The sequence below is a fragment of the Halorientalis regularis genome, assembly GCF_023698535.1.
In the GTDB taxonomy this organism is placed as follows: domain Archaea; phylum Halobacteriota; class Halobacteria; order Halobacteriales; family Haloarculaceae; genus Halorientalis; species Halorientalis regularis.
This window is the reverse complement of the sequence record NZ_JALJCL010000011.1, coordinates 1-54825: the sequence shown is the minus strand read 5'-3', so window position 1 is coordinate 54825 and position 54825 is coordinate 1. Positions and strand designations below refer to the sequence as shown.

At 66.8% G+C, this 54825-nt stretch carries 57 protein-coding genes (1 of these 57 only partly in view); 30 read left to right on the top strand and 27 right to left on the bottom strand.

Annotated elements, in window-relative coordinates; genetic code table 11:
* The 3 genes from MU521_RS14680 to MU521_RS14670 all read right to left on the bottom strand — a co-directional run.
* Positions 1 to 132, bottom strand: the start of a protein-coding gene (locus tag MU521_RS14680) for a DUF5658 family protein (RefSeq protein WP_092693623.1). Its footprint begins 237 nt before the window's first position; 132 of the gene's 369 nt are visible here — the first part of the coding sequence; its start codon is at positions 130 to 132; its stop codon lies off the left edge, out of view.
* Positions 133 to 250: 118 nt separating this feature from the next.
* On the bottom strand, positions 251 to 1087 hold the full coding sequence (gene ubaA / locus MU521_RS14675) for an SAMP-activating enzyme E1 (protein WP_092693624.1): 837 nt from the start codon (positions 1085 to 1087) through the stop codon (positions 251 to 253).
* Between the two features lie 56 nt (positions 1088 to 1143).
* Positions 1144 to 2646 carry a carboxypeptidase M32 gene (locus tag MU521_RS14670; protein ID WP_092693626.1) on the bottom strand — a complete coding sequence of 501 codons (1503 nt, stop codon included), beginning with the start codon at positions 2644 to 2646 and terminating at the stop codon, positions 1144 to 1146.
* Between the two features lie 168 nt (positions 2647 to 2814).
* Here MU521_RS14670 and MU521_RS14665 point away from each other — a divergent pair, with 168 nt between their 5' ends.
* Positions 2815 to 4329, top strand: a complete 1515-nt coding sequence (locus MU521_RS14665; protein ID WP_092693627.1) for a chemotaxis protein CheC — start codon at positions 2815 to 2817, stop codon at positions 4327 to 4329.
* On the opposite strand, the gene MU521_RS14660 is transcribed toward MU521_RS14665, so the two are convergent.
* A complete protein-coding gene (locus tag MU521_RS14660) occupies positions 4326 to 5417 on the bottom strand; it encodes a M20 family metallopeptidase (protein WP_092693629.1) in 1092 nt (363 codons plus the stop codon). The two genes, MU521_RS14665 and MU521_RS14660, sit on opposite strands and share 4 nt — an antisense overlap.
* Positions 5418 to 5514: 97 nt before the next feature.
* Between MU521_RS14660 and MU521_RS14655 the strand changes: the two genes are divergently transcribed.
* Together MU521_RS14655 and MU521_RS14650 are read left to right on the top strand one after the other, a co-directional pair.
* Positions 5515 to 6522, top strand: a complete 1008-nt coding sequence (locus MU521_RS14655) for a DUF368 domain-containing protein (protein ID WP_092693630.1) — start codon at positions 5515 to 5517, stop codon at positions 6520 to 6522.
* Between the two features lie 61 nt (positions 6523 to 6583).
* Positions 6584 to 8458 (top strand): PINc/VapC family ATPase, encoded by a 1875-nt coding sequence (locus MU521_RS14650; protein WP_092693632.1) that lies wholly within the window; start codon positions 6584 to 6586, stop codon positions 8456 to 8458.
* A gap of 381 nt (positions 8459 to 8839) precedes the next feature.
* On the opposite strand, the gene MU521_RS14645 is transcribed toward MU521_RS14650, so the two are convergent.
* Positions 8840 to 9118, bottom strand: a complete 279-nt coding sequence (locus MU521_RS14645) for a MarR family transcriptional regulator (RefSeq protein ID WP_092693634.1) — start codon at positions 9116 to 9118, stop codon at positions 8840 to 8842.
* A 188-nt stretch (positions 9119 to 9306) separates the two neighbouring features.
* On the opposite strand from MU521_RS14645, the gene MU521_RS14640 reads away from it, so the two are divergent.
* Both MU521_RS14640 and MU521_RS14635 read left to right on the top strand, forming a co-directional pair.
* Entirely contained in the window at positions 9307 to 9633 is a 327-nt protein-coding gene (locus MU521_RS14640; RefSeq protein WP_092693635.1) for an EMC6-like membrane protein, read from the top strand.
* A 1-nt stretch (position 9634) separates the two neighbouring features.
* A complete protein-coding gene (locus MU521_RS14635) occupies positions 9635 to 11464 on the top strand; it encodes a ribosome biogenesis/translation initiation ATPase RLI (protein ID WP_092693637.1) in 1830 nt (609 codons plus the stop codon).
* Here MU521_RS14635 and MU521_RS14630 read toward each other — a convergent pair.
* Positions 11452 to 11859 (bottom strand): DUF7522 family protein, encoded by a 408-nt coding sequence (locus MU521_RS14630; protein WP_092693638.1) that lies wholly within the window; start codon positions 11857 to 11859, stop codon positions 11452 to 11454. The genes MU521_RS14635 and MU521_RS14630 overlap by 13 nt on opposite strands.
* A gap of 129 nt (positions 11860 to 11988) precedes the next feature.
* Between MU521_RS14630 and MU521_RS14625 the strand changes: the two genes are divergently transcribed.
* Positions 11989 to 12234, top strand: coding sequence for a hypothetical protein (locus MU521_RS14625; protein ID WP_092693640.1), 246 nt, complete (start codon positions 11989 to 11991; stop codon positions 12232 to 12234).
* Here MU521_RS14625 and MU521_RS14620 read toward each other — a convergent pair.
* Positions 12231 to 13313 (bottom strand): hemolysin family protein, encoded by a 1083-nt coding sequence (locus tag MU521_RS14620; protein WP_092693642.1) that lies wholly within the window; start codon positions 13311 to 13313, stop codon positions 12231 to 12233. The genes MU521_RS14625 and MU521_RS14620 overlap by 4 nt on opposite strands.
* Before the next feature lie 144 nt (positions 13314 to 13457).
* Here MU521_RS14620 and MU521_RS14615 point away from each other — a divergent pair, with 144 nt between their 5' ends.
* On the top strand, positions 13458 to 14231 hold the full coding sequence (locus MU521_RS14615; RefSeq protein ID WP_092693644.1) for a histidinol-phosphatase HisJ family protein: 774 nt from the start codon (positions 13458 to 13460) through the stop codon (positions 14229 to 14231).
* A 17-nt stretch (positions 14232 to 14248) separates the two neighbouring features.
* Here the strand turns inward: MU521_RS14615 and npdG are convergent, their stop codons facing one another.
* From npdG to MU521_RS14600, 3 genes are all read right to left on the bottom strand, one after another.
* A complete protein-coding gene (npdG, locus tag MU521_RS14610; protein WP_092693646.1) occupies positions 14249 to 14917 on the bottom strand; it encodes an NADPH-dependent F420 reductase in 669 nt (222 codons plus the stop codon).
* A 58-nt stretch (positions 14918 to 14975) separates the two neighbouring features.
* Positions 14976 to 15842 carry a TIGR01548 family HAD-type hydrolase gene (locus MU521_RS14605; protein ID WP_092693648.1) on the bottom strand — a complete coding sequence of 289 codons (867 nt, stop codon included), beginning with the start codon at positions 15840 to 15842 and terminating at the stop codon, positions 14976 to 14978.
* Positions 15843 to 15925: 83 nt separating this feature from the next.
* Entirely contained in the window at positions 15926 to 16333 is a 408-nt protein-coding gene (locus tag MU521_RS14600) for a UPF0146 family protein (RefSeq protein ID WP_092693649.1), read from the bottom strand.
* Positions 16334 to 16372: 39 nt separating this feature from the next.
* On the opposite strand from MU521_RS14600, the gene MU521_RS14595 reads away from it, so the two are divergent.
* On the top strand, positions 16373 to 16894 hold the full coding sequence (locus MU521_RS14595) for an archaemetzincin family Zn-dependent metalloprotease (RefSeq protein WP_092693651.1): 522 nt from the start codon (positions 16373 to 16375) through the stop codon (positions 16892 to 16894).
* Positions 16895 to 16926: 32 nt separating this feature from the next.
* On the opposite strand, the gene MU521_RS14590 is transcribed toward MU521_RS14595, so the two are convergent.
* Positions 16927 to 17193 (bottom strand): thioredoxin family protein, encoded by a 267-nt coding sequence (locus MU521_RS14590; RefSeq protein ID WP_092659517.1) that lies wholly within the window; start codon positions 17191 to 17193, stop codon positions 16927 to 16929.
* 146 nt (positions 17194 to 17339) lie between these two features.
* Here MU521_RS14590 and MU521_RS14585 point away from each other — a divergent pair, with 146 nt between their 5' ends.
* Both MU521_RS14585 and MU521_RS14580 read left to right on the top strand, forming a co-directional pair.
* Positions 17340 to 18032, top strand: a complete 693-nt coding sequence (locus tag MU521_RS14585; RefSeq protein WP_092693654.1) for a helix-turn-helix domain-containing protein — start codon at positions 17340 to 17342, stop codon at positions 18030 to 18032.
* Positions 18033 to 18405: 373 nt separating this feature from the next.
* Positions 18406 to 19107 carry a helix-turn-helix domain-containing protein gene (locus MU521_RS14580; protein WP_092693655.1) on the top strand — a complete coding sequence of 234 codons (702 nt, stop codon included), beginning with the start codon at positions 18406 to 18408 and terminating at the stop codon, positions 19105 to 19107.
* A gap of 28 nt (positions 19108 to 19135) precedes the next feature.
* On the opposite strand, the gene MU521_RS14575 is transcribed toward MU521_RS14580, so the two are convergent.
* Positions 19136 to 20080, bottom strand: a complete 945-nt coding sequence (locus MU521_RS14575) for a lipase family protein (protein WP_092693657.1) — start codon at positions 20078 to 20080, stop codon at positions 19136 to 19138.
* Between the two features lie 150 nt (positions 20081 to 20230).
* Here MU521_RS14575 and MU521_RS14570 point away from each other — a divergent pair, with 150 nt between their 5' ends.
* The 3 genes from MU521_RS14570 to MU521_RS14560 are packed head-to-tail and all read left to right on the top strand — an operon-like array spanning position 20231 to position 22192.
* Complete coding sequence (locus MU521_RS14570) at positions 20231 to 20389, top strand: preprotein translocase subunit Sec61beta (protein WP_092693659.1); 159 nt, start codon at positions 20231 to 20233, stop codon at positions 20387 to 20389.
* Positions 20390 to 20414: 25 nt separating this feature from the next.
* The gene (locus tag MU521_RS14565) at positions 20415 to 20789 is read left to right on the top strand and encodes a DUF7532 family protein (protein ID WP_092693660.1); all 375 of its coding nucleotides are present in this window, start codon (positions 20415 to 20417) and stop codon (positions 20787 to 20789) included.
* Positions 20786 to 22192: a ribonuclease FAU-1 family protein gene (locus MU521_RS14560; RefSeq protein ID WP_092693662.1), complete on the top strand. Its 1407-nt coding sequence runs from the start codon at positions 20786 to 20788 to the stop codon at positions 22190 to 22192. The genes MU521_RS14565 and MU521_RS14560 overlap by 4 nt, the downstream gene beginning before the upstream one ends.
* 72 nt (positions 22193 to 22264) lie before the next feature.
* Here the strand turns inward: MU521_RS14560 and MU521_RS14555 are convergent, their stop codons facing one another.
* Complete coding sequence (locus MU521_RS14555; protein ID WP_092693664.1) at positions 22265 to 23650, bottom strand: LVIVD repeat-containing protein; 1386 nt, start codon at positions 23648 to 23650, stop codon at positions 22265 to 22267.
* Between the two features lie 87 nt (positions 23651 to 23737).
* Here MU521_RS14555 and MU521_RS14550 point away from each other — a divergent pair, with 87 nt between their 5' ends.
* Positions 23738 to 24154 carry a hypothetical protein gene (locus tag MU521_RS14550; RefSeq protein WP_092693666.1) on the top strand — a complete coding sequence of 139 codons (417 nt, stop codon included), beginning with the start codon at positions 23738 to 23740 and terminating at the stop codon, positions 24152 to 24154.
* A 27-nt stretch (positions 24155 to 24181) separates the two neighbouring features.
* Here the strand turns inward: MU521_RS14550 and MU521_RS14545 are convergent, their stop codons facing one another.
* Entirely contained in the window at positions 24182 to 24793 is a 612-nt protein-coding gene (locus MU521_RS14545) for a TetR/AcrR family transcriptional regulator (protein ID WP_092693668.1), read from the bottom strand.
* Positions 24794 to 24933: 140 nt separating this feature from the next.
* On the opposite strand from MU521_RS14545, the gene MU521_RS14540 reads away from it, so the two are divergent.
* The 4 genes from MU521_RS14540 to MU521_RS14525 are packed head-to-tail and all read left to right on the top strand — an operon-like array spanning position 24934 to position 30750.
* Positions 24934 to 26526 (top strand): COG1361 S-layer family protein, encoded by a 1593-nt coding sequence (locus tag MU521_RS14540; protein ID WP_139171139.1) that lies wholly within the window; start codon positions 24934 to 24936, stop codon positions 26524 to 26526.
* Between the two features lies 1 nt (position 26527).
* Entirely contained in the window at positions 26528 to 29269 is a 2742-nt protein-coding gene (locus MU521_RS14535) for an efflux RND transporter permease subunit (protein ID WP_092693672.1), read from the top strand.
* Between the two features lie 51 nt (positions 29270 to 29320).
* On the top strand, positions 29321 to 30058 hold the full coding sequence (locus MU521_RS14530) for an SDR family NAD(P)-dependent oxidoreductase (protein ID WP_092693674.1): 738 nt from the start codon (positions 29321 to 29323) through the stop codon (positions 30056 to 30058).
* A gap of 41 nt (positions 30059 to 30099) precedes the next feature.
* The gene (locus tag MU521_RS14525; protein WP_092693676.1) at positions 30100 to 30750 is read left to right on the top strand and encodes a DUF7978 family protein; all 651 of its coding nucleotides are present in this window, start codon (positions 30100 to 30102) and stop codon (positions 30748 to 30750) included.
* A gap of 6 nt (positions 30751 to 30756) precedes the next feature.
* On the opposite strand, the gene MU521_RS14520 is transcribed toward MU521_RS14525, so the two are convergent.
* Positions 30757 to 31704: a MinD/ParA family ATP-binding protein gene (locus MU521_RS14520; protein ID WP_092693678.1), complete on the bottom strand. Its 948-nt coding sequence runs from the start codon at positions 31702 to 31704 to the stop codon at positions 30757 to 30759.
* Positions 31705 to 31865: 161 nt separating this feature from the next.
* Positions 31866 to 32447 (bottom strand): LURP-one-related/scramblase family protein, encoded by a 582-nt coding sequence (locus tag MU521_RS14515; protein WP_092693680.1) that lies wholly within the window; start codon positions 32445 to 32447, stop codon positions 31866 to 31868.
* A 104-nt stretch (positions 32448 to 32551) separates the two neighbouring features.
* Between MU521_RS14515 and uvrA the strand changes: the two genes are divergently transcribed.
* From uvrA to MU521_RS14490, 5 genes are all read left to right on the top strand, one after another.
* Positions 32552 to 35545, top strand: coding sequence for an excinuclease ABC subunit UvrA (uvrA, locus tag MU521_RS14510; RefSeq protein WP_092693682.1), 2994 nt, complete (start codon positions 32552 to 32554; stop codon positions 35543 to 35545).
* A 134-nt stretch (positions 35546 to 35679) separates the two neighbouring features.
* Positions 35680 to 37434, top strand: coding sequence for a sensor histidine kinase (locus MU521_RS14505; protein ID WP_092693684.1), 1755 nt, complete (start codon positions 35680 to 35682; stop codon positions 37432 to 37434).
* Positions 37435 to 37518: 84 nt separating this feature from the next.
* The gene (locus MU521_RS14500) at positions 37519 to 37671 is read left to right on the top strand and encodes a hypothetical protein (RefSeq protein WP_175452895.1); all 153 of its coding nucleotides are present in this window, start codon (positions 37519 to 37521) and stop codon (positions 37669 to 37671) included.
* On the top strand, positions 37672 to 39255 hold the full coding sequence (locus tag MU521_RS14495) for a sensor histidine kinase (RefSeq protein ID WP_092693686.1): 1584 nt from the start codon (positions 37672 to 37674) through the stop codon (positions 39253 to 39255).
* 160 nt (positions 39256 to 39415) lie between these two features.
* Positions 39416 to 40498 carry a geranylgeranyl reductase family protein gene (locus MU521_RS14490; protein ID WP_092693688.1) on the top strand — a complete coding sequence of 361 codons (1083 nt, stop codon included), beginning with the start codon at positions 39416 to 39418 and terminating at the stop codon, positions 40496 to 40498.
* Here MU521_RS14490 and MU521_RS14485 read toward each other — a convergent pair.
* The 3 genes from MU521_RS14485 to MU521_RS14475 all read right to left on the bottom strand — a co-directional run bounded on the left by MU521_RS14485 (position 40495) and on the right by MU521_RS14475 (position 42367).
* Positions 40495 to 40851 carry a PAS domain S-box protein gene (locus MU521_RS14485; RefSeq protein WP_281187057.1) on the bottom strand — a complete coding sequence of 119 codons (357 nt, stop codon included), beginning with the start codon at positions 40849 to 40851 and terminating at the stop codon, positions 40495 to 40497. The genes MU521_RS14490 and MU521_RS14485 overlap by 4 nt on opposite strands.
* Before the next feature lie 90 nt (positions 40852 to 40941).
* Positions 40942 to 42030, bottom strand: a complete 1089-nt coding sequence (ygfZ, locus tag MU521_RS14480; RefSeq protein ID WP_092693692.1) for a CAF17-like 4Fe-4S cluster assembly/insertion protein YgfZ — start codon at positions 42028 to 42030, stop codon at positions 40942 to 40944.
* Positions 42031 to 42073: 43 nt separating this feature from the next.
* Positions 42074 to 42367, bottom strand: a complete 294-nt coding sequence (locus tag MU521_RS14475; RefSeq protein ID WP_092693694.1) for a DUF6432 family protein — start codon at positions 42365 to 42367, stop codon at positions 42074 to 42076.
* A gap of 176 nt (positions 42368 to 42543) precedes the next feature.
* On the opposite strand from MU521_RS14475, the gene MU521_RS14470 reads away from it, so the two are divergent.
* Both MU521_RS14470 and MU521_RS14465 read left to right on the top strand, forming a co-directional pair.
* Positions 42544 to 43497, top strand: coding sequence for a DUF7093 family protein (locus MU521_RS14470; protein ID WP_092693696.1), 954 nt, complete (start codon positions 42544 to 42546; stop codon positions 43495 to 43497).
* 26 nt (positions 43498 to 43523) lie between these two features.
* Complete coding sequence (locus MU521_RS14465; protein ID WP_092693698.1) at positions 43524 to 43916, top strand: DUF5611 family protein; 393 nt, start codon at positions 43524 to 43526, stop codon at positions 43914 to 43916.
* A 4-nt stretch (positions 43917 to 43920) separates the two neighbouring features.
* On the opposite strand, the gene MU521_RS14460 is transcribed toward MU521_RS14465, so the two are convergent.
* The 4 genes from MU521_RS14460 to MU521_RS14445 all read right to left on the bottom strand — a co-directional run bounded on the left by MU521_RS14460 (position 43921) and on the right by MU521_RS14445 (position 47034).
* Positions 43921 to 44775 (bottom strand): SAM-dependent methyltransferase, encoded by an 855-nt coding sequence (locus tag MU521_RS14460; protein WP_092693700.1) that lies wholly within the window; start codon positions 44773 to 44775, stop codon positions 43921 to 43923.
* Between the two features lie 340 nt (positions 44776 to 45115).
* Positions 45116 to 46420, bottom strand: coding sequence for an RNB domain-containing ribonuclease (locus MU521_RS14455; protein WP_092693702.1), 1305 nt, complete (start codon positions 46418 to 46420; stop codon positions 45116 to 45118).
* A gap of 47 nt (positions 46421 to 46467) precedes the next feature.
* Positions 46468 to 46770: a DUF7562 family protein gene (locus tag MU521_RS14450; protein ID WP_092693704.1), complete on the bottom strand. Its 303-nt coding sequence runs from the start codon at positions 46768 to 46770 to the stop codon at positions 46468 to 46470.
* A gap of 63 nt (positions 46771 to 46833) precedes the next feature.
* Positions 46834 to 47034: a DUF7511 domain-containing protein gene (locus tag MU521_RS14445; RefSeq protein ID WP_092693706.1), complete on the bottom strand. Its 201-nt coding sequence runs from the start codon at positions 47032 to 47034 to the stop codon at positions 46834 to 46836.
* A gap of 211 nt (positions 47035 to 47245) precedes the next feature.
* Here MU521_RS14445 and MU521_RS14440 point away from each other — a divergent pair, with 211 nt between their 5' ends.
* Entirely contained in the window at positions 47246 to 47740 is a 495-nt protein-coding gene (locus MU521_RS14440) for an RNA-binding protein (protein WP_092693708.1), read from the top strand.
* A 121-nt stretch (positions 47741 to 47861) separates the two neighbouring features.
* Positions 47862 to 48215, top strand: a complete 354-nt coding sequence (locus MU521_RS14435; protein ID WP_092693710.1) for a cell division protein SepF — start codon at positions 47862 to 47864, stop codon at positions 48213 to 48215.
* A 1-nt stretch (position 48216) separates the two neighbouring features.
* Here MU521_RS14435 and MU521_RS14430 read toward each other — a convergent pair whose 3' ends face one another.
* The 3 genes from MU521_RS14430 to MU521_RS14420 are packed head-to-tail and all read right to left on the bottom strand — an operon-like array spanning position 48217 to position 50577.
* Positions 48217 to 48681, bottom strand: coding sequence for a DUF6114 domain-containing protein (locus MU521_RS14430; protein WP_092693712.1), 465 nt, complete (start codon positions 48679 to 48681; stop codon positions 48217 to 48219).
* Positions 48678 to 49925, bottom strand: coding sequence for a Yip1 family protein (locus MU521_RS14425; protein WP_092693714.1), 1248 nt, complete (start codon positions 49923 to 49925; stop codon positions 48678 to 48680). Before MU521_RS14425 ends, MU521_RS14430 begins: the two co-directional genes overlap by 4 nt.
* The gene (locus tag MU521_RS14420; protein ID WP_139171140.1) at positions 49915 to 50577 is read right to left on the bottom strand and encodes a hypothetical protein; all 663 of its coding nucleotides are present in this window, start codon (positions 50575 to 50577) and stop codon (positions 49915 to 49917) included. The genes MU521_RS14425 and MU521_RS14420 overlap by 11 nt, the downstream gene beginning before the upstream one ends.
* Positions 50578 to 50903: 326 nt before the next feature.
* On the opposite strand from MU521_RS14420, the gene MU521_RS14415 reads away from it, so the two are divergent.
* The 3 genes from MU521_RS14415 to MU521_RS14405 are packed head-to-tail and all read left to right on the top strand — an operon-like array spanning position 50904 to position 53072.
* Positions 50904 to 51836, top strand: a complete 933-nt coding sequence (locus MU521_RS14415) for an ABC transporter ATP-binding protein (RefSeq protein WP_092693718.1) — start codon at positions 50904 to 50906, stop codon at positions 51834 to 51836.
* On the top strand, positions 51833 to 52705 hold the full coding sequence (locus tag MU521_RS14410; protein WP_092693720.1) for an ABC transporter permease: 873 nt from the start codon (positions 51833 to 51835) through the stop codon (positions 52703 to 52705). Before MU521_RS14415 ends, MU521_RS14410 begins: the two co-directional genes overlap by 4 nt.
* 55 nt (positions 52706 to 52760) lie before the next feature.
* Complete coding sequence (locus MU521_RS14405) at positions 52761 to 53072, top strand: ASCH domain-containing protein (protein WP_092693722.1); 312 nt, start codon at positions 52761 to 52763, stop codon at positions 53070 to 53072.
* Here the strand turns inward: MU521_RS14405 and MU521_RS14400 are convergent, their stop codons facing one another.
* On the bottom strand, positions 53073 to 54491 hold the full coding sequence (locus MU521_RS14400) for a cytochrome P450 (RefSeq protein WP_092693724.1): 1419 nt from the start codon (positions 54489 to 54491) through the stop codon (positions 53073 to 53075).
* Positions 54492 to 54825: the final 334 nt, after the last annotated feature.

Here is a 54825-nt window from a genome sequence, read left to right as displayed (position 1 = left end):
GGCCAGCGCGATCAGCGTCGAGACGGCGTCGCCGAAACCCCAGACGAACACCAGTGCGAACACCGACTCGACGTAGCCTGGCTTTTCGAGACCGAACGCCGGCAGTTCAGTTTCGGGTGATGAGATCGACATCGATGGAAGCCACCTGACTGCCTACAGGTTGGAGAAAATCCATCATAAATATACGCGCCCAATTATAGAAAATGAAAACCAGGCGGCGAGAGGGGGTCCAGCGACCCGGGTTGCTGGCTCAGTCCGCGCCGATGGCGCAGGTTTCGACGTACTCCACGTCCTGCACGGAGGAGATGGCGGGGTCGTCGCCACAGACCGGGCAGTCGGGGTTGTGCTGGACCGGAATCTCCTCGAAGGTCATGTCCATGGCGTCGTAGAATATCATCCGGCCGTCGAGGGTGTCGGCGTCGGGGGCGAGGCCGGCGTCCTGGAGAATCCACTTGACGGTCTCGGTGGCCTGGATACAGCCCACGGTTCCGGGGAGGACGCCCAGCACCCCGGCCTCCGAGCAGTCGGGAATCTCGCCGGCCGGCGGCGCTTCGGGGAACAGACATCGGTAGCAGGGCCGACCCTCGGTGAAGGAAGTGATCTGGCCCTCGAAGCGGTAGATCGCGCCGTGGGTGAAGGGGACACCCGCGAGCGTGCAGGCGTCGTTGACGAGGAAACGCGTCTCGAAGTTGTCGCTGCCGTCGACGACGAAGTCGTAGTCGGCGATCAACTCGTCGACGTTCTCGGCCGTCACGCGGGTTTCGTGGGCGTCGACGGTCACGTCGGGGTTGAGGTCGGCGACGAACTCGGCGGCGCTCTCGACTTTCGGCCGGCCCACGTCGGCGTCGGCGTGAATGATCTGGCGCTGGAGGTTGGAGCGTTCGACCACGTCGTCGTCGGCGATTCCCAGCCGGCCGACGCCCGCGGCCGCCAGATACTGGATGATCGGCGAGCCCAGGCCGCCGGCCCCGAGCACGAGTACGTCGGCGTCCAGCAGCGCCTTCTGGCCCTCGGGCCCAACGTCGTCCATGATGATGTGCCGGGAGTACCGGTCGAGTTGCGTGGGGTCGAGATTGAGGTCGCTCATATCCGGGTTTGGCGGGCGGGGCGGTTAAGCGTGCGGTCGAACCGGCGTTCGGCGAACTACAGGCCGTAGAGGTCGCCGAACTTTCCGCGAGCGTAGTCGACGAAGTAATCCGCCGTGAGGGCCTCGCCGGTGGCTTCCTCGATCAGGTCGTCGGTCGTGTACCGACAGCCGTGTCGGTGGACGTGCTCGGTGAGCCAGTCGTGGAGATCGTCGAACTCCCCGTTCCGGATGTCTTCGTCCAGATTTCCGAGGTCGTCCTCGGCCGCCGCGAACAGCTGGGCGGCCAGTACGCTCCCCAGCGAGTAGGTGGGGAAGTAGCCGAAGTTGCCGTGGGTCCAGTGGATGTCCTGCAGACAGCCCTCGGCGTCGGTGTCGGGCCGAACCCCGAGGTACTCGTCCATCTTGTCGTTCCAGACCTGCGGGATCTCGTCGACTTCGAGGTCCCCGCGGACGAGGTCGCGTTCGATCTCGAACCGGAGGATGATGTGGAGGTGGTAGGTGAGTTCGTCCGCCTCGACCCGGATGCGGTTGTCCGGGTAGATCTGGTTGGCCGCCTCGTACAGGTCGCGGGGCGACACGTCGGTCCCGAGGTGGTCGTTCACCGTCGGCCCGAACAGGTCCCAGAACGGCCGGGAGCGGCCCACGTGGTTCTCCCAGAGCCGGGACTGTGACTCGTGGACCGAGAGGTCACGGGACTGCCCCAGCGGCGTCCCGTACTCGTCCTGGGGGAGTCCGAGCGTGTAGGTGGCGTGGCCGAACTCGTGGATGGTCGAGCCCAGGGCGTCCAGCGGATCGTCGGGCTTGAACCGCGTCGTCACGCGGGCGTCGAACTGCGTCCCCATCGAGAACGGGTGGGCTGCGGTGTCGAGTCGGCCGCGGTCCCAGTCGTATCCGAGGGTGTCCAGTGCCGCCCGGACGAGTTCCTCCTGGTCCGCTTCGGGATAGGTGCCTTCGAAGGGATCGGCGAGGTCTGCGTCGCTGGCCTCGATGTCGTCGATCAGCGGCACCAGTTCCTCGCGAAGGCGTTCGAGGATGCGCTCGGCCGTGTCGATCCCGAGGTAGGGTTCGTACTCCTCGAAGAGGACCTCGTAGGGGTCGCGGTCGGGGTCGATCTGGGTGGCGTACTCGCGTTTCAACTCGACGATCCGTTCGAGGGTGGGGGCGAACTCGTCCCAGTCGTCTTCGGCCTTCGCCTGCTCCCACGTCGGGAGGGCGTTGGACGTGGTCTCGGAGATCTCCTCGACCAGATCGCCGTCGACGCGAGTCGCGCGCTCGTGTTCGCGGCGGACCTCGCGGACGACGGCGGCCCGGTCGCCGTCCAGGTCCTTGCCGTCCAGCGTCTCCAGATAGTCGGCCAGCTCGTCGTCGGTGAGCAGTTCGTGGTGGAGCGCCGACAGCGCGGCTGTCTGCTGTGAGCGGGCGGGCGTGCCGCCCTCGGGCATCATCACCTGCTGATCCCAGTTGAGGACCCCGGCGGCGTTACCGACGTTGGTCATCCGGCGGACGTGCGCCGTGAGGGACTCGTACGCGTCCGGATGCTCGGCCTGATCCGTTGCCATGCGCGGACCTTCGGCCGACGCGGCAAAAGGATTGGTTCCCCGGCAGGCACCCCACGCCAGTTCCAGACTTGATAATCGCGGCGTAACAGTTATTCAAGACGGTTCGTGAGATAGAGTGACAGGCCCGGTCGATGGAGTGTCGGCGGGACCCGGCCGCTGGGGACAACGATGAAAATCGACATCGACGCCTTGGAGGAACTGAATCTGCTCACCCGTGACGGCACGGAGCGAGCCAACGGTGCGCTCACCGACATGACGGCGGCCAGTACCGCCATCGGGACGACGAAGATCCTGCTAGTGAACCACGAGGACGTCATCGAGCGGATCGACAGCGGCGGCTACGAGGTCGTGCGCTTCGACATCGAGGGGAAACTCTCCGGGACGGCCCTCCTGCTGTTCGACCAGCCGGCGACGGAGGCCGTCGTCGAGGCGCTGGTCCCCGGCGAGGCCGACGATTCGATGGCCTCCGCGGGGCTCAAGGAGATGGCCAACATCATGATGGGGTCGTTCACGACCGACTGGGGCGACCACCTCGGTGCCGGGCTCTCGATGACCGCACCGACGTACCTCGACGACCCGGACGCCGACGCGCTCCAGCTCGACCCCACCGGCCCCGAAACCGACAGCACGCTCGTCTTCCAGAGTTCGATCACCTGGCGGTCGGGCGAAGGCCGCATCGATATCTACCTCGCACCCGACCGCTCGGCGCTCGACCCCGTGTTCTCCGAAGCCGAGGGCGACGAGATCGGGGGGCAGGACGCCGACACCGAACCCGACGAACTGATCGTCCCGGGCGGGGACGACGAATCGGCCAGCGCGGACGCAGACACCGCGACGCCCGAACCGGCGGCCGCGGACGAGGCGGACGACGGCGAGGGTGCCGACGCGTCGGCGGACGACCCCTTCGGTGGAAGCGCCGAGGGCGCGTTCGGCGCGAGCGACGACGCCGGCAGCTTCGCCACCGACGACGCGGCGAGCGACAGCCCCGACGCGTTCGACCCCGGCGACGAGGACGAGCTCTTCGGGTTCGAGGACGGGGCCGAGGGAGCCGACGAGATCCCCTTGGAGAAGCTGTCGGTGTTCAGCGACCTGACCAAGGAGGGCACCGAGGCGGCGGCCGAGCGCGTGACCCAGATGGCAGGCATCGAGACCAGCACGGAAATCGCCGGGATCACCTTCACCCCCATCGACGACATCGCCGCCCAGCTGGAGGACGGCGACTACGTCGGCACGACCGTCGAGTTCGACGGCACGCCCAGCGGCTCGCTGGTCATCCTCTTCGACGAGGCATCCGCCGAGAACATCGCCGAGGAGATGATGCCCGTCGATCCCGACGAGGACGGGTTCACCGGCATGCACGAGAGCGCCATCGAGGAGTTAGGGAACATCATGACCAGTGGCTTCATCGACGGCTGGGCCAACGTCCTCGAAACCGGGGTCGAACACACCCCACCCGAGTACGTCGGCGACATGAACATGGCCTTCGTGGAACTCATCACCGAGCGACTGGGGCCGTTCCAGACCCACGCCTTCACCATCGAGTCGACGCTCCAGACCGACGACGTGGCGTTCACCTGCGAGATCCACGCCCTGCCCGACGAGGCCGACCTCGGCGCGGCGCTGGAGGCGCTGGCGGTCGACCGGAAAGACCAGACCGACGCGGACCCGAGCGATCTGTTCTAGAACGAGTCCGCCAGTCTCCGGTAGATCCGCTCACAGCGTTCGATCACCGCGAGCGACGCGCTCTCGTCGGCCGTGTGGGCCTCGCCGGGTTCGGCGATGCCACAGATCACGCAGTCGGTCCCTGCGTCGGACAACCATCCCGCGTCCGTCGCGTGGGGCTTGACGACGTGTTCGGGCGTGTTCTCCTGCGCGTCGTCGGCCGCGTCGAGGACGGCGTCGGCGAGCTCCGGATCACCGCAGGCCATCGGCGGCAGGTCCTGGTCGACGGTCCACTCGACGCCCGCGATATCCTCGACCCGCTCCAGCGGCGCGCGCTCGCCCGGGACGGTTCGCTCGTCCACAGTGAGTTCACAGCACTCGGGGAGCACGTTCATCGCCGACCCGCCCTCGATCTCGGTGACCGCGACCGAACCGGCCACCGAGTGGCCCAGGACCTCCGTCGACGGGAAATCGAGGTCCCGGACGACCCCCACGGCATCGGTGGCGCGGTAGATGGCGTTCTCGCCCTGCTCGACCTCGCTGGCGTGTGCGGCCTCGCCGCGGGCCGTGATCGTACTCCCGCGCCGGCCCTTGTGCGCGACCGCCACGTCCGTGGTCTGGGGGGCCGAATATCCGGTCGACCCCTCCGTGACGACGGCGTAGTCGGGGGCGAAGCCGTTCTCGATGGCGCGACGGGCACCGACGCCGCCGACCTCCTCGCCGACGAAAGAGGCGAAGACGAGTTCGCAGGCTGGCTCTGCCTCGGCGAAGGCGACCATCGCGGCCGCGAGCGCCCCCTTCATGTCGGCGGTGCCGCGGCCGTAGATGCGGCCATCGCGTTCCTCGATCACGTACTCGCCCGAGTCGGTGACCTGCGAGTCGTCCGGCGGCACCACGTCGTGGTGGCCGACCAGTGCGAGCGTGGTATCGCCCGATCCCTTCCGGGCGAACACGTTCCCCCCTCGGTTCTCGTCCGCGCCGGCGTCGTCCCGACGAACCTCGGCGTCGGTGTGATCGCGGAGCCAGTCCGCGATGGAGTCGCCGACGGCGGCTTCGGAGTCGTGGCTCGGGATGGCCACCAGTTCCCGGGTCAGTTCGATGGCGTCCATGCCCGTCGGTTGCGGGCGGGGGCGACAAAAGCCCACGGCAGGGCCGGCCCGACCCGTTTCCCAAGAGACAAGATGCTGTTCGTGGAACTCGAAGTGAATGCCGTCATCGCCGGACCACACGACCGACGAGACCCCGACGCTCGGGGCGTCGGTGCCGCCGCTCAGAGAGTGGGCGTCGACGTACCTGATCGGGATGTTCATGGGGAGTGCCGACGCCGTTCCGGGGGTTTCTGGCGGGACCATCGCGCTGATCGTCGGGATCTACGAGCGGCTCATCACCGCCATCACCGCCGTCACGCCGCGGGCGGTGCTGGGATTTCTGAAGGCGCTCACTCCCCTCGACGGGGGGATCTCCGTCCGCCGGGCCGAGGCCATCTTCGACGACGTGGACGGCTGGTTCCTGCTCATCCTGCTGACCGGTATCCTCACGGCCGTGATTATCGTCACCCGGATCGTGACGGTCCTCAACGAGAGCGCACCGGTCGTCCTCTACGGCTTTTTTTTCGGGCTGATCGCGGCCTCCGCGGTCGTCCTCCTGCGTGCCATCTCGATCCGGACCGTGAGCGCCGGTGTCGCCGCCGTCGCGGGCTTCCTGCTGGCCTTCCTGATGTCCGGCCAGGCAGAGGAACTGTTCGGCGGGGGCCTCCCGCTGGTCTTCGTGGCCGGGACGGTGGCCGTGAGCGCGATGATTCTCCCCGGCCTCTCGGGGTCGTTGATTCTCGTCATCCTCGGGCAACACGCCAGGCTGTCCGAGACACTCTCGGAGTTCGTCGACGGGCTGGCCGGGCTGGTCACGGGCGGCTCGGTCGAAGCGGTCACTGGTCCCGGAACCATCGTCGTGACGTTCGTCGCCGGCGGGCTGGTCGGGTTGTTCACCATCTCGCGGGCGGTCCGGTACGCCCTGAACCGGAGCCGGGAGGTGACGCTCGCATTCCTCGTCGCGCTCGTCGTGGGGGCGCTCCGGGCACCCGTCGCGACGGTCCGGGGGGAGGTCGGCTTCACGGTCGACGTGGCGATCACTTTCCTCGGAGTCTCAGTCGTCGGCGCGGTCGTCGTCCTCGCGCTGGACTACTACGCCGCCGACTTCGAGATCGAGGCGATCTAGGCCGCCCCGCTCGGCCGACAGCATCACGACCCTTATGAGGCGAGCGGCTCCTACTGTGGGTATGAACGTTGTACCGGACACCAGCGTCGTCATCGACGGCCGCGTGTCCGACCACGTCGAAGCCGGTGATTTCGCCGGCGCGACGATCTACGTGCCGGAAGCCGTCGTCGGCGAACTGGAGTCACAGGCCAACGAGGGGCGGGACAGCGGCTGGGACGGACTGACCGAACTCCAGGCGCTCGCGGATCTGGCCGACGACGGCGAGATCGACCTCGAATACGTCGGCCAGCGCCCGGACGCGGACGAAATCGACGACGCCGGCGAGGGCGAAATCGACGCCATCATCCGCGACACCGCCGCCGAGCACGGTGCGACCCTGTTCACCTCCGACATCGTCCAGAGCGAGGTGGCCACGGCGAAAGGGATCACCGTCGAGTACGTCGAACCCATCGTCGAGGAGACCGCCGTCGAGACCCTCACCATCGAGCAGTTCCTCGACGAGACGACGATGAGTCTCCACCTGAAGACCGGCGTCCCGCCGATGGCCAAGCGGGGCGAACTCGGCGAGATGCACTACGAGGAGATCCGCGACGAGCCCTCGACCGAAGCGCAACTCAAGGAGTGGGCCCAGGAGATCGAGAACAGCGCCCGCGCCAGCCCGGACGGGTTCATCGAACTCTCCGAACCCGGCATGACCATCGTCCAGTTCCGGGACATGCGGATCGCCATCGCCAGCCCGCCCTTCGCGGACGGCCACGAGATCACCGCGGTCCGACCCATCGTCAAGACGGAGCTGGACGACTACGAGTTCGCCGACGAACTCCGCGAGCGGCTCACCGACCACCAGCGCGGCGTCCTGATCTCCGGCGCGCCCGGGGCCGGGAAGTCCACGTTCGCACAAGCGGTCGCCGAGTTCCTCGCCGACGCCGACTTCGCCGTCAAAACCATGGAGAAACCGCGGGACCTGCAGGTCGGCCCGAACATCACCCAGTACACGGAACTGGGCGACGAGATGGCCAAGACCGCCGACTCCCTGCTGATGGTCCGGCCGGACTACACCATCTACGACGAGGTGCGCAAGACCGACGACTTCGAGGTGTTCGCCGACATGCGCCTCGCGGGCGTCGGGATGATCGGCGTCGTCCACGCGACCCGCGCGATCGACTCGCTCCAGCGGCTGGTCGGCCGCGTGGAACTGGGGATGATCCCCCAGGTCGTCGACACCGTCGTCTACATCGAGGAGGGCCGCGTCGAGAAGGTCTACGACGTGACGACGGAGGTCAAGGTGCCGGAGGGACTGATGGAGGAAGACCTCGCGCGCCCGGTCATCATGATCCGGGACTTCGAGACGGGCCAGCCCGAGTACGAGATCTACACCTTCAACCGGCAGGTCGTCACCGTCCCGATCGGCGAGGACAGCGAGGGCGGCGGGCAGGACTCCGGTGTCGACCGCATCGCCAAACAGGAGGTCGAACGGGAGATTCGCTCCGTCGCCCACGGCCACGTCGAGGTCGACCTCAAGGGACCCAACACCGCCGTCGTCTGGGTCGAGGACGACGACATCTCACAGGTCATCGGCAAGGGCGGCGGTCGCATCTCCGACATCGAGAACCGGCTGGGGATCGACATCGACGTGCGGACGCTCTCGGAGAAACCCGGCGGCGCGTCGGGCGGTACTGGCAGTGGCGGCGGTGGCGACAGCGGTGGCGGCCAGCCGGGCCAGATCGTCACGCCCGAAGTGACCTCCCGGCACGTGATCGTCCCGATGGAGGGGCACGCCGGCGAGACCGTCGAGGTCCAGGCCGACGGGGAATACCTGTTCACCGCCACGGTCTCGCGGGGCGGGGAGATCCAGGTCTCGCGGGGGAGCGCCATCGCCGAGGAACTGGAGCAGGCGATCGACCGCGGGAAGACGATTCAGGTCATCCCATCGTAGCGTGAGGTCGTCGGACCGGCGGTTTTCGCCCACGTTCGCGGGAGCCATGCGCCCGCGAGTCGCCGTTAGTCCGCTGGACTACCGAGCTGACGAGAGACGCCGACGGCGTCTCTCGAACCGCCCGTCAGAGATCGCAGATCTCTGGAGACGTTTTTGCGCCGAGTAGTGCGGGAGCAAAGGCTCCCGCATACCGTACGAACGGGTGCTTGCGCCCCTGAGCAGATGGTTGCCACAGGCCACCTGAGACCGAAAACAGTGGGGCCGCGAGTGGTATCCGCTAGCTCCTCGTCTGTACTGATATGGGAGGCATCAAACGTGCACTCGGTCGTGCCCGGTACGCAGCTACCGGCGGTGCCGTCGGCGGCGCAACCGGCGGATTGGTCAGTCGGAGACGGCCGATTCAGTACTTTCGGAGGGCTGTTCCTCGGCGTCATCGACGATCTCGTAGAGGTTCTGCCGGGCGTCGGCGAAGTAGACGTCCTCGTCGACGGCCCCCACCTCTTCGAGCCGTTCCAGGGCGTACCGGACAGTACGGGCGGACAACATGGACTCTTCGACGATCCCCTTCTGGGTGAGCGGCCCGTTGTACTCCAGCACCTTGTACACGAGCTTCGCACTCGGCGGAAGGTCCGCGATAGTCTCCCCATCGGATTCTGCCATCGCGTAGACGGTGGCGCGCCTGGTGCATAAAGATTGATGCACAGACTGACCGAACAGTCCGAATCCAGCCCCATCGCGGCCGTTCGGCATGTGTCGGTGCGCGCCGAACCGCGACGCCGACCGGGACCGCCCGGGGAAAGCGACACGACAACGAACGGTTTTTGGGGCCCGATGGCGGAGACGTTGGTATGGCAACGGACACGGCCGAACGGCGGGCAGCCCACATCCGTGGGCTGAAAGTGACGACGCTTGCCTCCATCGCGGGAATCGGGGCAGCCGTCGCCTCCGCGGCAGTGACTGCCGGGATGGATCCCACCGTGGCCGCGACCAACGACACCGCGCTGCTGGTCGTCCTCGGGGCGGTCCTCGTCCAGTTCCCGATCCTGAAACTGCTGGGCATCGACGTCAACGACTTCGGCGCGAAGGACTACCTCTACGTCGGCTTCATGACCTTCGCGCTCTGGTTCGTCTCCTGGGCCGTCCTGCTAACCGCGAACACATCACTCCCCTTCTAACATGGCCGAAGACAGTATCGCCGTCGTCGACCTCGACAGGTGCCAGCCCGACCGGTGTAACTACGAGTGTGCGAACTTCTGCCCACCGAACCGGACCGGCGAGGAGTGTATCGTCACCCGCGACGAACGCCACGAGGACGACGACCTCTACGAAGGCGGCCCGGACCAGATCTCGATCAGCGAAGAACTCTGTCTGGGCGAGTCCTGTGGCATCTGCGTCGAGAAGTGCCCCTTCGACGCCATCGAGATCATCAACCTGCCACAGGAACTCGACGACGAGCCCGTCCACCGCTACGGCGAGAACGCCTTCGCCCTCTACGGCCTGCCCGCCCCCGAGGAAGGACAAGTCACCGGCATTCTGGGCCCGAACGGCATCGGGAAGACCACGGCCATCCACATTCTCGCCGGCGAGATGCGGCCCAACCTCGGCGAGTTCAACCAGGAGCCCGACTGGGACACCATCCTCGACGAGTACCGGGGCACCGGACTCCAGAATTACCTCGAAGACCTCCGTGACGACGACGTGACCGTCGCCCGCAAGCCCCAGTACGTCGACCAGATCCCCGACCAGTTCGACGGGAAGACCCGCGAGCTGCTCGAGCGGACCGACGAGCGCGGGGCGCTCGACGACCTCGTCGAACGGTTCGGTATCGAGGCCGTTCTCGATCAGGACATCGACTCCATCTCGGGCGGGGAACTCCAGCGCGTGGCCATGACCGCCACGCTGGCGCGCGAGGCCGACTTCTACTTCCTCGACGAGATCACGCCGTATCTGGACATCGGCCAGCGCGTGACCGCGGCCCGGATTATCCGGGAACTCGCCGAGGAGGAGGACCGCTCGATGCTCGTCGTCGAACACGACCTCGCGATCCTCGATTTGCTCGCGGACAACATCCACCTCGCCTACGGGAGCCCCGGGGCGTTCGGTATCATCACGCCGCCGAAGTCGGTCCGCAACGGGATCAACGAGTACCTCTCGGGCTACCTGGAGAACGAGAACATGCGCATCCGGCAGGACGCCATCGAGTTCGAGGAACACGCGCCCCGGACCGTCACCAGCGGCCAGGTGGTCGCCGAGTACCCCGAACTCACCAAGTCCTACGGCGACGGCGAGTTCAGTCTCGAAGCCGAGGCCGGCCAGATCCACGAGGGCGAGGTCCTGGGCGTCGTCGGTCCCAACGGGATCGGGAAGTCGACGTTCGCCCAGTTGCTCGCCGGCCGCCTCGACCCCGACACGGGCGAAGTCGACGCGGAACTGGACATCTCCTACAAGCCCCAGTACATCGAGATCGACCAGCACATGCGGGTCGACGCGTTCCTCCGGTCGATCACCGACGACTTCGGGTCCTCCTACTGGAAGACCGAGATCGCCCAGCCGCTCCAGCTCGAACGGGTGATGGAGCAGAACCTCACCGACCTCTCGGGCGGGGAGCGCCAGCGAGTCGCCATCGCGGCCTGTCTCTCGAAAGACGCCGATCTCTACCTGCTGGACGAGCCCTCGGCCCACCTGGACGTGGAACAGCGCGTGCTGGCGACCGACGCCATCCGCCGGTACACCGAGATTCACGACGCCACGGCGCTGGTCATCGACCACGACATCTACATGATCGACCTGCTGGCGGACCGCCTGCTCGTCTTCGACGGCGAACCCGCCCAGCACGGCCACGCCTCCGCGCCCAAGGGGATGCGCGAGGGGATGAACGAGTTCCTCGCCAACCTCGACGTGACCTTCCGGCGCGACGAACGGACCTCACGTCCGCGGGTCAACAAGCCGGGCAGTCAACTCGACCGCCAGCAAAAGAAGGACGGCGAGTACTACTATACCGACTGAACGGCCGGAATCCGTGGTTCGATCTCCTCGGAGAGATGCGCGTCGATATCCTCCATGGCGTCGATGCCGACGGACGAGTTCTCGCGCTGGAGCGTGACGAGAAAGCCCGACTTCTCGTCGAGACTGTCCGGCCAGACGAGGACCCACGCGTCGTCGAAGATTCGGACGAGGCCGTGGAACGGGCCGAGGTCGACCGCGTCGACTTTCGACTCCAGACTCAGCTGGTTGACGATCGCTTCGTCGACGAACGACTGCACGTCGCTGTCGGTGTACTGCGCCCGAACGTCGTCGCGCATCCGTTCTTCGTACTCTATCGGATGGTACCGGATCACCGCACGGATGTCGGCTCCGTACCGCCCCACCAGATCGTCCCAGACGCGCTCGCACAGGGTCACGGTCGGAGGTGTCGGCTAGAATCACGTATTAGTTGGGACGAGTTCGAACGGAGACACGCTGGAGCGGGCAGGCTCGGGATCGACCGTCGTCACCGCCACTTTTTGACCGTGACGCGCGTAGGGCCGACCATGGTCGGGTCGCGGACGGTGACGGCGGCGCTCGGCGTCGCGGTGAGTCTCCTCGTCAGTGTCGCACTCTGGTGGTACTTCGAGTCGTTCGTGTTCTTCCTGTTTCTCCCCTTCGTCCCCTTCCTGTTCCGGGGCGACGGGGCGGACGACGAGGGCGAACGCGTCCGGGAGTGTCCACAGTGTGGGTTCCGGACCGACGCCGACGAGTACGAGTTCTGCCCCCGTGACGGAACCCGGCTGGACTAGTCCAGTCGCCGCCGTTCCGCCGAGAGGTCGACGTTCTCGTCGAGTGGGTCCTCGATGTCGCCCATGACGGCTTCCAGCGCGTCGGTTGCGGTGAGCAGGCCGACGACCTCACCCTCCGAGAGGATCAGGGCGAGTTCCTGGCTCTCGGCCTGGAACTGGTCGACGGCGTCGCTGATGATCGTCTCTGGGGCCATCGTCATCGGCGGGGCGGCGACCTCCTCGAAGGAGGTATCGCCGGCCTGGAGATCCTCGATCCGGTCGATCACGGAGGGGACGTAGACGATGCCCAGGAAGTCCTCGGGCGCGTCGCCGATCAGCGGGAAGCGCGTGTGGGGACTGGAGCCGATCCGGTCCAGGTTCTCCGCGACGGACGCCTCCGTCGAGAGGAAGACGACGTCATCGACCGGCGTCATGACTTCGCTGATGGGTTCCTCGCCGACCCGGAGGGCGTTGCGGATCTCCTCGCGGCGTTCCTCCGAGAGGTCGCCCTGTTCGAGCAGGTAGTCCAGTCGGTTGCGCAGGTCCGCGCGGGACTCGATGATGTCCTCTTCGGCTTCGAGCCAGGCACCGGTCATCTCGACGCCGAAGAGTTTGAGGGTCCACTTGGCGATGGCGTCGCCGATCTTGATGATCGGCGAGATGAGCCAGGCGAACCAGTACAGTGGCGTCGCGCCCCAGCGAGTGACGAACTTCGTCCGTTCGACCCCGAGGTACGTCGGCGTCTGTTCCCCGTGGGTCAGGTGGACGAGGTTGATGATCAGGAAGGCGATGATCCCGCCGGCACCGATGGAGGCCAGCGCGGTGTTCGCGATGTACGGCTCGAAGATGGCCGCCAGCGCCGGTTCGGCGACGATCCCGACCGCGATGGATGAGGCGGTGATCCCGACCTGACAGCTGGTCAGGTAGATCTCCAGGTCGTCGGTCATCTCCCAAGCGCGGCGCAGCCCGGGCTTGTCGAACTCCGCTTCGGGGTACTGGCGGACACGGGTCAGGGCGAACTCGATGGCGACGAAAAAGCCGTTCGCGAGGATCAACGCGAGGCCCGCCCCCAGCCGAGTCCACAGTTCGAGCGCGTTCACGGGCGACCGTTCGCGGACCTGTCAAAAAGGATTGGTGGTCTCGATCATGCGGGTCGCGAACCCAACCGGCAGGAACCCGGCCTACATCGAACGCTGAAACGCAACGGGGGGTTATGCAGCGGGAACCGGTAGCACACACGTCAGATGGACCGGGACTATCACGTCCACTCGACGTACTCCGACGGGCGCTTCCTGTTCCAGATGGTTCGGGCGGCCGCCGAGGCCGGGCTCGCGGGCGTGGGGATCGCCGACCACTGCAACGTCTCGGACCGCGAGGAGATCGCCGAGCAGAAACACCTGCTCGGGTTCAACCTCGACGAGACCTACGAGCGCCGTCGGGAGGCGATCCAGCGACTCCGCGAGGAGTCCGAGATCGAAATCTACGACGGCGTCGAGATGGACTACCACCCCGAGGAAGAAGACGCGATCCGGGCGTTTCTCGACGAGGCCGACTTCCAGTACACCATCGGCAGCGTCCACTACCTCGACGGCGTCAACGTCCACGTCGAACCCTACTTCGCCGAGCAGACCGAGCGCGACCGGCAGGCCGCCGTCGACCGCTACTTCGACTACCTCGTGGCCCTGATCGACTCGGAACTGTTCGACGTGGCGGCCCACGTCGACCTCGTGGAGCGCAACCCCGCGCTCCGTGACCTCGCGACCGAGGCCGACTACCGGCGGGTCGCCGAGGCCTTCGCCGACTCCCGGACCATCCCGGAACTCAACGCCGGCCGCGCGCTCGACGAGTACGGCGAGTTCCACCCGTCGCCCGCCTTCCTCGACGTGCTGGCCGAGTACGGGATCCCGATCACGGTCGGCTCGGACGCCCACCAGCCCGAGGAGATCGGCGAACGCCACCCCCACATCGAGCGGTATCTCGACGCGCGAGGACTCGAAGCAGTGGAACTGTCGCTGTGAAAACGGGTCGCCGGGCCCTACTCGAACCGCACGCCCAGGTCGTGCATCCCGTCGTTGTTCTTGGCGACGTTGATCAGGAGCGGCGTGATCGCCTCGATCTCGGCGGCGTTGGCCAGCGGGCCGGCGTCGACGGGGCGCAGGCCCTCGATCGCCTCGGTCAGGCGGGTCACGGTGTCGACGGCGTCGGCGTCGTCGCCGACGATGGCCGTGTCGATGCCGAGATCGGCGTCGAGGTTGGCCAGCCGGGCCGCCGGCAGGTTGTGGTACGCGCCGACGACGGGCACGTCCTCGGGGGCGGCCTCGGCGGCCAGCGCGGTCACGCTACCCGCGCCGGGGCGGTTGTAGTGGAAGCCGTCCTCGTCGCGTTTCATCCCGACGGCGGGGGTGACGAGGACGGTGTCCTCGTCGATGGCGTCTTCGATGGCCTCGACGGTGTCGGAGAGGTGGTAGGCCGGGACCGCGAGGACGACCACGTCGGCAGCCGCGGCGGCGGCGGCGTTGTCGTGGCCAGCCACGTCGACGGTGCGGCCGCGGCTGTCGAGTTCGGTCTCGTACTCCCGGGCCTTGGTCTCGGCGCGGCTCGCCTCGCGGGAGCCGATCAACACGTCGTGGTCGGTGTCGTAGGCGAAGCGAAGCGCCAGTCCCTCACCGATGTCACCAGTGCCGCCCAGCAGTGCGATTTGCATACTCGTAGGTACGGCGATACCCCGAAAAGCGTTGCGCGAGCGGCCGACGTTGCCGCCGTCAGTCGAGCTTGCCGGGCAGGTCGTTGATCGAGTCGATCACCAGGTCCGCCCCCGCGCGTTCGTACTTCTCGCGGCCGGACTCGCCGGTCAACCCGCCGGTGAGGACGCCCACGCCGTAGTAGGTCCGGTCGGGGTCGGCCTCGGCCGCGTTGCCGGCGGTGCGCACGTCGTCGAGGGTGTCGCCGGCGAAGGCGACGGCGTCGGCCCCGAACCGCTCGGCCAGCGTCGTCAGCGCGCGTGGGTGTGGTTTCCCTTCGTCCCAGTCGTCCATCGTGAAGCGGTGGTCCTCGGGCACGTCCAGCCCCACGCGGTCCAGCGCGATGTCGGCCTCGGCGGCGGGCCGGCCAGTCAGTACGCCCACGTCGAAGTTGCGCTGGAGGCGGGCGAGTGCTTCGGGGTCGACGAGCTTCGGTTCGTCGTTGATGGACCCCTCGGTGTCCATGTCCGGTTCGCCGCCTTCGAGGTCGCGGTACAGGTCGCTCCCGAGGTAGAGTTGCTGGAAGACCTCGCGCAAGCGGTCCGTGTCCCAGGCGTCGTAGATGCGCTCGCGCTCGGCCGGGCCGACGGCGTTGACGACGACCGTCTCGGCGGCGTCGAGGCCGCCGCCGGTCGCGGCGATCATGTCGGTGAACGATTCGATGTCTCGGTCCAGCCCGTACTGCGTGGCCAGCACGTACAGCGCCGCCGCGTAGGTGAGTTCCCAGTCGTTGTTGAAGCCTCCGGCGTCCTTGAACTGCTGGATGGCCGCCCGGTCGACCGTGTCCCCGTAGACGTGTTCGATAGACTCGACGATGGCTCGGCGGTAGGAGTCGGCGACGTCGACGAGTACCCCGTCGATGTCGAGCACGACCGCGTCTACCTGCATACCCGTCCCAAGAGGGGCCGCCTTGAAAACCGCTTCTGACCTGTCGAACCGCGAGGGGCGTCGTGTGCCATCACACCACACGGTTATCCGGACCGACTGCCCTCGGCGAGAAACAGCGTCTCGCCGGTCCCGTGGAGGGGCTCGCGGGTCACCGACACCAGCGGTGGATCGCCGCCCAGCGTGGTGAACAGGAGGTCCGCGTCGGCCTCGCGGGCCACATCGCGAACCGGCCGATGGAGTTCCGGCGGCAGGTTCAGCGCGTAAATCGTGTCGGCGTCGGCGTAGACGGCGGGGTCGGGGTCGGTCACGTCGTCGCGGACGAACGCGACGCTCGCGGGCACCTCGCGGTCGGATACGTCGGTGGCGGTCACGGTACAGCCCCGGTCGGCGAGCGCGGCGGCGACGGCAGGGCGGTTGCCGATTCCCACCTCCACGAGGGTGTCGTCGGTGGCCAACCTGTCGACGAGGGCGGCGTGACGAGCGTCGGACACGGCGGGATGTTTATGGGCAGCCCGGTCATATACGTTGGCATGCACGTCGACATCGTGCCGGTCGGCGAGGTGGACGCCCCGGTCAAGCGGGAAGCCTCCGCCGGATTGCGGACCGTCTACGACTGCGAGGTCACGGTCCACGACGCCCAGCCGGTGCCTGACGGGTCCTACGACGCCAATCGGGACCAGTTCCGCGCAGAGGAGTTCATCGAACTCGCCAGCCACGTCGGCTCGGGAGAGAAAAACATCGCCATCACCCCGAAAGACCTGTTCTATCGGCGGCGCAACTACGTCTTCGGGCTCGCCTATCTCGACGGGAACGGCAGCGTCATCTCCACCTACCGGCTCCAGACCTCCTCGGACGGCGGCTTCTCGAATCGCTCCGCGGAGGACATCTTCTCGGATCGCGTGCGCAAGGAGGTCGTCCACGAGATCGGCCACACGCTCGGCCTGGAACACTGCGACAACAAACGCTGTGTGATGAACTTCTCGCCGACGGTTCGGGAGGTCGACGTGAAAGAGGAGAACCTCTGTGGCACCTGTCAGCGACAGGTCCTCTAGGCGGGGACCCGGAAAATCGGATCGTCGTCGGTTTATGCGCCGGCTTTCTCGAGGGCGTCCTCGATGTCGTCGGCCTGCGTGACGCCCACGAACCGGTCGACGATACCGTCGTCGTTCTCGACGATGAGCGTGGGCAGGGACCGGACCTGGTACTCGTTGGCCACGTCCTGCTCCTCGTCGACGTTTACCTTCTCGAACTCGACGCTTTCCCACTCCGTCTCCAGCTCCTCCAGGATGGGATCCTGGGTCTTACACGGACCGCACCAGTCCGCGTAGAAGTCCTTGAGCGTGACTGTCATAGATCTACGACGGTTGTAGCCCACGGTTCCCGATAAGCGTTTTCACTGCCGAGGCGACCCAGATCGGGAGAGAGCCACCGGACTGCGCCAGTGGCCGCGACTGACACGACAGAACATTTATTCGCCGGGTCACGAAAGTGGCGCGTATGCGGTTCGCGTCCTACGTCATCACGCCGAATCGGGGGTACTTCGATCCTGGGGAAGAGGTCTTCAGGGATCACGGGGTGATTCTCCGCACCATCGAAGACATCAGCATCCTCACCGACGGGTCGTTCGTGGCGCTCTACGAGGTCTCGGCCGACGAGGCGGACATCCACGAGAGCATGTCCCAGGCCGGGGAGAAAGTGATCGGCTACGACACCGCCGGTGGGGAGGGGACGCGGCGACTCCAGGTCCACTACTATCCGAGCGATGCTATCAGGAGTCTCTTCGATATCCACCGCTCACACGCGACCCATCTGGAGTATCCTCTGGAGTTCGTCCGCACGGACACGTCGAGCCTGCGAATCTCGCTTTTGGGGCCCGAATCGGAACTGCAGGACCAGATCACGGCGACCCGCGAGGCAATCGACGTGACCATCGAGCAGGTGAGCAGTTACGAACCGGCCGCCAGCCGCGAGTTCGGGACGCTCACCGAGCGCCAGCGCGAGGTGTTACGGACCGCCGTCGAGAAGGGCTACTACGACGTGCCCCGGAAGGTGACCTACGAAGACATCGCCGCCGGTCTGGACTGTTCGGCCGGTGCCGTGGGCCAGCACCTCCGGCGCATCGAGAGCGAGCTCCTGACGGGCGTCGTCCCCGAAACCGGGGTCGGGGCGGACGCCGACGGCGCGAACTGATCGGCACGGTCGCGCCCGAAAAGTGAGAGTCGGGACGCCTGCGTGGGGAACAGACGCGACGTGGTGTCAGCACCCGACACCGCGGCAGGTCCCGTGATCGCACCGCGGAACCGGTCGCACGAACGGGCGCGCTCGCTCGCGGGGTCGCACCGACGAGCCGATAGGGGATTCGGAACACCGGTCGTCAGGTCACCCCGCATCACGGGCGGACGCCCGTGTGACAGTCACACCGCAACATTGTATCAACTCGTATTTGTATTTAATTTATCTTTCTGCGCGAACTTTTTTTACATCGGGTCGATCACTGGCCGGAGACGTATTGAGCCTCGAAACGGTGACAATCACTATTGAGACGGTTCACGGTACAGGAACTGTGAGATACGTCACGTACGCGCTGACGCCGGAGCGGGGGTACTTCGACCCCGGGGAGGTGGTGTTCCGGGAGTGTGGGGTCGTCCTCCGGTCGATACAGGAACAGAGCCTGTTGACCGACGGGACGGCGGTGATGCTGTACGAGGCGGAAGCGACCCGCGATCAGATCGACGAGAGTTTCGCCCACGCGGGCGACAAGGTGATCGACTACCAGGTGGCCGACGCCGGCGATCACGTGATGCTCCAGGTCCACTACCACCCCAGCGACCTCATCAGGAACCTGCTCGAACTCCACGACTCCTATGCGACCCACCTCGATTTCCCGCTGGAGTTCGTCGACCCGTCGATCTCGAGTCTCCGGGTGTCCGTGATCGGCGCGAAAGAGCAGCTGCAGGAACAGATCGCGGCGACGCGCGAGGAGGTCGACGTGACCATCGAACGCATCGGCGACTACGACCCGGGGACCGACCGGCGCTTCGCCGGCCTCACCGAGCGCCAGCGGGAGGTGTTGCTGGTCGCCGTCGAGAAGGGGTACTACGAGTCGCCACGCGAGGCGACCTACGACGACATCGCGGCCGATCTGGACTGTTCGGCCAGTGCGGTCGGCAAACACCTCCGCCGGATCGAGAGCGAACTCGTCGACGCGGCGGTGTCGGACCGCGCGATAGGTGAGTTTCGGGACACGCTCGCCGAGATACGGTGAATGGTTCTTCAGACGGCCGGTCACCCGCTTACCACCAGCCGTCGTCTTCGTCGTCGCTCTCCGCGTCGGCTCCACCGTCGTCGAATCGATCGACGATCTGTGGGACACAGCCCCTGTCGGGCCGAAAGTAGTCGCAGTGATTCAACACGGCGTCGGTGACCTCCACGTCGGCGTACGTGTCCGGCGTCGACCCGTCGTCGAACCAGCCACCGTCACACTCGGCACCGACACAGCCGACGCCCTCGGTCATCTCCAGCAACTTGTAGGCGCTACAGACGATGTCGTCGTTCTTCGAGTGGAAGTTGTACACCGCGTCGGCCGACCCCGCGATGCCGTCGCCGAACCGGCCGTCCGCACAGACGGTCTCGGGATCGTTCGCCGCACCGATGGCCGATACCGACGTGACCGAGCCGTCCAGTGCGTCGAGCATCGCGTAGGCGGCGCGCCCGCCCAGCGAGTGGCCGACGACCCGAACCCTGGTGTCGGGGTTGTCGGCCATGTAACCGTCGAGCCAGCCGGCGAACTCCGCGCCGGCGGCTTCGGCGGCGTCTTTGCCGCCCCACCAGTCGAGCGTGTTCGAGTCCCAGAGGACCGAGACGACCGGCGCGCCGTACCCGTTCGCGGCGAGTGCGTCCGCCAGCGCCTGTCCCTGGTTCTCGCCGCCGCCCGAGGCGTCTTCGAGCCAGCCGTGGATGTAAAACAGCACTTCGTCGTCGCCCGACGGCATCGCCCCGCGTGTCTCCAGACCGTCGCCGGCCAGGTCGACGATGGGTGCGTCGTCGGGTGCTTGTGGCAGGTCGGCCAGGCAGTTCCCGAGGAACTCCGCCTCGGCCGCCTCGGCCGTGGCCGTCCCGCTGGCCGCACCGAGTCCCACCGTCCCGACCGCCGCCACCGACGTGGCCTTCAGCACGCTCCGCCGATTCAATCCCGAGTCCCGATCCTGTTCGTCCTGGTGAGTGGTCTCGTCTGTCATCGCTTCCCCCAGTGACACACAATGACGTATGTCAGGGGGTGAGCGTTCTCTGCCGTATCTGAACCAATTTAAGTAGCCGGTCAATTGAGGTGGTTCATACGATCGGATCGAGGCGAAAAGCTTACCCTCGGGGACCGGTCACTGTCGGGTATGAGCAGTAACGACGGCGGGGGGCTGATGTCGAGTGCCGGGCTGGTCCGGTACTTCGACGCCGAGGACAACAACGCGATCCGAATCGACCCGAAGACTGTCGTCGCCTTCGGCGCCTTCTTCGGCATCTTCGTGCAGATCCTGAACCTGATTCTTTAGGACCCCGGCCCGCTAACGGCCGGGCATGCACTTCGACCAGCGGACACAGCGGGCGCTCCGCGAGGCCGGCCTGTCGACGGACGAGATCGACGCAACCTCCGAGCGCGTCGTCGAGGCGACGGCCGAGACGGCCGAGGCCATCGAGGACTTCTTCGACGGAGTCGACACCGTTCACTCGGACATGGACATCGCCCACAGCGCCAGCGACATCGTCGAACACGACGTGGAGTACGTCGACCTCTACACCCACGCCGCCGACCTGCGGGGCTATCTGAAGTTCGACGGCTGGGGCGTCTACGTCGAGGGCGGCCGCGTCCTCACCGACGAGACCGTCGAGTTGACCCTGGGACCGACCGTCCACGACCGGGTGCGGTTCAGCACCGATCCCGAGTCGCTATGAACGTCCGCGTTCGTGGCATCTACAGCACGGCCCTGACCGAGACGGTCGCCGACCGCGAGGACCTGTCGGTGGTCCAGGCCTCCGACGCCATCGCCGACCGCTTCGAGCGCTCGTTCCCGCCGGTTCACGCCGACGCGAGCGTCGAACCGACGAGCGACCGACAGGGCGTCGGCGTCGCCGGCGACCCCGAGGCGGTGGCGACGCTGGCGGATCTGCTCGCCGACGTGGGACGGGACACCCTCGTCTGGACCGACCCAGCGCCGCAGGACGCTGTGTTCGACGGCCGGGTGACAGAGACGCTGGGTAGCGGTGCGGTCGTCCGCCTCGACGACGGTGTGGAGGGGTTCCTGCCCTACGACCGCACCGACGACCGCGTGGAGGCCGACGACCGGGTTCGCGTGCAGGTACGGGAACCCGCCCCGCCCTGGGGTTCGAACAGGGCCGTCCTCGACACGGAACTCGGGTTCGCGGGCGCGCTGGCCGAACTGGTGCGGGGCGGGTCGACCACCCGCGGCAGCGGCCCGGCGGACATCGTGGACCTCATCGCGGCGGACCCCCGGGACGGCTGGGGCGTCCGCTGGGGGCACCTGTCCGACGACGCGGAATTCGACGCGCTCGCCGACGCCCTGCAGGCCCACAACGACCGCGCCGAATCGCTAGAGAAGGCGCTGGCCGACGCCCCCGATCCCGGGGAGACGGTCGGACGGCGCTGGGACGGGTCGGCGACACGGTGGATATGGTTCGGGCGCGAGTCCCGCTTCGCGCTGGACGAACGCCGGCGCGACGTGGTGCCGACGATGCCCGGCCACCACCGCATCAAGGCCGGCGACGACCGCGCGAGCGCCGCCGTCGACTTCGCGGAGGCCATCTGTGGCTCGACGGACGGCGGGGACGGCGACGGGCTTGACTTCCCCTTCGGCGTCGTGACCCGGCAGTTCGGCCCGCGAGAGGGCGATTCGGTCGAGATCGGCCACGGCAAGCCCGACGGCCGCTACATCAGCCTCGGCCGTGGCGACGTGGCCGCGTCCGACCCCGACGGGACCGTGACGGTCTCGCGGGAACTCTCGCCCGGCGGGACCCTCGACGCCATCGACGAACCCATCGAGGCCGGTGACGTGGCGGTGACGAAGTTCAAGGAGGGGCGCTGGTGGTACGCGACGGTCTACCGGGACGCCGAGGACCGCCGGAAAGGCACCTACGTCAACGTCTGCACGCCCGTGGAGGTGTTCCCCGATACCGTGCGCTACGTCGACCTGCACGTCGACGTGGTGAAACACGGCGACGGCCGGGTCGAGCGCGTCGACGACGACGAACTCGACGCCGCCGTCGAATCGGGGGACGTGCCCGAGGACCTGGCCGAGAAAGCCCGGAACGTTGCCGGCGCGGTCGAGAACGCGCTTTGAGGGCCCGTCGGTGGTCGTTCCAGCGCGTGGCTCTGGGCTCGTTTCACTCGTCGCTCGTCCGGCCCCGAGCCCTCACTCCGTTCGGTCTCGGGTCGCACGCCACGCACCCAGTCCGAGTCCGGCCAGCCCCGCCAGCACCCCGAATCCGGGGCCGCTGGCGTCGGTCGTGGTGGCGGCCCTCGACACCGTGTCGGTCGCACCGTCGGTCGGTGTTCCGCCCCCGTCCGCGGGCGTCAGGCCGGAGCCAGGGTCGGGGAGCGTGTAGAGCCGTTCGGTGATGTCGACCCCGGGCGGCTGGTCGACGCTGGGGGCGACGACGGCGTCGCCCGCCGGGCACGCGGTCCAGAAGCAGGCGTCGTCGGTGTCGCGCCAGGCGGCGATCTCGGTTGGGTTCGCGGGGTCGCTCACGTCGAAGACCTTGACGCCGCCCTGGTACCAGGACGTGTAGAGTCGGTCGCCGGCGAACGTGAAGTTGTGGGCGGTCGTCCAGACGCCGTTCGAGTAGCCGGCGCTCTCCTCCTCGGGGATCGGCGGCGGGTCGATCCGGGTGAGGCGTCGGGGGTTCGCCACGTCGGACACATCGTAGAGGACGATGCCACCGGGGCCGGGCTGGAACCACGCCTCGATCCCGATGCCGAGCAGGTCGCCGCTCTCGTTCACGGCGACGTAGTGGTCGTTGCCGGGCCGGCGGAGCCCCTCTCGTCGGGCACCGTTGCGCCCGTACTCCCGGAGTTCCTCGACCGGCCGGCCGCGGACCCGGGAGACCAGCGAGGGGGTCGCCGGGTCGCTCACGTCGACGATCCAGGTGCCGGCGTCCCAGTGAGCCAGGTAGGCAAGGCCGTCCTGGACGTACACGTCGTGGAGGTTCGCGAGCGAGTAGCGCACGTCGGCCCACCGCTGGTCGTGGTCGGTGAGCGCCCAACCGCCCAGTCGTTCGGGATCGGACCCGACCGACACCGTCGCGAGGCCGACGCTGCCGGCGCTGTTTGCGGTGAGGGAGGCCACGCCGTCGTCGATGTCGCAGTTGTGGATCGGATACGGCGTCTCGTGGACGCCCAGTCGCTCGGGGTCGGCGGGGTCGCTCACGTCGTAGAAGACGGCGGCCTCGATGGCGTCCCGACGTGGGTTGGCCGGGCCGACGACGGCGAGCGTGTCGCCGTCGCATTTTACGTCCCAGACGTTGCGCAGGGGGCCGTCAGCGCGGCCGGCGAGGATGTCGCGGCGTTCGGCCAGCAGGACCGGGGCGGTCGGGTCCGAGAGGTCGACGGTCGCGAACCCGTCAGAGACGGCCGCGAAAGCCGTGGTGCCGTCGTCGCCGACGACGGTTTCGGCCAGACCCGGGAGTTCGAGCGTCCCGAGCGGTGCGGACGAGGAGGACGATTGCGGGCGAGAACGACCAGCGGCGACCGGCGTCAGTCCGATGCCGGCCGTCGCGGCGAGAAACTGGCGGCGGCGCATGTTCGACCCTCGGGGCACCGACACCTATGGGTTGTGGTGGCCACCCGCCGCGACAGGTTCAATAGTTGTGACGTGGTATCGTAGCACATGGTATCGGACGGATCGACGACACCGGCGGACCTGACCGAGGACGAACGGGCGGCGTTACACCAGGTCGAACTCGGGCTGGAGTGGCTCCACCGGGCACACGGGCATCTGGTCGAGTTTCACCACAATACGGGCCACGCGATGGACCACCTCGCGGAGGCCGAACCCCTGTTGCGGGAGTGTGGCTACGACGAGTTGGCCGACGCGGTGCGGGACCGGTATCTCCCCCACGGCGTCATCGACGATGACCGGTGGTCCTACGACGTGCTGGAGAGCTTCCAGGAGGGGTTTCTCGACGAGATCGAGGCCTTCGAGCAGGAGGCTCGCGAGGCGGTTGCGGACGGGCAGCGCCACGCCGCCGAGCGAGCACAGGAACGGACCTGGAAGGACCGGGCCGGGCGGGAGCGACGGGAGTAAGGGGCGGCGGTGTGCGGTTGCGGTGACTCAGTCGTCGTCGAGAAGTCTGGACTCGATGTACGCGTCCAGTTCGGTACGGACCGCGTCGAGGTCGGGCTCGGTGCTGGTCGTCGCTTGAAAGGTCGCGCCCTGGATGATGGTGACGAGCATCGACGCGACCTGTTCGGCGTCGACCTCCCGGAAGATGCCCTGCTGGATGCCTTCTTCGATGATGTCCTGGACTCTGGACTCGAAGTACCGGTCGTTTCTGGTGAACTGCTCGCGGAAGGAGTCGTCGTGAGCGGACTGGGCGCGCAGTTCAGTCATCGCCCGGTTGAACTGCTCGCGGTCCCCGTCGAGAATCTCGGCGAACACGTGGTCGAATCCGACCCGCAGACGGTCGTCGGCGGCGGCCGCCTCTTCGAGCGGAATCGTCCCTTCCATCCGTTCGAGCATGAACCCCAGAAAGTCGACCAGGAGCGCGTCCTTGCTATCGTAGTGGTGATACAACAGCGACTTGCTCTTGTCGAACTCGTCGCCGATACGCTGAATCGTCAGATCCGCGTAGCCGTGTTTCGAGAGTGCATCGTACGTGGCCTTCATGATGGCCTCGCGCGTGTCGTCGGGATCCGACTCGAACAGGTCCGTCCGCTTCGGCATTGTTGACTGAATATTCAATCACCGACTAATAGCCTTTCGACTCTTCCCATCGAGCGACGGACCTGGTACCGAATGGAAAGATACTTGTGTTGAATGAACGTTCAATCAAGTACGCGAACTGACTGAACGTTCAATCAAGCATGAGAGGAACACAACTCGCGGTTCTCGGAGTCGTCGCACTGTTTCTGGTACCGATGCCGGCGCTTGGCGGATTCGTCGTGTCGGGCAATCCGGAGCTGTCGGCGTCCATCGGGGACAACGCCGTCGTCGCCGGGGAAGACACGACGCTCTCCCTGCAGATCAACAATCAGGGGGAGGTCGACTACGGCTCGGCCAGCGGACTGGAGGCCCAGGTCACCAACGCTCGCGGGATGACGGTCGATCTGCAGTCCGGGAAGGCACCGGTGTCCATCGAGACCAACCAGCAGACCGTCGGCCAGTTACCCGGCGAGGCCTCGACCGAAGTGCCGTTCGACATCGCCGTCGCCGAAGACGCCGAGCCAGGGACCTACACCCTGACGGCGAAGGTCGACTACGAGTACTACTCGAAGATTACCCAGTCCGACTCGGGCCTGCGGACCTACAACGAGAAAACGGAGACCGATACGTTCCAGGTCACCCTCCGGATCGAGGACAGCGCCCGGTTCGAGATCGTCGACACCGAGTCCGACGTGCAGGTCGGCTCCAGCGGCACGGTCGGCGTGACGATGGAGAACACCGGGACGGAGACGGCCAGTGACACGAGCGTCACGCTCGAATCGCTGAACGGCGACCTCACGTTCGGCCAGTCGAGTTCGGCGACCCGCTACGCCGGCGAGTGGGCACCCGGCGAACGGAAGACCATCGAGTATCAGGTCCGGGCTTCGTCCGACGCCGAACAGCAGCGCTACGCCTTCCGCGCGACCGCCAGCTACGACGACAGCGACGGCGTGGCCCACCAGTCCGACGGGCTCTCGATGGGTGTCGTCCCCCTGCCCGAGACGGACTTCGAGCTGTCGAACGTCGAGTCCTCGCTCCGCGTCGGTGAGGACGGCACGCTCTCGGGGACGATCCGCAACGACGGCGATCTGGTCGCCGACGACGTGGTCGTCAGACTGACCAACCAGCTCCAGAACCTCACCCCCACCGACCGGGAGTACTCCGTCGGGACGCTCGGACCCGGCCAGTCGGCGGAGTTCGACCTCGATATCGAGGCGAGCGACGCCGCCACGAGCGGGCCCAAGCAGTTCGTCTTCGTCGCCGAGTACCGCGACAACGAGGGCGACGCACGCACGAGCGACGACCTGCCGACCCGCGTGGACGTGGCCCCCGGCTCCGACGCCTTCGCCGTCAGTATCGTCAACGGCTCGGTCGAGAACGGCGGCTCGACGACCATCGGCGTCGAGGTCACCAACACGGCAAACGAGACGCTGTCGGCCATCTCGGCGAAGGTATTCGCGGACAGCCCGATCAGCGTCTCCGACTCGGAGGCGTACATCGACGAACTCGGCTCGGGCGAGTCGACGACGATCAGCTTCAACGTCGGGGCCAGCGGCGCACTGCCCAAGCAGTACCCCCTCTCGCTGGACTTCGAGTACGACGACACGGACGGTGACACGCTGCTCTCGGACCGCTACCGCGTCCCCATCGACGTGAACGAGCGGAGCGGTGGCGGCGGCGGCTTCCCGCTGACACTCGTCGGCGTCGGCGTCGTCCTCGTCGTCGCTATCGGCGGTTACATGCGCTTCCGCTAACATGGATCACCAGCGCGTCATCGACCGGATCGACGAGACAATCGTCGAACGGCCCGGCCGGATCATCCTCGCGTTCCTCCTCGTGACCGCCGTGTTCGCGATGGGGCTGGGTAGCGTCGGGACCTCTGCCGGGACCTCGCAGTTCACCACCGGCCTCCCGGCCGAGGAGGCCTTCACGCAGGTCAACAAGAAGTTCTCCCCCACGTTCGCCGCCGACACCGGGAGTACGTCGCTCATCCAGTACAACCGGAACGTCCTCGACAGGGAGTCACTGCTGAGCATGTTGCGCGCCCAGGAGCGACTCAAGGAACGGGACTCCTTGCGCGTGATCTCGACCGGCGGGGCGGCCCGCATCGTCGCCACACAGCTCGATCCGACGGCGACGACGCTAGAGGAACAGATCGACGCCGTCGAGGGCGCGACCGCCGGTGAGATCGACCGGGCGGTCGCGCAGGCGGCCGAGCGGAGTCCGCAGTTTTCCGGCCTCCTGAGCAACGACTTCAACCCCAAGTCCGCGACCGCGACGGCGACCATCGGCTCGGTGAGCCACGAGGTCCCAGCCGGCCTCTCGTCGGGGTCGGGTCAGGGCGGCACCAGCCCCCTGACGCCGATCCAGGAGCAGTCGATCTTCGTCGTGTCGACCGTCGAGGGGTCGATCCAGGTGTTCGGGTCGGGCGTGCTGGCGAGCGAGTTCTCGAACGTCATCCTCGACTCGCTGTTGATCGTCGTGCCGGCCGCGGTGGTCTTCATCACGTTCTTCCTGATCATCGCGTACCGCGACCTGATGGACCTGCTGCTGGGCGTGATCGCACTGATAATGGGGATCGTCTGGACGTTCGGGTTCATGGGGCTGGCCGGGATCCCGTTCAGCCAGATGCTGATCGCGGTCCCGCCACTGTTGCTGGCGGTCGGGATCGACTTCGGGATCCACGCGATCAACCGTTACCGGGAGGAGCGAGCCCACGACTACTCCATCGAGGAGTCGATGCGGGTCACGACCGACCAGTTGATCGTGGCCTTCTTCATCGTCACGGGGACGACGGTCATCGGCTTCGCCGCGAACCTGATCAGCGACCTCGGCCCGGTCCGTGACTTCGGGGTCGTCGCGAGCATCGGGATCGTCTTCACCTTCCTGATCTTCGGGATCTTTCTCCCGGCGGCGAAGGTGTGGCTGGACCGGAAACGCGAGAAGTACCCGATCCCGACGTTCAGTCAGACCCCGATGGGCTCGGAAGGGTCGGCCCTCAGTGGCGTCCTCCGGATCGGCGTCGTCATCGCCGACCGCGCGCCCGCCATCTTCCTGATCCTGATCTTGCTCGGGACCGCCGGGGCAGGCTACTACGCCACCGGCGTCTCCACCTCCTTCGCCCAGGAGGACTTCCTCCCACCCGAGGACAACCCCGACTGGGTGATGGAGTTGCCCGAGCCGTTCCGCCCCCACGAGTACACGGTCACGGAGACGACGAACTTCCTCGAGGACAAGTTCGACTCCACCCAGTCGGACTCGGTGACGATGTACGTCGAGGGGCAGTTAGAGAAACCCACAGCATTGGAGAGTATCCACAGGGCCGGCGACGACCCACCCGACACCGTCCTGACGGACGGCGGCCGCCACGCCGACTCGACGAGCATCGTCACGGTGATCCAGGACCGCGCCCAGCGCAACGAGTCGTTCGCCCAGCTGGTCGACCGCAACGACCGCAACGACAACGGGATACCCGACCAGAACCTCGGTGACGTGTACGACGCCTTGCTGTCCTCGCCGGCCCGCGGACAGGCGCTGAACTACATGACCGAGGACCGCCGGGCGACCCGCGTCGTCTACACGGTCGAGTCCGGCGCGGAACAGGCCGAGATCACCGCCGACGCCCGCGAGATGGCCGACGGCTTCCGGTTCCACGCCGTCGCGACCGGCCAGACGGTCGTCTTCCAGGCGGTTTCGGACGTGATCTTCATGTCGGCCATCGAGAGCCTGGCGCTGGCCCTGCTCGGGGCGACCCTGTTCCTGTTGCTGGTCTACTACATCCTCGAGGGACGGGCGACCCTGGGTATCGCGAACGTCATCCCGATCATCACGACGGTGGCGCTGGTCGCGGCGACGATGCGGTTCGCCCGGATTCCGTTCAACGCCATCACGGCGACGATGCTGGCGATCACCATCGGGCTCGGGATCGACTACTCGGTCCACGTGACCCACCGGTTCGCCGACGAGCGCCGGGAACACGACCTCACGAGGGCCCTGGACCGGACAGTCCGGGGGACCGGCGGTGCGCTCCTGTCGAGCATGCTCACCACCGTCTTCGGTATCGGCGTGCTCGCACTGGCGCTGTTCCCGGCCATCGGTCAGTTCGGTATTCTGACCGCAGTGAGCATCTTCTACTCGTTCCTCACCTCGATCTTCGTCCTCCCGGCGGCGCTGGTGCTGTGGGACGGCTTCGTCGGCTACGACGAGGGCGCGACGGCGACCACGGGTGGGGGCGGCCCCTCGCCGGACCTCGGTCCCGAGCCCGCCACCGGGACGCCCAACCCCGACGCGGCCGCATCGACCGAGGACACGTCGCTGACCGAATCCCTGCTGGGGATCGGCTCGACGGACGACGGGACCGACGCCACGGCCAACGGCGGCGCGACGGCCGGCGCGAACGGTGACGCGACCACCGCCGACGGCGACGCGGACGCGGCGAGCGACGACGACGCCGAAGTGGAGACGACGGCCGACGCAGACTCGACCGCCGAGGACTGACTGGCGGCCGCGGGGCGGGCGGATTAAGCGCCCGGCAGCCCTATTGGGGGTATGCTCACACCCGATCTCTCGGGGCGGACGGCACTGGTGACGGGGAGCGCCAAAGGCGTCGGGCAGGAACTGTTGCTCGCCATCGCGGCCTGCGGGGCCGACGTGGCGGTTCACTACCGGACGAGCGACGCGGCCGCCGAGGAAGTCGCCGAGCGCGCCCGCGAGGAGGGCGTCGCCGCGACCACGGTCCAGGCCGACGTGACCGATCCGGCGGAGGTGGACGCGCTCTTTTCGGCGGTCGAGGAGCGGATAGGGGCGGTGGACGTGCTGGTGAACAACGTCGGCGCGTTCGCGCCGGTCCACTGGGCGGAGATGGACTTCGAGACGTGGAACACCGTCATCGAGACGAACCTCAACGGAACCTATCTCTGTTCGAAGCGGGCCCTGCCGGGGATGCGCGAGGCGGGGGCGGGGCGAATCGTCAACATCGGGTACGCCAGCGCCGAGCGGGCGCTGGTGAGCCCGAAGAACTTCCCCTACTTCGTGGCGAAGACGGGCGTGTTGATGTTCACGCGGATGCTGGCGGCCGACACGGCCGACGACGGGATCACCGTAAACGCGGTCTCGCCGTACGTCGTCGAGAACTCCGACGAGTTCCCCGAGGACCTTCCGCGGGGCCGGCCCGCCGCCTTCGAGGACCTGATCCAGCCGACGCTCTTTTTCCTCGCACCGGACAGCGACTACTGCAGCGGCGCGAACGTCGAGGTGTCGGGCGGGTGGTTGCCGGAACGCGTCTGACGGCGGAACGCTTTTTTCCGATTGCGTGAATGTGAGACAATGTGACGGTCAAAGAACCGAGGGCCACGGAGGAGGAACGGGTCGCCGTGCCAGTTGGGGAGGCTGGCGTCGACCGGGAGGAGCTACCGCTGGACGTGCGCGTCGAGTTCTGGTTCGAGACGTTTCCCTGGTTTCCAGCCTTCACCACCGGTCTGGGGGCGTTCGTACTCGGGTACCTCGGGTTGTTCGCGGTGGCAGTCGCGGGGTCGCTGTCGCTGCCCGAGGGGAACCTGCCGGTCCGGGCCGGCTTCCTGTTTTACAACGCGCACAACGTCGTCGTGACCGGCCTGACGACGGCACTGCCCGACGGCATCCCGCTGACGATGAACTACCTGCCGATGGTCGAGCACACACTGCTCTTGCGGTTCTATCCGGCCGTCGTGCTCACCGTCGCGAGCGCGCTGTTTACGTTCTTCCGGGTCCCGATCCGGCGGAGTATGGGGGCCACACTCGCGACCGGGATGGCCATCGCCACGGGGTACGTCCTGATCGCGCTGGCCGGCACCTTCGCGTTCTCCCTGCAGGTCGACAACATCCTCTACCAGCCGTCCCGCGCCGGAACGCTGGTGTCCCTCCTCTGTTATGGCCTGTTCTGTGGCGTCGGCGGGAGCCTGTGTGGCCAGGCGGTAATCGGCGCAGTCAGCGGAGAATAGGAACGGTTACCGACCGATCGCGTCGACGAACCGACCGAGGCGGCCCTCGCGTTCCTCGTCCTCGGTGTCGTCGGTCGACGCTTCGGCAGCGGCCGACTCGTCGCCGTTGGCGGTGGCAGGCGTCTCACTGGGCGCGTCGCCAGACCCGGACGCGGCCGCCGGGGTACTCACTTCGACGCTCGTCGCCGATTTCTCGGGCGTCGGTTCGAGCGTGCTCGTGATCCGGGGTGTCTGTCCGGGTTCGATGTCCAGCACTGCGGCGGGGTCGGTCGCAACGTCGTGACCGATGAGCAACCGGACGACCAGGGTGCGGTAGGGCATCAGCGGGTCGGCACCGGGTACGTCGAGGTCGGGAATCGTCGCGAGATGGTCGGTTTCGACGATGTCGACGATCTCCTCGTCGGTCAGTCCCTGGCAGGTCCGGGAGACGACGAGGCCGGCGACCGAGCAATCGAGTCCGCGGACGAACTCGGCGGTCTTCTTCGCGTCCAGCACCGCGGCGCGGTCCGGCGTGGTCATCACGATGGTCTCGTCGGCCGCCTCGATGGGGATGGCGCTCTCCCGGGAGACGCCGCTGGCGGTGTCGAGGACGACGGCGTCGTACCGACCGGCCAGTACGTCGACGACCTCCGTGATCCCGCTGGGATCGGCGGCCGCGAAGGCGTCGAGTTCGCTCGCACCGGGTAACACGTCGAGTCTGCCGGCCGCGTCGAGTGCGTCGGCCGACTCGCCGACGATGGCGTCTTCGAGGTCGGCCTTCCCGGCAAGCACGTCGTGCAACGTCGGTTCGTGGTCGATACCGACGATTCCCTGGAGGTTCGACATCGCCAGGTCAGCGTCCACGAGGACGACCTCCCGACCCGTCGCCCGCAACGTCGCCGCGAGGTTCGCCGCCGTGGTCGTCTTGCCGACACCGCCCTTGCCGCCGGCAACTGCATAGACTGTCGCTGGCATTACTACTGAAAACGAGAGCGCGTGCAATAAAGCAGGGGAACCGTTCGCGCACGGAAAGGGTGCTACAGGCAGTGAGAATGTATTTTCACCGATGATATTTCAGGAGAGACGGCCACTACCAGCCGATCCCGATTTCCACGAGCGATAACGACGGAACGGCGTCAGTTCCCCTGGATCGCGTCGATCACCATCGCGGCAGCGACGATGGGTTCTTTCGGGACCGGGCTCGCGTCGTCGATGGTGATCTCGTAGCGGTCGCGGACGGATAACTGGCCCTCGATGGTGCCGACGTGCATTCCGTTCGCGTCGGTGATCTCGTACTTGTGGGGGATCAGCCAACCGAGCGGGAGGAGGTTTCGCATGAGGGTGACCACGGCACCCCGGGAGTCGATGCGGGCGAGTTCGTGCCCGTCGTCGGCGTCCCGAACGGTCCAGGTGTCCTGGAAGATCGAGAAGTCGTTGTCCAGCACGACGAGGTCCTCGTCCGTCCGGGAGTCACGCAGGACGTAGTTGCCGGCCACGTCGAGCATCCCGGTGGCCTCGACCTCGAAGACGTCCTCGCCCTGGTCGTCGACGAACGGGAACTTCTCCTTGAGCTTGAACAGCTTCTGCTTGCCACGGAGGACGACGCTACCGCCAGAATCCATCGACTTGTACTTGTTGCGGATCAGGCTCTGTTCGACGGTGTAGCTGTCGTCGGTGAGATCGAGCCCCTCGATGTCGTACTCGCTCGCGGTCGCCATACCGTGCCGTCAAATCGCGACTGCATGAGCCTTTTCCTCGAATCCCCCTGGCACCCTGGCGGGAACCGACAAGGTTTCACTGGACCGGACCTTGACCGCGTACAATGACCAGAGAGCACATCGAGGTCCGCGGGGCCGAGGAACACAACCTCAAGGACGTCGACGTGACGATTCCACGCGAGGAGTTGACGGTCGTGACGGGGCTGTCGGGGTCGGGGAAGTCCTCGCTCGCCTTCGAGACCGTCTACGCCGAGGGTCAGCGGCGCTACATCGAGTCCCTGTCCGCCTACGCCCGCAACTTCCTGGGCCAGATGGACAAACCACAGGTCGAGAACGTCGAGGGGCTCTCGCCCGCCATCTCCATCGACCAGAAAAACGCCGCCAACAACCCGCGCTCGACGGTCGGCACCGTCACCGAACTCCACGACTACCTGCGCCTCCTCTACGCTCGCGTCGGCACGCCGCACTGCCCGGAGTGTGGGCGCGAAGTGGGCGAGCAGAGCGCCCAGAACATGGTCTCCCGGATCCTGGATCTCCCGGCGGGCACCCGCGCGAAGGTCGCCGCCCCCGTCGTCCGCGACCAGAAGGGGGCCTTCGAGGATCTGTTCGACGACCTCGTCAGCGAGGGGTACGCCCGCGTCGAGGTCGACGGCGAGCGCTTCGACCTGACGATGGATCGCCCGGACCTGGACGAGAACTACGACCACACAATCGACGTGGTGGTCGACCGCGTGAAGGTCAGCGAGGAGGCCCGCTCGCGGATCACCGACTCCGTCGAGACCGCCCTCGAAAAGGGCGAGGGGGTTCTGAAGGTGATCCTGCCGGACCCGCCCGAGGACGCCGAACTCGGCGGGGCGTCGGCCCGCTCGACGGGCGATCTGGCAGACGCCGACGAAGACGGCGAGGACGTCGCCGAGGACCGCCTCGTCGTCGAGTTCTCCGAAGACCTGGCGTGCACGCACTGTGGCATCGATATCTCCGAGATCGAGACCCGGAGCTTCTCGTTCAACTCGCCCCACGGCGCGTGTCCGGAGTGTGAGGGGATCGGCTCGACCAAGGAGGTCAGCGAGGATCTGGTGATCCAGGACCCCGAAAAGCCCCTGAAGAACGTCTTCGAGCCCTGGAGCTACAACCGGACCTACTACTCGCGCCAGCTGGACAACGTGGCCGAACACTTCGGGGTCGACCTGGACACGCCCTTCGAAGACCTCGACGAGTCGATCCAGCGGCAGTTCCTCTACGGCACCGACGACCTCGTGCACTTCGAGTGGACGACCAAGAACGGCACCCGCGAGAAGACCGAGCGGTTCGAGGGCGTCATCAACAACCTGGAGCGTCGCCACGTGGAGACCGACAGCGACCGCGCCCGCGAGCACATCGAGGAGTACATGGCCGTCACCACCTGCCCGGCCTGTGAGGGGACCCGGCTGAAGGCCGAGTCCCGCGCGGTGCTGGTGGCCGACACGAGCATCACCGAAATCAACCGCATGTCCATCGGCGACGCTCTCGATCACTTCGAGGGGATGGAAGCCGGGCTGGACGAGCGTGACACCAAGATCGCCGAGGAGATCCTCAAGGAGATCCGCGCCCGCCTCGGATTCATGTGCGAGGTCGGGCTGGAGTACCTGACGCTGGACCGGGAGGCCTCGACCCTGTCGGGCGGCGAGAGCCAGCGCATCCGGCTGGCCACCCAGATCGGCTCCGGCCTCGTCGGCGTGCTGTACGTGCTCGACGAGCCCTCCATCGGCCTCCACCAGCGGGACAACGACCGCCTGCTGAACACGCTCGAAGAACTCCGTGATCTGGGCAACACCCTGCTGGTCGTCGAACACGACATGGAGACGATGCGGCGGGCCGACAACATCATCGACATGGGGCCTGGCCCGGGCAAGCAGGGCGGCGAGGTGGTCGTTAACGGCTCCGTCGAGGACGTCAAGGAGTGCGAGGACTCGATCACCGGCGACTACCTCGCTGGCGACCGGTTCATCGACGTTCCGGGGGAGCGGCGGGATCCGGACGGCCACGTCACCATCCGTGGCGCGCGCCAGCACAACCTCGACGACGTGGACGTCGACCTGCCCGTCGGCTGTTTCACGGCCATCACGGGCGTTTCGGGGTCGGGCAAGTCCACGCTGATGCACGACGTGCTCTACAAGGGACTGGCTCGCCGGATGAACGACAACACGTCCGTCGATCCCGGCGACCACGACGACATCGAGGGGCTGGACCGGATCGAGACCGTCCGGCTGATCGACCAGTCGCCCATCGGGCGGACCCCGCGCTCGAACCCGGCGACGTACACCAACGTCTTCGATCACATCCGGGAGCTGTTCGCCGACACGAAACTCGCGAAACAGCGCGGCTACGAGAAGGGGCGGTTCTCCTTCAACGTCAAGGGCGGCCGGTGTGAGGAGTGTGGCGGGCAGGGGACCGTCAAGATCGACATGAACTTCCTCAGCGACGTGCAGGTGCCCTGCGAGGAGTGTGGCGGGGCCCGCTACAACGACGAGACGCTGGACGTCACCTACAAGGGCGAGACCATCGCCGACGTGCTGGAGATGAGCGTCGCCGAGGCCTACGACTTCTTCGAGAGCCACCCGCAGATCCGCCGGCGGCTGAAACTCCTGAAGGACGTGGGGCTGGGCTACATGCGGCTGGGCCAGCCGTCGACGACGCTCTCCGGTGGGGAGGCCCAGCGCGTGAAACTCGCGGAGGAACTCGGGAAGAAAGACAGCGGCGAGACGCTGTACCTGCTGGACGAACCCACGACGGGCCTCCACCCCGAGGACGAGCGGCGCTTGATCGACGTACTCCACCGGTTGACCGACGACGGCAACACCGTGGTCGTGATCGAGCACGAACTCGACCTCGTCAAGAACGCCGACCACATCGTCGACCTCGGACCGGAGGGCGGCGAGAACGGCGGCGAAGTCGTCGCCACGGGAACGCCCGAGCAGGTCGCCCGTACCGAGGCGTCCCACACCGGGCGATACCTGCGTGATCTGTTGCCCGCGGTCGATCTGGAGGGGCCCCGAAGCGACCGGGAACCGGCGGTGGCCGAGGGCGACGCGGAGGCGACTGGGGCTGGGGACGATTAGACGGACGACCGAAGGGAGTCCGTCGAACACGCGAGCGGGGCGGAACGACCCGCGAGCAGGGCGGAGTCGACCGGCGTCTTTCAGCGCTGAGAACCGGGACAACACTTGAAATAGTACAGTCCTGAAGGTGTCCCATGGCGGAGAGTCGGGTCGGGTTGTGGGCGATCTACGTCGGGGTCCTGGTAGCGACCGTGGTGACCCAGACGGTCGTCGGCTACTGGGTGTACACTCGGCAGTGGGATCGCGACGGTGCCCGGTGGTTCCTGCTCATGCTCGGGACTGGGCTGCTCTTGACGGCAGCGGTGCTCGTCTTTTTGCTCCCGGTCGGTCCGCTTTTCAGCCGGGTCAGCTACGTCGTCGGAGCGTTCTCCGCCATCCTGACCGTCGGGGCGTTCGTCGTGTTCGTCTCGACGTACACCGGGAACGACCTCCACCGGAAGCGGGCCGTCCAGGGCCTGTTCGGTGCGGCGGTCGTGGTGTATCTGGTACTGGCACCGACGAGCGGGAGCCATCAGCTCCTGTTCGCAAATTTCGAGATGGTAGCCGAGCCGTTCCCCTACCTCGTGGTCGAGCGCGGGCCGGTGTTCGCGGCGATTATCGTCCTCATTCAGGTGCCGGCGGCGTACGGGATCTATCTGATGGTGAATCATCTGCTGGCCACGCGTCGCCGGTCTAGCGTGCAACTGACGCTGTTCATCATCGGTGCGCTGTCGATCATGACCCTGGACGCCATCAGTCAGTACACGTCCGTCTTCCCGCTCCGGTTCAGTCACGCGGCGTTTGGCCTGCTCCCGTTCTACCTGCTGACGGCCGTCTCGCTGTTCCGCTTCGGTCTGCTCGACGTGAGGCCGGTGGCGCGAAATACCGTCATCGAGGATCTGAGGGACCCCGTGCTGGTCGTCGACGACCGCCAGCGTGTCGTCGACTTCAACGAGGCGGCCACGCACGTCTGGCCCGGGATCAGCGACGAGGTGCCGGCGGCCTTCGAGCGGGTCTGTCCGGCGCTGTCCGAGACCGTCACCGTCCCGCCCGGGGACGAGGACACGACCGAGCAACTCTCCCTGACCTACGACGGGCAGGAGCGTCACTACTCGGTCACCGTCTCGGCCGTCTCGAAGAGCAGCCGGGAAGAGACCGGCTGGTACTCGATTCTCCTGCGGGACATCACGGAACTCGAACAGTCCCGCTGGCAACTCCAGAAACAGAACGAACGCCTCGATCAGGTGGCCTCGACGATCTCCCACGACCTCCGGAACCCGATCAACGTGACGACGGGTCGCCTCGAACTGATCGAGACCCGCATCGACGCGCTCGATATCGAGGCCCCGGAGCGCGAGCAACTCCACGAGGAAGTCGAGAGCGTCGAGGACGCCACCGACCGGATGGAAGACATCATCGACGACGTCCTCACGCTCGCCCGCGAGGGCAAAACCGTCGACGAGACCGAACCCGTCGCGCTGGAAGCCACCGCCCGCGACGCCTGGGCCAACGTCGACACCCACGACGCCACCCTGTCCGTCGCCGACGACCGTCGGCTTCAGGCCGACCGCTCGAAGCTCCTGACGATCTTCGAGAATTGCTTCCGCAACGCACTCGACCACGGACCGGACGACGTGACCGTCGAAGTCGGCCCGACTGTCGACGGGTTCTACGTCGCCGACGACGGTCCCGGCATCGCCCCGAAACACGCCGACAGCGTCTTCGAGTACGGCTACACGACCAGTGACGGTGGGACAGGGCTGGGACTTTCCATCGTCAAGACGATGGCCGAATCCCACGGCTGGACCGTCACGCTCGACCGCGACTACGACCGGGGGACCCGGCTCGTCTTCGCCGGGTTCGACGGTGAGCGGTGGAGCGAGCCAGCGATGGCGGAACCGAGCGACTGAGACGCGAACCCGGCCGTGGGCCGCGTTGTCACGCACCGATATCGGTCGAGGTTTCATGTAGCGGATCACCGACGTTCGGATACTGTGGGACCGCCGGTGGTGTGGCTCGCGTATCTCGCCTGGCCGATAGTGACGCTTGTCACGGGTTTGTCGTTGCTGTACTGGATCTACTCGAACCGGTGGGAGCGCCGCGGTGCCAAGTGGTTCGTCGGCGTCCTCGGTATCGGTGGGCTGTGAATGGCCAGCACCTTCCTGCACCTCTTGCTTCGCGATCCCGAGCTCCAGCGGGTCGTCGCTATCGTGGAGGCACTGTTGCTCTTCGCGTCGTTCGCGACCTACATCGTCTTCGTCTCGGTCTACACCGGTCGGGAGTTCCACGAGCGACGGAGCGTCCAGGCCACGCTGGTGGGGGTGATGGGGAGCCTGCTCGTGCTCGCACCGCTGAACTCCCTCGGAGTCACGGACCTGCTGTGGACCGACCTCGTCCTCGTGACCGATCCCTTCCCATACGTCGTCATCGAACACGGGGTCGGCCTGGTGGTCATCCTCACCGTGTTGCTGGGACTGATCGGCTACACCTGGTTCGTCCTGACGAACTATCTGCTGGCGACGGGTACTGGATCGGGTACCCAGGTCCTGTTGATCCTGCTCGGCGGGCTGTCCATCGGCGTCGCGGAACTGCTGGGACAGGCTGGTCTCCTGCCGGCCGACGGATTGCACCACGCCACGTTCGGCGCGTTGCCCTACGTCGTCTTCTCCACGTTCGGACTCTTCCGGTTCGACCTGCTCGACGTGTTGCCCGTCGCGCGCAACGCCGTCGTCGAACACCTCACGGACCCGGTCCTCGTGCTGGACGGCGACCGCCGTCTCGTCGACTACAACGCCGCGGCGCTGGACACCTGGCCGGCCCTCCCCGAAAAGAAGGGGGCACCCTTCGCCGCGGCCTTCCCGTCGCTCGCCGACCGAATCGACCTGCCGGCAGGCGGCAAAGCGGGGACGACCGACCGCATCACGCTCGCTCGTGGCGGGACCGAACACCACTACTCGGTCACGACGACGCCGATCACCCGCGGTCGGTCGGGGGCAGTCGGCTGGTACGCGATCCTGTTTCGCGACGTGACGGATCTCGAACAGTCGCGCTGGCAACTCCAGAAGCAGAACGAACGTCTCGATCAGGTCGCGACGACGATCTCCCACGACCTGCGCAACCCGATCACGGTCGCCAGTGGCCAGACGGAGGCACTCGCCCTCGAACTCGAGGAGTGGGACGTGACGCCCGAACACCGCGACCGCGCCGAGGGGCGGATCACCTCGACGCAGGGCTCGCTGGACCGGATGGAAGACATCGTGGAGGACATCCTCACGCTCGCCCGCGAGGGCAAGACCGTCGACGAGACCGGGGCCGTCGACCTCGAAGAGACGGCCCGCGACGCCTGGGCGAACGTCGACACCGACGGTGCCACGCTAACCGTCGCCGACGACCGCACGCTCCAGGCCGACCGCTCGAAGCTTCTGACGATCTTCGAGAACCTCGTCCGGAACAGCGTGGACCACGGCTCGGACGACATGACCGTCGAGGTCGGAGTCACTACCGACGGCTTCTACGTCGCCGACAACGGCCCCGGCATCCCCGACGAACACGCAGACGACGTCTTCGAGTACGGCTACACGACCAGCGGCGACGGCACGGGCCTGGGGCTCTCCATCGTCCGGACGATGGCCGAATCCCACGGCTGGACCGTCACGCTGGATGGCGAGTACGACCAGGGTACCCGCTTCGTCTTCGGCAACGTCGACACGGCTGTCACCGACGGTCGGTAGCGAACAGGCGACCGCGGCACGTCGTGACACGGGCGGTCGCGCGACGGCAGACCGTGCCACGGCGAACGTCAGGCCATGGCCAGGGCTGGCTCCGTTTCCCGACATAAAGCCTCGGACGCGACCGAGAAGGTATATGGGCGTCGCCGGGCATCGAATAGATATGTACGATTTCGTGGTGGTGGGGGCCGGACCGGCGGGCTCGCGGTTCGCGCGCCGGGCCGCCGCAGATGGGGCCGACGTCCTCGTCTTCGAGCAGGGGCGGGTCGGCGAACCGCTGGCCTGCTCGGGCCACGTCAGTACGGACATCTGGGACTACACCCCGCCGGGCGCTCGCGACGACCTCCTCCAGAACGAGGTGTACGGCGCACGCTTTCACACGGGCGGCCCGGACAGCGAGGGCCACCCCTTCTACAAGGAGGAGGTCGTCTCGAACGTGATCGACCGGGTGGGACTGGACCGGACGCTGGCCGAAGCGGCGCGGGACGCCGGCGCGGACCTCCGGGAAGAACACACGGTCGTCGACGTAACCGAGGGGCGAAACGCCGTGCGGGTTCGGGCGCGCGGGCCGAACGACACCGACACCTACGAGGCGCGGATGGTCGCGGGCGCGGACGGTCCGAAGTCCCGCGTACGCTCGGAACTGGACCTCCCCGATCCCGAGGAGTTACTCCACGGCGTGCTGGGGTTCACCGACGACCCCGACCACGACGACTTCGTCGACGTCCACCTCACCGTCCCCGAGTTCTTCGCGTGGCGCATCCCCCGCGGCGAGGCCGGCGTCGAGTACGGGCTGGCGACGCCACCGGGGGCCGACGTGCGGGCACGGTTCGAGGAATTCACCGACGCCTACGGCGTCGAGACCGACCGCCGGTGTTCGGGCCTCATCCCCATCGGCCCGCCGCCGCGAGTGACGGGCCGGCGGAGCTTCCTGCTGGGCGACGCGGCCGCCCAGACCAAGCCGTTCACCGGCGGTGGCATCCTCTACGGCATGACGGCGGCCGACCACGCCGCCCGGGAGATCGACCCCACCGATCCGGGGACGCTGGGCGACTACGAGGACGCCTGGCGGGCGGACCTGCGGACCGAGATCCGGCTGGGGAAGCTGGTCCGGGCGGGTTACTCGGTGCCGGAACCGATCCAGCGTGCCGGTATGCGGGCGCTCTCGGGGGAGATCGCCGTCCACATGGATCGGCCGACGACGCTCTTTTCGACCGAGCAACTGCGGGCACTTCTCTCGCGCTAGCCGGGACGCCCGGGTTCGAGGTCGCGGACGACGCCGACAGTCCCGCGGAACCCGCTGGAAAGCGGGAGCGAGGAGGGGACCAGCGTCGCGGTCAGCCACTCGCCGTCCTGCGTCTCGACCGTGACGGTGACTTCGCGGGTCCGTCCGCCGGTCTCCAGCGGGTCCCGGATGGCCCGCTGACACCGGTTCACGTCGTGCTCGGGCAGGATCTCCGAGACGTGGGTCCCGATCAGCGACGAGCGAGTGTAGCCCGACTCGGCACACAGCGTGGCGTTGACGAACGTGAGGGAGCCGTCCGGATCAAGCGTGTACACCGGCCACGTCGACGATCTCGCGGAAGTCGTCGACGGCACCGCGACCCTCGGTACGACCAGCCATTGGTAGACGTTTACTATCACCCGGCAAGTACGCTCCAGCGCCGTGTCGCTGTGCCGACCGGTTCGTCAGGCGTCGGGGTAGGTCGGGAGCCGGGCGGACTCGTCGGACCCCTCGACGAAAGGCAGGTCGACGACGGAGGCGGTCCGTTCCTCGCCGTCGATTCTGACTGTGAGGTCGCCCGCGGTGTCGTAGTCGATCAGCGCGAGTGCGATGGGTCCCTCGCGGGTCGGACTGTCGACGGCGCGAGTGACTTCGCCGACCGCGCTGTCGCCGGCAAAGACCGCCGCGCCGGACTCGGGGACGGCCTCGGCGGTGAGGCCGACGAGGCGACGGCTGGGCTGGCCGCGGTTCTCGACGCGGGAGACGACTTCCTGGCCGACGTAACAGCCCTTCTCGAAGTCCAGTGCGTTGCGGACGCCGACGACGTTGGGGATCTCGCCCTCGAGTTCGGTGTCGAACAGTGGCGTGCCGGCCTCCAGCGTCAGCGACTCCCAGGTGCGGTAACCGAAGGGCGCGGCGTTCATGCCGCGGTTCTCCAGGGTGTCGAAGACGTCTTCGGCGGCGTCGGCGGTGCAGACGACGGTGTACCCTTCTTCCCCGGCGAGGCCGTCGTCACGGATGACGGTGACGCCGGTGTCGGCCATCGAGCCACGGACGAACCCGAGGCCCCCGTCGGGCGAGGCTGCACCGTTGAGAACGCTGGCGATCTTCTCGGTGGCCTTGGGGCCGTGGACGCCGAACGTGGCGAAGTCGTCGGTGGCGACCTCGACTTCCACGTCCTGGATGAAGGTCTTCCCGGCCCAGTCCTCGGCGATGGGCTCGGCGCGGGCCGGCGGCGTGAACACGAGCAGGCGCTCGCCCGCGTTGTAGACGTACATGTCGGTCGTAATCTTGCCCTGGGGGTCGAGCAGGAGGGCGTAGACGCCCTGGCCGTCGGTCGACGGGACGCGGTTGGAGACGGCGTTGTCGACGAACTCGACGCGGTCGTCGCCGGTGACGGTGATGACGCCGTAGCCGAACTCGCAGAACCCGACGACGCGGCGGACAGCAGCGTGGGTTCGCTCGGAACGGCCGTAGTGATCGACGACGCGGCGACCTCCCTGCTCGCGGAAGGTCGCACCGTGGGCCTCGTGGACAGCCTTGAGAACGGTCATTGTGAGATGATGGGCGTTCGGCGGCGTTAAATTGCCGGATTCGTCAGCGTCCGAGCCAGGACCGGATCCGGTCCAGCAGGGAGGGCTCGTCGTCGGGGTCGTACCGGCCGATAGCGTGGTCCTCGGGGAGGATGACGGTGCGTTCGTCCTCCTCGGTGGCTTCGATCAGGCCGTCGGATTTGAGATCCGCGAGGGCCGTCTCCAGTTCGTCGATGTCCGCGTCCACCCGAGACCGGAGTTCGAACACCGTCATCCCGTCGTCGCGGCGGTCCGCGAGAGCGTCGAGTATCGCGACCTGCGTCTCGTCACGGTCGCGGTACTCCCGCTTGGCTCTCATAGGACACCGTTCGGCCGGGTGGGTCTTAAGACTTCGAGACGCCCGTGGTCCAGTACAGGCGTGCCAGCGGCCCGTCACTCGCGGTCCGGTCACTGCTGGCGTGATTCGCCGGCAGTGACAGGTGTCAGACACCCAAGCAGTAGGCTTAAGATTGGCGGGCGACCAGTATCGTGTCAATGGGTATCAAGTGTTCGCTACTCGGGCACAAGTTCAGCGGGACGGAGGTCGAGGAGGAACGCGAGGAACAGGGTAGCGAAGTCGTCATTACCATCGAGGAAGTCGAGGTCTGTGAGCGATGTGGCAAGCGGCGGGTCGTCTCCGAGAACAAGGAGGTGACCTCGCTGGCGGCCTCGGAGGAGGGCGGACCCGACGCCGAGGCCGACCCGGCAGCGGCGTCGGCACCGGAACCGGAACCGGAACCGGAACCGGGCGAGCCCGAGGCGGCCGAAACGGACGCCCAGGCACCCCCGCCGGGGCCGGACATGAACACGGCCGAGGACGACGCGGAGTTGCTCGACGCGGGCGGCGACGGTGCCGACACGACGACGGACGACGAGTCCGTGCCGGAGCCCGAGCCCGAACCGGACATCGCCACCGCGGGCGAGACGGGCGTCGAGGACGAGCCGACGGCCGAGGACGACGGCGCGGTCATCCTCGACGACAACGACGAGGAACCCGAGCGCGAGCCCGGGGAGTGGCCCGAGGACGAGAGCGCCCCCGAAGCCGAGTCCGAACCCGACCCGGAGACGATCGAACAGGCCGCCACGGAGGCGGTCGAGGACAGCGAGGACCCGGAACCGGCGGCCGGGCAGGCGGAAACCGAGGAGTGGCCCGACGAGTACGGCTACGAGGAAGAGTCCGCGACGGCACCGGAGGTGGACTGGCCCGAGGAGGACGAGGGCGACGGCGAGGACTGGGAACCGGGCGAGAGCCTGACCCAGCGAATCGACAGCGACGTCGAGCCGGCGGGGGCGGCGACGGTCACCGTCCCGGAGGGCGAGTTCTACTGCCCGGAGTGTGAATTCACGACGCTCGTCGAGGAATCCTCGCTGCGTGCAGGCGACTTCTGTCCGTCCTGTCACCGGGGGAGCCTCGAACATCGGGCCGAGGACGCGACGCGAAAAGAGTAAACCGAACCCTGTCCAAACGTTCTCTCATGCGGGAGTATAAGATGCGTCGGGGCGAGCACCTCGAAGAGCGAGTACCGGATATGAAGGCCAAGATCGAGGACTTCTTCGGTGAGGTGTCGGGGACCAAGGAGTACAAGGGCAGCGACCTCTACGTCGTCGAAGATCCGGACAACCCGGTCTTCGATCGTATCACCGCTGGAACCGTCGAGTACGACGGCAAGAAAGACAAGCTGGGCGTCGACTTCGTGGAACGGCCCGCCGAAGATGTCATCGCGGAGGGCAAGGCCGACGCCGCGGCCGACGCGGTCGACGCGAAAAACGACTTCCTCGAGGAGTGTACGGGTCGGGACGCCAAGAGCCGACGTGACTCGATGAAACGCTCCGTCGAAGACGACGCCGAGACCCCCGACAACGTCTGAGGCTCTACCGTTCTGCCGAGACGATCCCGTACTGCCACAGTCCGTCCGTGAGCGTTTCGTACTGGTAGCGGGCGGCCCGCCGATTGTCCTCTTGGGTCTCGTTTCGCAGGCCGACCGCGCTCGCGACGCGGCCGAACGGCTGGAGGAGTCGGCTGGCCCAGTAGAGTCGCCGCGAGGACGGCAGCACCTGCTCGGTCTCGTCGTCGGTCTCGACGGCGTCGAACCCGGAACCGGAAAGGGCCGTACCGAACCCGTCGAGCGTCGCCAGGTTCGGCACCGCCCAGCCGTCGAGCCACTGGGTCATCGACTCGCGTTCGCCGGGCGTCATCGCATCGACCGCGCGGAACCCGTCGGCGACGATCAGGCGTCCGCCAGGTCGAAGCACCCGTGCGGCCTCCTCGATAAACTCGGTCTTGTCCTCTGAGTGACAGATGGCCTCGATACCCCAGACCACGTCGGCCGAGTCGGCGGCCAGCGGCAGGTCGGTGAAGTCCCCGCGTGTGAACGTGGCCCGGTCCGCGACGCCCGCCTCGGCGGCCAGTTTGCGAGCCTCCCGGAGTTGCAACGGGACGATGTCGACGCCCGTGACCGTCGCCCCCCGTTCGGTCGCCAGCCAGACGCTACTCCCGCCGACACCACAGCCACAGTCGAGGACGTGATCGTCCCCGCCGATCCCGGCTCGGTCGGCCAGTTCCCGGTTCATGTTCTCGATGGCCTCGGCGTGTGACTGGTCGCGCCCGTCGTGGTACCCCGCGTGGAGCCCGTGACTGTCCTCCAGCGCCCAGAGCAGCTTGTAATCGAAGTGGCTCTCCGTGTAGTACTCCTCGATTCGCGATGCCCCCATGCTACTCGTCCCCATCGTAGACTGTCCACTCGGGGCCGCACGTAATTAATTTTCGGCTCTATAAACGATAATTTAGTGCCGGTGGTTTCCGGTCGTTTCCCGCCGAGCGGCGTCTCGAACCCGTTCGGCTGAGAGGGGTTGGTCGCGGCCCCCGACCACTCGTGGCACGCACGTCGTGGTCCGTCTCGACCGACGATGACGAGCGACACCGTGGGGTTCCCGGTGTGGCCGGCGGTGAGCCGTGCGATTGCCGTCGTCGTCCACAGCGACGTGTTCGTCGGGGTCGCGGCCGCGGGCGTCGCCGTGACCGCCGGCCAGGTCTGTCGGGATCCACTCGACCCCGTGGGTGGCTGGGTTAGTCGTCCCCGTCCACGACTTCCAGTCCGCGGTTGTTGACCGCCGCGGGGTCGAGCCCGACTTCCTCGAGGAACTGGCGGTACTCGCGTTCGCACTGTTCGGCGTCTTTCTGCTTGTCCGAGGCGTGCGAACAGAGGTCCCCGAGGTCGGCGGGCACCTCGTCGGTGTAGACGATCCAGTGGTTCACCAGGTCCGAGAGGCGGCGGATTGGGCTGGTGAAGTGGCCGTAGATCTCGAAGTTCAGCGCGTGGTGGCCGCCGAAGGGGTCGCTCATGTACTTCGCGCGGGGCATGACCTTCATCACCGCCCGCTGGATCTGGTTGAGCTGGCGCTCGGGTGCCTCTTCGAGGGTCTCGTTGACGGCCTTGCGGGGGTCCTCGTGGCTGGCCGACACGGAGACGCCGTCCAGGTCCTGGATCTCCTGCAGCGCCTCGTTCCACTGGTCGGGCGTTGGCTGGGGGTGGACACGGTACATCGCTTCGAGACCGCGGTCCCACTGGAGGGTGTGCGTGACGGCCTTGTTGGCCTTGAGCATACACTCCTCGATGATGGTGTGGGCGCGGTCCCGCCGGGGGTTGAGGACGAGCGAGCCGTCCTCTTTGCGCTGTTCGTGGAGCCGGTCGGCCAGATCCCACACCTGTTCGCACTTGGTGGCGAGATCGACCTCCGGGTCTTCCAGCAGGTCGTCGGCGCTCTCGGGATCGTCGAGCAGGGACTCGGCCTGGGCGTAGGTCAGCCGGGCGTCACTGCGGATGACGGACTTGTAGATGTCGATGGTCTCGTAGGAGAGCGTCTCGGGATCGAGGTGCATCTCGACGGTGTGGGCCAGGCGGTCCTCGTGGGGGACCAGCGAACAGACGGTTTCGGCCAGCACCGGCGGGAGCATGTGGATCGTGTAGGCGGGCAGATAGACGGTGTTGGCCCGCTTCAAAGCCTCCGACCACATCTCGGTCTCGGGGTTGACGTAGTGGGTCACGTCGGCGATGTGGACCCAGAGGACGATCTCGTCGTCACGCACGTCGATGGAGATGGCGTCGTCGAAGTCCTGGGCGTCGATGGGGTCGGTCGTCCAGGTGGTCATCTCCCGGAGGTCCTGTCGGTCGTCGAGTTCGGCCTCGACCTCGCTTTGCACGTCGTCGGTCAGTTCCTCGGCCTCCTGGCGGACGGCTGGCGGGAAGTCGTCGCGGATATCGAACTTCTCGAACAACTCCTCGCGCTTGTTGGCGAGGTGGCGGGCCAGCTCCTCGTCGATCTCGACGGGGCCCTGGCCTTCCGCAGTTCCGGCCTCTGCTTGGTCGCTCATGGGGCCCGGTAGGGGAACCCGGTAGTTAGTCGTGTCGACGCCCGTCGCTATGACTCACGGCCTTCGGGGGAGTCACCGTGGTCGGCCAGCAGGTCGTAAAAGGTCGCGATGAACTCCTCGCGGTCGCTGTGGCCGGCTCGGCTCTCGACGAGCAGTGACTCCAGCCCGTCGCGTGGCTGGTGACAGAGGTCGCGATAACAGTGTTTACAGAAGAACTCGAACTCCTTGTCCTCGCGGTTCCAGCGGTCGCCGTGTTTGTCGTACTCGCGTGCGTCGCTCCGGGCGACCGAGTCACCGCAGGCGATGCAGGTGACCTGCGCGCCGTCCCGGTTCCGCCGGGAACCCCACATGTACGGCCGTTCGGCCGGCGAGTACTTAGCCCTTTTCGAGTGGGAGAACGAGTCGCGAATCGCCTACCGCAGGTCAGCGAGCGACACGGCGTGGTCCCGGTCCGCTGTGAGCCAGGCCGTGTAGAGACTGTCCTCGTCGGCGGTCGAGAAAATCGTCACCTCCGTCGGCTCGTCCCAGTCGTCGTACATACACTCCAACTCGAACTCCGGTAGTTGGTCGAACTGGCCCTCGTCGGTTTGTGCGGCTCTATCGACGACACTCATTCCTGGCTCACCTCGGTGACACAGCTACTGGTCGACGATCCATCCGCCTCGACGCTCTGTGCTCGTCCGACGTGACTCGATTGCGACCAGCGTGCCATCCAATTTTAGCTAGCTCGATCACAAATAAAAGCCTTTGCTACCCAATATCATGCATGATAACCGCGGGCCGGAGAGCGGGCGATTTATGCGGCGAGCGGGCGACGTGGGGGGTATGCAGGTGAAATCACGGCACCACCTCCGTGCCGACGCGGTGGACGAACTGGAGTCCGCGCTGGAGGCGAAACTCGGCGTCACCATGGACGCCGACACCCACGAGAAGGTCGAACTGGAGGGGACCGACTACGATCTCGTGCTGGTCGATGGCGAACCCGCGGTCGTCTACATCGAGGACGAGCGCGGCGAGCAGGAGCGGTTCCTGACGGTCCGTGGCGCGAACGAGTACCCGCCCGAGCGCAACGTCGTCACGGTCGACGCGGGCGCCATCTCGTTCGTCAGCGACGGGGCCGACGTGATGCGCCCGGGGATCACCGAGGCCGATCCCAGCATCGAAGCGGGCGACCTGGTCGCCATCGCCGAGGAGAACCACGGGAAGGTGCTGGCGGTCGGCCGGGCCCGCACCGACGGCGACGACATGGTCGGCGACGAGGGGAAGGTGGTCGACAGCATCCACCACGTTGGAGACGATCTCTACGAGTTTTCCGTCTGACGAGTGACCGACGCCCGGAACCGTCCGTTCTCCGGTCTGACGGCCCAGACGGCCGGAAATGCTAGTTCGCGTAGGTATGTCTGACGAAAAACCTATACTTTTGCGCGCCGGTTTCGCGGGTATGGGCTTCATGAACAAACTCCTGGGTGAGTCGGGGTCGACGCGTCGCACCGACGATTACGTCGAACTCGACGGCGTCCAGACGCCGGAGGCACAGGCCGACACGCAGATGCACATCGCCAAGATCAGCGAGAAACAGGACGTCATCGATATCAAGGACGCGGTGTACGCGGGGGACATCGTCGTGGCCGACATCACGCGACACACGACTCAGGACCGCACGATGGAGCAGATTACGGACGAGCTCCAGCAGGTCGCCCGCGGCGTCGGCGGCGACATCGTCCAGAAAGACGAGGATCAGATCATCATCACGCCCCGCGGCGTCAAGATCAGCCGCGAGAAACTCGGCCGCTGAGCTACGTCTCTTTGTCGCTCTCTTCGTCCAGGATCAACCGCTCGTACTCCTCGGTCGGTCGCCAGGCGAAACAGAGGATCCCGCCCGCGCTCGCGATCAGCATGCCGATCAGATAGCCGCCGAACGCGACCAGGAAGGAGACCGACGCGAGTACGAGGCCCAGAACACCGAGTTCCCGCGCCCGCTCGGGTCGTAACAGCGCCGCCACGCCGACGAAGACGATACCCGCGCCGACGACGGTCCCGAGACTGGAGGTCGGATAGGCATCGTACGGCTGGGTGCTCAACACGACCTGGAGCGACGGCCAGGCGACGAGTAGCCCGCCGGCCACGAGCAAGACGGCACCGGCGAACGGGCGGGCACGACGCCACTCGGCGAACGTAATCGTCTCCACGTCGGCCTCCTCGTCCGCGGCGGTCAAAACGCCGTCGGAGCCGGCGGCGATCTCGGGCCCGTCGGTCGTCATAGACACTTGTCGGGGTTCCTCGGCTCGGTCGGCCCGTCGTCGGCCGGGATGGGCTCGCGGACGCCGCTCTTGTTACCCAGTTCGGCACCGATCTTGAGCTTGAAATCGGTCAGCACCGTCTCGGAGCTACCGAGCTGGTGGGCCAGCAGCGACACGTCGCGGCCGCTGGTCAGCCGCGGGTTGGTGTCCAGCCCGAGCCGGATGTCGTTGATCGTCCCGAAGCCGCGGTCGTTGTGCGGCGTACAGGTCCAGTAGGCGATGTTGTCCGCCGGGATGCCGGGCGTACCAGGGAACTCGATCAGGTCCAGCCGGGCGGTCAGTTTCTCCGAGCGGAACTCCGAGACGTACACGTCGATGGCGCGGCCGTTGTCGGTTTCACTCGACGCGACGGCCTGTGAGGCCGTCAGCTCGAAGTAGACGTTCCGGCCGCCACGCAGGTCGGTGAAGAGGTTCTCGTAGATGAGGAAGTCGTTGATCTCCACGTCCGCGACGCTCGTGCTGTCGAGTTGCTGGCGCGCGACCCGGTCGATGGTCTCCTGGCTCGTGCTGTCGACGGTGATATCGAGACAGTCTTCGCCGCCGATGGCGAAGCCGGGGTCGGTGTCACAGTCGGTCTGGTAGCTGTACATCCCGGCGTCGAGTGACGACTGACTCACGACGAACCCGTCCAGTGTGTCCGACTGGGCGGGGAACGTGTCACCGGAGACGGCCGGCGCGGCGGTGAAGGCGAGCGCCAGCACGAGGCCACAGACCAGCGCGGCACGGCCGGCGCGGAACACCAGCCCCCGCTCGATGCGGACGGTACTGTCGCGGTCCCAGGCCAGACAGATCACCGCGCCGATCCCGCCGATCACGAACCCGGTGAAGACCAGTTCCGGGTGGGCGAACGGAACGCCCGAGAGCAGGAGGCCGGCGAAAGTGAACCCGACCAGCCCGAAGCCGGCACCGCCAGCGAGTCGGGCCTTCTCGGGCCTCGCGAGGACGAACAGCCCGAGGACGATGCCGACGAACGGTGCCGTCGCGCCGGCGAAGCCCACCGGCGTGATACGCCCCATCGGGACCGTCGACAGCTGGGCGAGGACGCGCCAGCCGAGGACGGTACTCCCGAGCGCCAACAGCGTCGCACCGAGCGTCGGTCTGGTCGCAGTCCACCGGTCCAAGCGGGCGCGAGGGCCGTCCGGACGCCCGGACGACGGATCACTGTCGGTCGCCGCCCCGTCGTCGGTCGTGTCGTCACGCGCCATATTCGAACTCACCGTCGTTGTTGAAGTCGTAGCGTACTCGCAGGGAGAGATCCGAGAGCTGGAGTCGATCCGCCGAGAGCGTCGAGGTCGTGATCTTCGCCCCGCGCAACTCGAAGGCCGGGTCGCCGTCGCTCGGCCTGATCGCACCCGGGTCGCTGCCCTCGACCTGGAGCGGGTCGTTGGTGTTGGGTGCCTGGTTCGGATTCGGCCCGGCGTAGGCTTTGAACCGGTCGAAGATCTTTGGCCCCGTCCGTTCGTCGAGGACGAACCCCCGCCAGGTCGCGGTCTGGGCGGTGATCCGGTCGGTCTTGAACGCGACGCCATCCGCCGTCGCTTCTTCGGCCCGGATCTGTATCTGTAACCGTCCCGTGAGTCCCGGCACGTCGCTGACGTTCAGCGTCTTCTGTAAGTTCAGATCGCGGATGTAACTGCGCTCTACCTCGAACAGCACCGATGGCGTGACGATCTTGGTCTTGGCGGGCACGACGGTCGCCTCGGACGCTGTCAGGTAGTCGGCCGATACGTTGAATCCCCCAGTGCTGCTCAGCGGCACCGAGACGCCCACCCCCGTACTCAGTATCAACAGCCCGACCAAGGCCCACAACGTAAGCAACACGCCAACGCCGCTGGCTAGCCGTTTGGTATCGTACATTGTTCTACCGTCCGACCGACACGAGCCCCCGACCATCCCCTGGTCGTCGACGGATACGCCGTCGTCGCGTCCGCCAGCGCACACTATGCACGCTGTCGATGTGGTGCCGTCCCCCCTTGTGGCCAGCAACGCGACGGCCCAGCAGTGTGGCCGGTGCTGACTCGGTTCGGTCTCTTGGTCTCTCCATATCTGCCAAGTCATATCAATGTTCCGGCCTTCGGAACCGCGTTCGATGCGAATTACTTGCCGTTCGGCGGCGAATCCTGGGGTCGGGCGACGACCCGAGAACGTGGGGCTTACCCGCCCAGGAGTGCTGACAGTGGATAATGACACTGGCCATCCGAGCCCGGAATCTCGTCAAGGAGTACGACGACGTGCGGGCCCTCGACGGACTCGACATCTCGGTCGAGGCCGGGGAGTTCTTCGGGCTCCTCGGACCCAACGGCGCAGGCAAGACCACCTTCATCAACATCCTCGTCGGCCTGGCCCACCGCACCGACGGCGAGGCGGCCGTGTTCGGCCACGACGTCGAGGCCGAGTACCAGCAGGCCCGCGACGCCATCGGCCTGGCCCCCCAAGAGTACAACGTGGATCGGTTCTTCCCGATCCAGGAAGTCCTCGAACACAAGGCCGGCTACCACGGCATCCCCTCGGGTGAAGCCACCCGCCGGGCCGAGGAGGCACTCAAGACCGTCGGTATCTACGAGAAACGGGACACACGCTTCGACTGGCTCTCCGGCGGGATGAAACGACGGTTCATGCTCGCGCGAGCGCTGGTCTCCGACCCCGACCTGTTGATCCTCGACGAACCGACCGCCGGCGTCGACGTGCAGTTGCGCCGGGACCTCTGGGACGTGATCAACCGCATGAACGACGCCGGGACGACCATCCTGCTGACCACCCACTACATCGAGGAGGCCGAACGCCTCTGTGACCGGGTTGCGATCATGGACGAGGGCTGCAAGGTCGAGGAGGCCAGCCCCGACGAGCTGATGGACCGGGGCACCGACCGCATCACCGTCTCGATGGGCTCGACGCCCGCGACCGCGCCCGAACTGAATCTGTCCGACGTGCACGACGCCCGGATCGAGGACAGCGACCTCGTCGTCACCGCCGCCCGCGGGAGTTCGGTGGTCCCCGACCTGCTCCGCCAGCTGGAGGCGATGGGCTACACCGTCACCGAAGTCGACATCGAACGTGCGTCGCTCGAAGAGGTGTTCGTCGACATGACCCGCACCGGGAGCGCGGTGGAAGCATGAACGGGGACGACGAGGTCGGCGTGGCGAGCGACGGCGGGAACGCCGCGACCGAGGGGGCGACGACCGCGACTGCCAGCCCCGGCCTCCTCGACCGCCTGCTCCCGACCGGCTTCCGGACGCTGTTTCACCGTGAGGTGTTGCGGTTCGTCCGGCGGCCCCGGAACACGTTCCTCCCGCCGGCGATCACGAACGTCCTCTACTTCTCGGTGTTCGGCGTCATCCTCGGCGGCCGGATCGACTCGTTCGTCCTCGATGGCCGGGAGATCGAGTACATCGCGTTCATCCTCCCCGGCCTCATCGTCCTTGGTGCCATCTCGAACGCTTTCGAGAACTCGTCCTTTTCGATCTTCCACGGCAGATGGAACGAGTACATCCACGAGGTCCTGACCTCGCCGCTCCCCTACACCTCGATGGTGCTGGCCTACATCCTCTCGTCGGCACTGCGCGGCCTCGTCGTCGGGATCATCATCGGGCTGATCGGCCTACTGTTCACCAGCGTGCCCGTCGCGCGCCCGCTCTACCTGGTGGCGTTCATGCTCGTCATCTGCCTGCTCTTTGCGAGTTTCGGCGTCGTCGGCGGGCTCTGGGCGCGTGACTTCGACTACCTCACCGTCCTCAACCAGTTCATCCTCCGCCCACTGGTCTTCTTCGGCGGCGTCTTCTACTCGCTGGACGCGCTGGAGGGCATCGCCTACACCGTTTCGCTGTTCAATCCGATGGTTTACATGGTCAACGGCGTGCGCTACGGTTTCTTCGGCGCGGCCGAACTCCCGCCCAACGAGTCCCTGGCCGTCCTCTCCGTGCTGACCCTGGCCGTCGTCGCCCTCGACGTGGAGCTGTTCCGGCGCGGCTACGGCCTGGTCGACTGATCGAACCCGGTGCCGCAAGCTGAACCGTTTTGGGTCGCCAGCCCCTCTCCCCTGTGTGTCCGAACTCGAACCCAGTACGCTGCTCCCCAGCGACCGGATGCAGAGTCAAGCCCTCGACGGCGAAGTGACCCAGATCCACCGCGGCCAGCAGTACGCCGAGGAGGGTGACACCTTCGAGATCGACGATACCAGCTTCGAGGTCGTCGCTGTCGACGACCGAACCCTGGGCGACATGACCGACGAAGACGCCCAGGCCGAAGGTGCCCGCGACCTCGATCACTACAAGCAGATTCTCGAGCGCGCCCACGACAACTTCGAGTGGGACGACGACTCCGAGATCGTGATGCACCGCTTCGAGAAACAGTAGTCAGCGCTCGGTCACCAGGAACTCCTGGCCCGGTTCCATCCGGAGGGTCATCTCCGGCGAGACCGGTGGTTCGCCGTCGGCGTCGTTCTCGCCCAGCCAGCCCAGATCGTACTGCTGTCCGATGGTCGCCAGCGTCAGTTTCGCCTCCAAGAGCGCGAACTGCCGACCGATACAGATGCGTGGGCCGCCCCCGAACGGCGCGTACGCGAAGTCGTGGAGTTCGGATCGGAGGTCGCCGTCCCACCGCGACGGCCGGAACGTATCGGGGTCGTCGTAGAACCGCGGGTCGCGGTGGACGTGTCGGATCGCCAGCCCGACCAGTTCGTCTTCTGGCACCCGATATCCGTCGAAGACGACCGGCTCGGTCGTCAGACGAGGCAGTTGGTACACCGGCGGATACAGCCGCAACGTCTCGGTCACGACCCGTTCCGTGACCGGCAGGTCGTCCAGGTCGTCGACCGTCGGCGGCCCGTCCAGCGCGTCGATTTCGGCGTGGAACCGCTCGCGAATCTCGGGGTGGTTCGCCAGCGCCCAGAAGCTGAACGTCAGCGTCGTCGTGGTGGTGTCGTGACCGGCGAAGACGATGGTCACCATCTGATCGCGCAACCGCTCGTCGGTCAGCATTCCCGAATCCGCGACTCCGGCCTCGCGCAACCCGACCAGCAGGGACAGCAGGTCCTCGGCCTCGGCGGGATCGGCCGGTGCCTCCCCGGCGCGTTCGTCGAGGAGGCGCTCGGCCTCCGCTTCGAGCGTCCGCTTGGCCCGCTTGAACCGCCGGCGTGCGGGCGTCGGCATCCACTCGGGCAGGAGATACGACGTGGGCTGGAACCACTCGTGAAGGTGTTCGGCACTCTCGCGCAACCGCCGGTCGCCGTCCAGTTCGAGTTCCCGCCCCAGCACCGTCGCGAAGAGGACGTCCAGTGCCAGATCGGTGAACTCCCGCTGGAGGTCCAGCCGCTGCCCGTCCGCCCAGCGGTCGACCCGTCGCTGGACCTGCTCGACGATGCCGTCCGCGTAGCCCAGCACGCTATCCCGGGTGAACAGGGGTTGCATCGCGTCCCGCTGTGCCCGCCACTCCTCGCCCTCGACCGTCAACAGTCCCTCCCCGAAGGCGATGCGGAAGTCCCGTGATTTGCGGAACTTCTCCCGCTCCGTGACGAGGACACGTTTGATGTGATCGGGATGCCCCACGGCGTACTGGTCGCCACGACCCAGCATCCGCACGCGACAGACATCACGCGTCGCCAGCGCCCGCTCACCGAAGTCGATCAGATCCGCCATCATCCCCGTGAAGTGCAACCACGGCGGATCGAGATTCGGCGGGTACGGTGCGAGCGGCGCGTCGGTCGCGTCCGCCGATGTTGTCGCCCCAGTCGACTCGCCAGCCGCCCGCTCCCCCTGATCGGCGTCGGATGACATATCCTCAACTGTGAACGCCTGGTAAATTAAGTGCGGTGTTTGCAAATCACACACTGATCGAAGTCGGCCGCGACCACCGAGGCGAACAGTGGGTAGAGAGTGATCCCAGCGGTGCAAAGAATGGGGCTCGCTGGAAACACGTCTGCTGGCGGCTGCGTGAGCATCCGCCGAGCGCAGTGAGGCGGTTTACCGAGTCCGAACGCAGTGATACTGAGGGCTAAAACTTCATGGAACTCCAGCCACGAGAAGAGGTATGGCGAGGCTGGAGAACGTCTCTGTCGAAGACCTCCGCCAGATCTTGGCGGAGGTCGATGAAGCCGACGCAACAAAGCGG

What these genes read in the sequence shown, in the direction of transcription:
- MU521_RS14445 (WP_092693706.1), bottom strand. Translation starts at nt 47,034, where the DNA reads ATGAGTGTCGTCGATAGAGCCGCACAAACCGACGAGGGCCAGTTCGAC.
- MU521_RS14435 (WP_092693710.1), top strand. Translation starts at nt 47,862, where the DNA reads ATGGGCTTCATGAACAAACTCCTGGGTGAGTCGGGGTCGACGCGTCGC.
- MU521_RS14505 (WP_092693684.1), top strand. Translation starts at nt 35,680, where the DNA reads ATGGCGGAGAGTCGGGTCGGGTTGTGGGCGATCTACGTCGGGGTCCTG.
- MU521_RS14645 (WP_092693634.1), bottom strand. Translation starts at nt 9,118, where the DNA reads ATGGCAGAATCCGATGGGGAGACTATCGCGGACCTTCCGCCGAGTGCG.
- MU521_RS14660 (WP_092693629.1), bottom strand. Translation starts at nt 5,417, where the DNA reads ATGGACGCCATCGAACTGACCCGGGAACTGGTGGCCATCCCGAGCCAC.
- MU521_RS14585 (WP_092693654.1), top strand. Translation starts at nt 17,340, where the DNA reads ATGCGGTTCGCGTCCTACGTCATCACGCCGAATCGGGGGTACTTCGAT.
- MU521_RS14470 (WP_092693696.1), top strand. Translation starts at nt 42,544, where the DNA reads ATGGGTATCAAGTGTTCGCTACTCGGGCACAAGTTCAGCGGGACGGAG.
- MU521_RS14490 (WP_092693688.1), top strand. Translation starts at nt 39,416, where the DNA reads ATGTACGATTTCGTGGTGGTGGGGGCCGGACCGGCGGGCTCGCGGTTC.
- uvrA (WP_092693682.1), top strand. Translation starts at nt 32,552, where the DNA reads ATGACCAGAGAGCACATCGAGGTCCGCGGGGCCGAGGAACACAACCTC.
- MU521_RS14565 (WP_092693660.1), top strand. Translation starts at nt 20,415, where the DNA reads ATGCACTTCGACCAGCGGACACAGCGGGCGCTCCGCGAGGCCGGCCTG.
- MU521_RS14625 (WP_092693640.1), top strand. Translation starts at nt 11,989, where the DNA reads ATGGTCGGGTCGCGGACGGTGACGGCGGCGCTCGGCGTCGCGGTGAGT.
- MU521_RS14550 (WP_092693666.1), top strand. Translation starts at nt 23,738, where the DNA reads ATGGTATCGGACGGATCGACGACACCGGCGGACCTGACCGAGGACGAA.
- MU521_RS14495 (WP_092693686.1), top strand. Translation starts at nt 37,672, where the DNA reads ATGGCCAGCACCTTCCTGCACCTCTTGCTTCGCGATCCCGAGCTCCAG.
- MU521_RS14520 (WP_092693678.1), bottom strand. Translation starts at nt 31,704, where the DNA reads ATGCCAGCGACAGTCTATGCAGTTGCCGGCGGCAAGGGCGGTGTCGGC.
- MU521_RS14450 (WP_092693704.1), bottom strand. Translation starts at nt 46,770, where the DNA reads ATGTGGGGTTCCCGGCGGAACCGGGACGGCGCGCAGGTCACCTGCATC.
- MU521_RS14560 (WP_092693662.1), top strand. Translation starts at nt 20,786, where the DNA reads ATGAACGTCCGCGTTCGTGGCATCTACAGCACGGCCCTGACCGAGACG.
- MU521_RS14655 (WP_092693630.1), top strand. Translation starts at nt 5,515, where the DNA reads ATGCCGTCATCGCCGGACCACACGACCGACGAGACCCCGACGCTCGGG.
- ygfZ (WP_092693692.1), bottom strand. Translation starts at nt 42,030, where the DNA reads ATGACCGTTCTCAAGGCTGTCCACGAGGCCCACGGTGCGACCTTCCGC.
- MU521_RS14570 (WP_092693659.1), top strand. Translation starts at nt 20,231, where the DNA reads ATGAGCAGTAACGACGGCGGGGGGCTGATGTCGAGTGCCGGGCTGGTC.
- MU521_RS14535 (WP_092693672.1), top strand. Translation starts at nt 26,528, where the DNA reads ATGGATCACCAGCGCGTCATCGACCGGATCGACGAGACAATCGTCGAA.
- MU521_RS14555 (WP_092693664.1), bottom strand. Translation starts at nt 23,650, where the DNA reads ATGCGCCGCCGCCAGTTTCTCGCCGCGACGGCCGGCATCGGACTGACG.
- MU521_RS14465 (WP_092693698.1), top strand. Translation starts at nt 43,524, where the DNA reads ATGCGGGAGTATAAGATGCGTCGGGGCGAGCACCTCGAAGAGCGAGTA.
- MU521_RS14415 (WP_092693718.1), top strand. Translation starts at nt 50,904, where the DNA reads ATGACACTGGCCATCCGAGCCCGGAATCTCGTCAAGGAGTACGACGAC.
- MU521_RS14420 (WP_139171140.1), bottom strand. Translation starts at nt 50,577, where the DNA reads ATGTACGATACCAAACGGCTAGCCAGCGGCGTTGGCGTGTTGCTTACG.
- MU521_RS14650 (WP_092693632.1), top strand. Translation starts at nt 6,584, where the DNA reads ATGAACGTTGTACCGGACACCAGCGTCGTCATCGACGGCCGCGTGTCC.
- MU521_RS14515 (WP_092693680.1), bottom strand. Translation starts at nt 32,447, where the DNA reads ATGGCGACCGCGAGCGAGTACGACATCGAGGGGCTCGATCTCACCGAC.
- MU521_RS14635 (WP_092693637.1), top strand. Translation starts at nt 9,635, where the DNA reads ATGGCCGAAGACAGTATCGCCGTCGTCGACCTCGACAGGTGCCAGCCC.
- npdG (WP_092693646.1), bottom strand. Translation starts at nt 14,917, where the DNA reads ATGCAAATCGCACTGCTGGGCGGCACTGGTGACATCGGTGAGGGACTG.
- MU521_RS14475 (WP_092693694.1), bottom strand. Translation starts at nt 42,367, where the DNA reads ATGAGAGCCAAGCGGGAGTACCGCGACCGTGACGAGACGCAGGTCGCG.
- ubaA (WP_092693624.1), bottom strand. Translation starts at nt 1,087, where the DNA reads ATGAGCGACCTCAATCTCGACCCCACGCAACTCGACCGGTACTCCCGG.
- MU521_RS14590 (WP_092659517.1), bottom strand. Translation starts at nt 17,193, where the DNA reads ATGACAGTCACGCTCAAGGACTTCTACGCGGACTGGTGCGGTCCGTGT.
- MU521_RS14460 (WP_092693700.1), bottom strand. Translation starts at nt 44,775, where the DNA reads ATGGGGACGAGTAGCATGGGGGCATCGCGAATCGAGGAGTACTACACG.
- MU521_RS14670 (WP_092693626.1), bottom strand. Translation starts at nt 2,646, where the DNA reads ATGGCAACGGATCAGGCCGAGCATCCGGACGCGTACGAGTCCCTCACG.
- MU521_RS14455 (WP_092693702.1), bottom strand. Translation starts at nt 46,420, where the DNA reads ATGAGCGACCAAGCAGAGGCCGGAACTGCGGAAGGCCAGGGCCCCGTC.
- MU521_RS14430 (WP_092693712.1), bottom strand. Translation starts at nt 48,681, where the DNA reads ATGACGACCGACGGGCCCGAGATCGCCGCCGGCTCCGACGGCGTTTTG.
- MU521_RS14615 (WP_092693644.1), top strand. Translation starts at nt 13,458, where the DNA reads ATGGACCGGGACTATCACGTCCACTCGACGTACTCCGACGGGCGCTTC.
- MU521_RS14605 (WP_092693648.1), bottom strand. Translation starts at nt 15,842, where the DNA reads ATGCAGGTAGACGCGGTCGTGCTCGACATCGACGGGGTACTCGTCGAC.
- MU521_RS14440 (WP_092693708.1), top strand. Translation starts at nt 47,246, where the DNA reads ATGCAGGTGAAATCACGGCACCACCTCCGTGCCGACGCGGTGGACGAA.
- MU521_RS14595 (WP_092693651.1), top strand. Translation starts at nt 16,373, where the DNA reads ATGCACGTCGACATCGTGCCGGTCGGCGAGGTGGACGCCCCGGTCAAG.
- MU521_RS14665 (WP_092693627.1), top strand. Translation starts at nt 2,815, where the DNA reads ATGAAAATCGACATCGACGCCTTGGAGGAACTGAATCTGCTCACCCGT.
- MU521_RS14400 (WP_092693724.1), bottom strand. Translation starts at nt 54,491, where the DNA reads ATGTCATCCGACGCCGATCAGGGGGAGCGGGCGGCTGGCGAGTCGACT.
- MU521_RS14410 (WP_092693720.1), top strand. Translation starts at nt 51,833, where the DNA reads ATGAACGGGGACGACGAGGTCGGCGTGGCGAGCGACGGCGGGAACGCC.
- MU521_RS14530 (WP_092693674.1), top strand. Translation starts at nt 29,321, where the DNA reads ATGCTCACACCCGATCTCTCGGGGCGGACGGCACTGGTGACGGGGAGC.
- MU521_RS14540 (WP_139171139.1), top strand. Translation starts at nt 24,934, where the DNA reads ATGAGAGGAACACAACTCGCGGTTCTCGGAGTCGTCGCACTGTTTCTG.
- MU521_RS14425 (WP_092693714.1), bottom strand. Translation starts at nt 49,925, where the DNA reads ATGGCGCGTGACGACACGACCGACGACGGGGCGGCGACCGACAGTGAT.
- MU521_RS14575 (WP_092693657.1), bottom strand. Translation starts at nt 20,080, where the DNA reads ATGACAGACGAGACCACTCACCAGGACGAACAGGATCGGGACTCGGGA.
- MU521_RS14545 (WP_092693668.1), bottom strand. Translation starts at nt 24,793, where the DNA reads ATGCCGAAGCGGACGGACCTGTTCGAGTCGGATCCCGACGACACGCGC.
- MU521_RS14640 (WP_092693635.1), top strand. Translation starts at nt 9,307, where the DNA reads ATGGCAACGGACACGGCCGAACGGCGGGCAGCCCACATCCGTGGGCTG.